This window comes from Aestuariivivens sp. NBU2969 (genome assembly GCF_019931125.1).
GTDB lineage: Bacteria > Bacteroidota > Bacteroidia > Flavobacteriales > Flavobacteriaceae > Aestuariivivens > Aestuariivivens marinum.
The window spans coordinates 173015-230685 of record NZ_JAIOUU010000004.1; the positions used below are offsets into that span (position 1 = coordinate 173015).

The following is a 57671-nucleotide window of genomic DNA, read 5'->3' on the forward strand; positions in this document are numbered from 1 at the left end:
TTAAAGATAATATTGATATTATTTTTGCGTATATAGGTATTTATTTTGCATATTTGCTTTCTCAAATAACTAGAATCTAATATTTATGTGTGGCATTGTAGGATACTTAGGAAATAGGGAAGCCTATCCGATTATAACTGAAGGTCTTAAACGATTAGAATACCGTGGTTACGATAGTGCGGGTATCGCATTATTTGATGGCGTTAATTTAAAAGTCTCAAAAACCAAAGGAAAAGTAGCAGATTTAGAAAATCGAGTAAATCAACAAATTAACCCAAAAGGCTATATTGGCCTTGGTCATACACGTTGGGCAACACATGGCATTCCAAACGATGCTAATTCTCATCCTCATATTTCCAATTCTGGTAATTTAGTCATTATCCACAATGGTATCATCGAAAATTACGAATCATTAAAACAGGAGTTAAGTACTAGAGGCTACACTTTTAAATCACAAACCGACACTGAAGTTCTTGTCAATCTAATAGAGGACGTTAAACAAAAAGAACATGTGAAGCTTGGCAAAGCTGTCCAAATTGCACTTAATCAAATTGTTGGCGCTTATGCAATAGCTGTATTTGACAAAACACAACCCAATGAAATTGTTATCGCACGCCTAGGGAGCCCGCTGGCCGTTGGTGTTGGAGAAAGTGAATATTTTATTGCTAGTGACGCCTCTCCTTTTATAGAATACACTAAAAATGCCATTTACCTCGAAGATGAAGAAATGGCCATTATACGACTGCATAAAGACATAAAAATCAGAAGAATTATAGATGATTCTCTTGTCGATCCATACGTTCAGGAGCTTAAAATTAGTTTAGAGCAAATTGAAAAAGGAGGATACGATCATTTTATGCTAAAAGAAATACATGAGCAACCTAAAGCCATAAATGACACTTACCGGGGAAGGTTAAATATTGATCAAGAAATTATAAAAATGTCTGGCATCGACGACAATCTTGATAAAATCCTAAATGCCAATCGTATAATTATAGTCGCTTGTGGCACATCTTGGCACGCTGGCCTAGTTGCTGAATATATTTTTGAGGATTTGGCCAGGATACCTGTTGAGGTTGAATATGCTTCAGAATTCAGATATCGAAACCCTATAATAACAGCAAGTGATGTGGTTATTGCAATATCTCAGTCGGGGGAAACTGCCGATACTCTTGCGGCCATTAAACTAGCCAAGTCTCAAGGTGCTTTTGTTTTTGGTGTATGTAATGTGGTAGGTTCATCAATAGCAAGGGAAACCCATGCCGGAGCTTACACTCATGCTGGCCCAGAAATAGGGGTAGCATCTACTAAAGCCTTTACTACTCAAATTACTGTCCTAACACTTATAGCCCTTCGTTTAGCCAAAACAAAAGGCTCTATTACCGATTTAGAATTTCTGGAACTCCTTTTAGAACTTGAAAGAATTCCTAAAAAAGTTGAACAAACACTTAAATTGGATGCACATATACAAATAATTGCAGACACTTATAAAAACTCGAGAAATTGTTTGTATTTAGGAAGAGGATATAATTTCCCGGTAGCATTAGAAGGTGCTTTAAAACTAAAAGAAATTTCGTATATCCATGCCGAAGGTTATCCTGCTGCCGAAATGAAACATGGTCCAATAGCCCTTATCGACGAAAACATGCCCGTGGTGGTCATTGCTACAAAAAAAGGACATTATGAAAAAGTGGTAAGTAATATTCAGGAAATTAAATCGCGTAAAGGTAAAATTATAGCCATAGTCACCAAAGGTGATACACAAGTTAGAGCATTGGCCGATCATATTATTGAAATTCCAGAAAGCTCAGAGCTATTTTCGCCTCTTATTACAACTATCCCGCTTCAACTTTTATCATATCATATTGCTGTATTGTTAGGCAAAAATGTAGACCAGCCAAGAAATTTAGCAAAATCTGTTACTGTGGAATAATTTTAAAATGACTTATGAAAACAGCTAAAACAGCCTCAAAAAGTATCCCAATTTATCTTTCAAATAATTTTTCGGATAGTATTTAAAATGAACAACTCTAGTTTTGGTTAAAGGTTCAGATATTAAAACCTTAAAGAAAAATTATTAAAAGCATATATTTTTAACAATATTTTTGTCGATTTTTAATATGCACGCATAATTTTTTCATATTTTTAACACTTAAACTGGATATAATCCATACTTTAATTATTGGTCCAATGAAAACACTCCTCCCAATCTTAATGTTATTTCTTAGTGGTATAACATTTTCACAAACTAAAATTAGTGGTTCAGTGGTTGATGATAGTGGTCAACCTATACCTGGCGCAAACATACTTGTTATTGGAACTTCTACTGGAACAGTAACCGATTTTGATGGTAACTTTGCGTTAACCTACAGTCAAAATCCTCCATTCTCAGTTCAAGCCAGTAGCGTTGGCTTTGAAACAGTAACCATTGAAGTGACTTCAAACAATCAAACCCTTAACTTTATTTTAAAGGAAGGGACCTCATTAGATGAAGTGGTAATCTCTGCCTCTCGAACTCCTGAGCGTATTTTTGAATCGCCCGTTACAGTAGAACGCTTAGGTATAAAAGATATTAAAACTACGGCTTCTACCGATTTCTACGGCGGTCTTGAAAACTTAAAAGGTGTTGATGTAAACACCAACAGTTTAACTTTTAGATCGGTAAACACCAGAGGGTTTGCCACCTTTGCCAATAACCGCTTTATGCAACTGGTTGATGGTATGGATAACTCTACACCTGCCCTAAACTTTCCAATTGGAAACCTAGTGGGTATGGTAGAAACCGATGTGCAAAGTGTTGAATTGTTGCCTGGAGCCTCATCAGCATTATATGGTGCTAATGCATTTAATGGAATTTTATTTATGCGCAGTAAAAACCCTTTTGACCACCACGGTATTAGTGCATCTCTTAAAAGAGGCATCACATCTCAAAAAGCTGCAGGAGACAATGAATATTTTGACTATAGTTTAAGGGCTGCGCACAAGTTTAATGACAAATTTGCTGTCAAAGTTAACTTTGGCTACTTAAAAGGGACCGATTGGGCAGCTAATAGCAAAGTAGATAAAAATTCAAATGGAGGAACTAGAGAAAACAATATAAACTATGACGGTGTAAATGTTTATGGAGACCTTGCCTCTGCTAATATAAGATCAGAAGCCCCTGCCGCTTTTAGACCTCTTATTCCAGATGTCTATGTAAGTAGAACGGGTTATGATGAAGCTGATTTAACCGATCATAACGCTGAAAGTATTAAATCTGATTGGGGGTTATATTACCGCCCATGGGCGAATGATTTTGAAATTCAGTATGTAGGCAAAGTAGGTACAGGCTCCACCATTTATCAAGGTAGTAACAGGTATTATATTGATGGGTTCTTTCAACAACAGCACAAACTAGAATTGAAAAATAATAATTTCTTTTTTAGGGGATATGTAGTTTCTGACAGAGCTGGTGATTCTTATGATATGGTAGTGACAGCTGTACAAATTAACAGGGCTTGGAAAAGTGATGCTGATTGGTTTGGCGACTATATAAGCACATATGTTGGAGCAACATTGGGAGGAGCTACCGATGCTCAAGCGCATGCCGCTGCAAGGGCAAAAGCTGAATCAGGTCGTTATCTCCCCGGTTCTCCTGAATATCAAGCTGCGTTCAATAGGAGTATAAATGACCCTAATTTAGCAACTGGATCTAAGTTTCAGGACGCATCCAAATATTACCATTCAGATGCAAATTATAACTTTAGTCACTTAATCGATTGGGCCGAAATTCAGGTAGGAGGTTCTTATAGAAAATACAAGTTAAACTCTTCCGGAACAATTTACACAGATTTTGATAATCCTATTGAATATTCAGAGTTTGGAATCTATACCCAAATTCAAAAAAATATTGAGTTAAATGATGCTTTGAACTTAAAACTAACTGGATCAGTTCGTTATGATAAATCGGAATTTTTTGATGGCTTTTTGTCTCCAAGGTTATCTGCTGGCTTAACTATCAATAAAGATCATAATATTAGAACCTCTGTTCAAACCGGTTTCAGAAACCCTACCACACAAGATTTGTTTATAGGTTTAGACACCAGCTCATATATTTTAATAGGTTCGGCCCCTAACAATTTGGATAGGTATTCTAGACCATACAATGTTAGTGAGACAGCTAAACAAGATCTTGGGCAACCAGCCATCATTACGCAAACTGGAGATGCAGCTTATACCAATTCATACACTAGAAGCGCAGTTCAAGAATATGAAGATACTGGAAATATTGATATCCTGAATAATCCAGAAGCTATAGCTAATCCAAGTCTTATAAAGCCTGAGCAAGTAACCTCTGCTGAGGTTGGGTATAGAGGAAAAATTAACAATCTTACGATAGACTTTAGTGCTTATTACAATAGCTACAAAGATTTTATTTCTCAAAATCGAGTTGTGGCACCATTATACGGTATTGTAGGTGACAATGGTAATTCAATTGAAGCTATCAAAAATGACGACTACGTAGATTATGGTATTTACACTAACTCTGAAGCTGATGTAAATTCATATGGAGCGTCTCTTGGATTATCTGCCAAACTGTTGGGTAATTTTGATTTAAGTGGTAGCTACACCTATGCTAAATTAGATTTTGATAGAGACACATATCCAGATTTTGTAACCAATTTCAATACACCAGAGCATAAATTTAAGGCTTCATTTGGAAATACAGAATTATTTAAAAATTTTGGATTTAATGTTGCTTACAGATTTAGTGATGATTATTACTGGGAAGCCACTTTTGGCGACGGCGTAATACCCGAATTTCATGTCTTAGATGCGCAGATTAACTTAACAGTGCCTAGCTTAAAATCAATATTTAAGGTTGGTGGCACTAACTTAACCGGAAAAGAATATTATACAGCTTATGGTACTGGCTTTTTAGGTTCAATGTATTATATATCATGGACAATTAACAACTTATAAGATGAAAAAGAATAATATAAACACAAAATATACTTGGCTAATTGCTTTATTTTTTGGGCTTATTGCCTGTAATGACCCTGAAGACGTTCTTGCTGACTTTAATATTGATACTACTTCTCCAGAATTGCCTGTTTTATCATCAGGATCCGTAGATTTTTCAAAGTATGTGGCTGTTGGAGCTTCTTTTACTGCAGGATACACAGATGGTGCTTTATTTAAAGCAGGTCAGGAAAACTCGTTTACCAATATGCTGGCAAAAGAATTTGCTAAAGCAGGCGGGGGCACTTTCAATCAACCTCTGATGAATGATAATATTGGAGGCTTCGTTTTTGGTGGTACTCCTGACCCATCGTTTGGACCAAGACTGTTTTTTAATGGAGTAGGTCCTGTAAGGTTGCCTGCAACACCTACTACAGAGGTCTTTAATACTCTTTCTGGACCATTTCAGAATATTGGTGTACCTGGTGCAAAAAGCTTTCATATGATTTTTGAGGGCTATGGCAATCCAGCCGGATTACTTTCTTCACCAGTCACGGCCAATCCTTATTTTGTTAGAATGGCTTCAAATCCTAATGCATCCATGATAGGTGATGCAATAGCTCAAAACCCTACTTTCTTTACCCTCACTCTTATGGGTGGAAATGACGTTATAGATTATGCTTTTTGGGGAGGTGACAGTTCCAAATCTGTTACTGATTCGCAAACCTTTAATTTTGCTTTTACTACAGCAGTTAATATGCTTACATCAGGAGGAGCGAAAGGCGTGGTAACAAATGTTCCATATATAGAAGATTTGCCTCACTTCACAACAGTGCCCCATAACCCAATTCCATTGGACGCCGGTACTGCAGCTGTACTTAATCAAGCTTATGCACTATATAATGGGGGAATTCAACAAGCCTTAGCAGCTCTAAGTGGATTAGGTTTATTTACCGAGGAGGAAGCATTAAAAAGAACAATAACTTTTCAAGCTGGTCAAAACGCTGTTGTAATTGAGGATGAAAACTTAACAGATTTGGGAGCTATAAACCCTGCATTTGCAGCTCTTCCAAAATACAGACAAGCTACTACTGAAGATTTAATTGTATTATCAGCTAGCACCTTTATTGGTACTGAAGCCATCCCTGGCAACCCTCAAACAGTAAATGGTGTAGCCATACCGTTAGCAGACCAATGGGTGCTAACACCTGAAGAGCAGCAAGAAATAAAAGACGCCACAGATGCTTATAATAACACTATTGAAAGTATTGTTACTTCAAATGAAAATCTGGCTTTAGTAAATTTAAAAGATCTTTTATATAAACTTTCAACCGATGGCCTAACATCTGGTAACTTCACATTAACATCGGACTTAGTTACTGGTGGCGCCATTGGATTGGATGGCATTCATTTAACAGCAAGGGGGTATGGACTATTAGCTAATGAATTTCTGAAATCCATTGATGCTCAATTTGGATCGAACTTTATCGAATCTGGAAACATGATTAATATTGGTGATTACCCGACTAACTATTCACATACTTTGCAATAATTTATATTTAAAATATAATTCTAAAACACCTTCAGATTGGAGGTGTTTTTGTTATTGTAAAAAAGCTCAAAAAACCACTTTCTTTTTAAATTAAAACCTATATATTTGCAGCCGAAAACAAAACCATGTTTTCTAACAATTAAATCGCATAATATTAAACAGATAAGTAATGTCTAAAGTTACAGGTAAAGTTGCACAGATAGTAGGTCCGGTTATCGATGTAGAATTCGCTGCTGGTTCAGAGCTTCCAAAAATTTATGATTCATTAGAAATTAAAAGACCTGATGGTTCTGTATTGGTATTAGAAGTACAGTCTCACATTGGTGAAGATACTGTTCGTACTATTGCCATGGACTCTTCAGATGGTTTAAGTAGAGGAACTGAAGTTGTAGCAACTGGTGCTCCTATTCAAATGCCTATTGGCGATGATGTTTATGGACGTTTGTTTAATGTAATTGGAGATGCTATTGATGGTCTAGGTGATTTACCTAAAGCTGGCGAAGCTGGTTTACCAATCCACAGATCAGCTCCTAAATTTGAAGATTTGTCAACGTCTACCGAAGTTTTATTTACTGGTATTAAAGTAATCGACCTTATCGAACCTTACGCTAAAGGTGGTAAAATTGGTTTGTTTGGTGGTGCCGGGGTAGGTAAAACAGTATTGATCCAGGAGTTGATTAACAATATTGCTAAAGGTCATGGTGGTTTATCGGTATTTGCTGGTGTGGGTGAAAGAACTCGTGAAGGAAATGACCTTTTAAGAGAAATGTTGGAATCTGGAATTATTCGCTATGGTGAAGATTTTATGCACTCTATGGAAGAAGGCGGATGGGATTTATCTAAAGTAGATAAGTCTAAAATGAAAGAATCTAAGGCAACGTTTGTATTCGGACAGATGAACGAGCCTCCAGGAGCTCGTGCACGTGTGGCCCTATCTGGATTGACTATTGCTGAGTATTTCCGTGATGGTGCTGGTGACGGACAAGGAAAAGACGTATTGTTCTTTGTCGATAATATCTTCCGTTTCACACAAGCTGGTTCTGAGGTATCTGCATTATTAGGCCGTATGCCTTCTGCGGTAGGTTACCAACCTACATTAGCAACAGAGATGGGTGCGATGCAAGAGCGTATTACATCCACTAAAAAAGGATCTATTACATCTGTACAGGCTGTTTATGTACCCGCAGATGACTTAACAGACCCTGCTCCTGCCACAACCTTTGCCCACTTAGATGCAACTACGGTATTATCTCGTAAAATTGCCGAGCTTGGTATTTATCCAGCAGTAGACCCGTTAGACTCTACTTCAAGAATTTTAACTGCCGATATTTTAGGCGCAGACCACTATAATTGTGCGCAACGTGTAAAAGAGTTATTACAACGCTACAAAGAATTGCAGGATATTATTGCGATTCTTGGTATGGAAGAGCTTTCTGAAGACGATAAGTTAGCGGTAGGTCGTGCAAGACGTGTACAACGCTTCTTGTCTCAGCCTTTCCACGTAGCTGAGCAGTTTACAGGTATCCCAGGTGTATTGGTTGATATTAAAGACACTATTAAAGGCTTTAATATGATTATGGATGGTGAATTAGATCACTTACCAGAAGCAGCCTTCAACTTAAAAGGAACCATTGAAGATGCTATTGAAGCTGGAGAAAAAATGTTAGCTGAGGCATAAAATTAGTTTGCAGTAATCAGTCTCCAGTCCTTAGTGGCTGCAACTGCAAACTGCAGACTGCAAACTGAAAAAATTATGTATTTAGAAATTGTATCACCAGAAGCGACTTTATTTAGCGGAGAAGTAACAAGCGTTGCCGTACCGGGGGTTAATGGAGAATTCCAAATGTTGAAAGACCACGCTCCTATTGTCTCCTTGCTAAAAGAAGGTGTTGTGAAAATTTTTGGTGCTATTGAATTAGATGAAGAGGTTCAGGAAAAATTTACCAAAGGTGACAAAGACACCACTTTATTGAAGATTAATTCTGGAACCATTGAAATGAAAGACAATAAAGTTATCGTTTTAGCCGACTAAAACTTTGATTAAAAAATATTATGACAAAAAGCGGAGTAAATACTCCGCTTTTTTTGTATCATACTTTAATAATTATCTTCTTTCGATACAATACATAAGCTAAAAACAAATAAAATATCACGACACATAAAGCATAAAGTAAAGATGATAATTTATCGTTAATAAAATCATTAACAAAAAAATTGTTATAAATCAAAGAATGAATATTCTCGTCTCCAATTTTTGTCAAATAAAATGTTTTAGAAATAAAACTGGACAGAAAATATATAATAATCGCGTTCATGCCAACATATTTAAATATACTTCCAAATTTGATACCCCTTTCATCAGTTACATAATAAATTACACTAAGTATTAATGTTCCCCAACCACTTGTTACCAAAACAAAACTGCTACTCCAAATCGATTTATTTACAGGAAACCATAAACTAAGTAAATAACCTAAAACCAGTAATACAACAGACATTAAAAGCAATATTTTAGCGCTTTTAAACACACTTAAAATTTTACCAACTAATATTCCTAAAACACAAGTAACAATTGCAGGAAGTGTGCTTAAAATCCCTTCAGGATCATAATCTGGTTGCCACATATGTGTACCCAGTACTTTTAAGTCTAAATAATTTGCCCAATTATTAGGTGCTCTATCAAAAGTTGGCAACTCTCCGTTAGGCAAAGGTAAAAATCCAAACAACAACCAATAACCCAATAAAATAGTAATCCCAATTCCCATTAAGGCTTTCCAGTTGCAATTGAGATATAAAATAGCCGATATTAAAAATACTATTCCAATACGTTGCAACACACCAAAAAACCGAAGCGTTTCAAAATCTTTGACAAAAGGAAAGTATGGCAAAAATAAATTCAAAAATAATCCCAAACCAATAAGCTTAAGGCTTCTAATAATTATTTTCTTATATGTTGCCATACCTTTAGCTTTATTTTTATATGCATAGTGTATGGAAATACCAACAATAAATAAAAAAAAGGGAAATATTAAATCTGTTGGTGTAAGTCCGTGCCATTCAGCATGAAGCAAAGGTGCATAAACATGACTCCAATTACCCGGTGTGTTTACAAGAATCATTGCCGCTATAGCAAACCCTCTTAAAATATCAACAGATTCAATTCTTTTTGCCATCAATTGAGTTTTAATTCATATTCTTTAAGCTGTTATACCATGCCGTTAATCATTTGTTTCATTTATTTTAAAAATGCGTTCTTTAGCTTCTTTTAAGTACATTCTCCCAATAGGTATTTTTTTATCAGCTATTTCTATGGTATTACCGTCAAGTGCCTTTACCTGACTCATAGAAACCGTGAAAGATCGATGAACCCTTATAAAATTTGAAGAAGGCAGTTCATCTGTTATAGCGGTTAAAGATTTGTGCACAACATAGTCTCCTAAATTTGTAATCACTTTTATATAATCCTTTAAACTTTCAATAAAGAGAATATCTGATAAATATACTTTTATCAGCTTTTTATTTACCTTTAAAAAAATATGTGGTTCCTGTTGCAAATTAGACTCGCTATTGCTTGTTAATTGCTTGAGCTGATATATTTTATTAATTGTTTTCAAAAATCGATTAAATGGTATGGGCTTAACTAAGTAATCGGTTACATCAAGCTCAAAACTTTCCACAGCATATTCCCTATATGCAGTAGTAACAACAATTAATGGCTTATAGTTTAAACTTTGCAAAAAAGTAAAACCCGTCATTCGAGGCATATTAATATCCAAGAAAATAACATCAGGTTTATTCATTTGGAGTACTTCAAATGCTTTTAAAGGGTCATTGAATGTATTAGTAATTTCTATATTGTTGAACTCCTTTAAATGACTTTCAATAACTTGAATAGCCAATGGTTCATCATCAATAATAGCACATGTAATTTTCATCTATTTAAAAATTTTTATTTGATTATCAATGAAAAAAAATATTTATGTTCATAACATTATAGTATGTATTTACATTTAAATGTTTGCACTTTAGTTTTCAAGCCACAGGAATCCTTAAAAATAAACTGTAAATACCATTATCTGTATTCGTCCTTAAAACAAAGTTTTTGGAAAACAAAATCTTCAACCTTCTTAACGAATTAGAAATTCCTATCCCCTTTTTTTCCTCATTCATGGCTTCTGGGTTATAATTATTAGAAATACTAAACTCTAAAAATTTTCCATTAACAACTTCAAAATTAATTTCTATTTTAATCTTATCGTTGTTTCTTAAGCCGTGCTTAAAACAGTTTTCAACAAAAGTTATAAATAATAAAGGAGGCACTTTAACATCTTCTATGTCTCCTGTAATATGCATTTCTGTTTCTACCCTATTCTTAAACCTTAAATTTTCAATATCAATGTAATTATTAATATGATTGATTTCTTGCAGCAAATTTGCTTTAGAATCTTGTACTTCATATAGCACGTATTCCATCATATCAGATAGTTTTAAAAGAAGCCGAGGCATACTATCAGACTTTTTTAAGGCAAGTGCATACAAATTATTTAGGGTATTGAAGAAAAAATGAGGCTGAACCTGTGTTCTCAAAAACTTTAATTCCGTACTTAATTGCAGTTGTGAGAGGTCTTCATTACGTTTCTTTTCAATACTCCAATCGACCAAGACTTTAATTGCGGTAACAAAGGTCATTACATAAAGCTGCCCTAAAGCAACCACAATAAAATGATTTAAGTCTAAAAACGAAACTGGCCTACCTAGTTCAGGAGAAACAACCCCAGTTAATACATATATAAAGGCCGTTCTTACAATGTAAACCAATATTAAAATAAGAAAGATAGAACTTATATATTTTAAATACTTTTTCTGTAAGAATAAATTAGGTATTAAATAGTATATATTAAAATATATAACAATAATATGAATGGTAAATTCTATTAGATTGGTTTTCAATGAATATTGAAAATCATTAAAAAAACTACCCCATCTTACTACATTAAATGTAAAGTAACTAATCCAAAAAATAATATGATATTTAATTGGAATTGTACTACCAACTCTTTCTTTTAAGGGTGAAAAAATTTTAACAATAGATACACTCATATAAAACACCAATTATTTTAATAAAACAAATCCTTTTTTTACAAAAATAGAAACAAATGATATTAAAAAAACTAAGGTGCGATAATTATACATCATCTGCACCTTAGCTTACAATTTAACTATTAATAAGTTTATCGCTACACTACTTTTGAGTTAATGTTAAGGCGACCTCTTCAACAATTTCATCACCAACGTAAACAATCCTAGGCCTATTACCAGTATCCCAAACTGTTCCATTAACTGTAATTGTGGCTCCAATATAATAATTGCCTGATTCTAAACCAGAAAATTTAAAATTACCTTGACTATCTGTTTGGGTATCTTCAAGTAGGGTAGTACTTTCTGAATAAAGCTTCACAGTAATACCAGACAGAACATTCCCGTTATCTGCAGAAGCTGTCCCAATTATTGTAGCATCATCTTTCTTGCTACAAGAAACAGATAAAACAATGGTTAATATTAATATTATAAATTTTTTCATACTATAAAATTAAAGTGTTAATATTTTATTCAAGTACATTAGTCCATTTTGTTTGACGTCCAGTGAACCATAATGGTAAATTATAGTCATCATGTTGACTTATAATTGCCCATGCTTCTGGATCTGTTGCTTGAATATTTGGGTTGTAAAGGAATCTTTCCTTCCAAACAAAAACTTCATACGGCGACCCAGGGTTATCTCCTAAATACTTGATTAAACGACGTGCATTAGAATAAGGTGTCTCAAAGTTGAACATATTATAATGTAACTGCATTTGATTAAATATAGCTGTCACCTTATCTTTATCTGACATTGCATTAAACTGCTGGGCCGCAAAATCAGCATAGGCGCCTGGGTTATACTCCATCTCAGGACGGTCTCTATCGATTCTTGATTGAGCCATGTTACTAGGGAATGAAGGCGTAGTACCCTTATTATAGGCGTTGTTTGCGTTTATGCCATACCAATAAGCACATGATAATTCAATTGCGTTTTTATAATGGTCGGCAGCATTTCCTGTAATTCCACCAAAACCTCTAACAATTGCTTCCGCTTTTAACAATTCTGACTCTACTGCGTGCAAGGTAGGATACCTAATATCAAAATTATACTGTGGCCGTACATTATATTCTGAGATCATATTTCTATCTGTACCAATTGTCCAACCAATATCCTGATATTGTCCACATTGATTTCTAAAGGCTTTCAATAAAAAGGCTTCCCGCTTTGATAAATCGGCTGTAGCCTCATCATTCAGCTTTATGGTCATTTCGTTACCTTGAGCTCCAAAAGTAATCTCAGTTACATTAATATCGGTCATAATAGGATGATTAATATAATAAGCCCTCATAGCTTTATTGAAATAACTGTTAGGGTCACTACCATCGTCCCATCCTGTTTCTGCACCAACATATCTTCCCAAAACATCTTTAGAAAACAGATAGGCTACCCTTGGATCCACAGTCCCGTCCATTAAACCTTGAGCAGAGTTATCACCATCAAAATAATATAATGTTTCTCCATTAACTACAACACTACTCTCGGTAGGCACGCAGTTCATTACGTCTTCTAAAAAGCGCTTGGGAGCACGACACTCATCTGCACGTTCCCTAAATGCTCTTGTAATACCTAATTCTACTTGTAACCTATAAGGCTCCACTATAGCTATATCTGCCAAACCGGCAACATCATTGGGCTGATCAAACATTGGTTTCCCATTCAATTCAGAAAGCACAGTCGAAGTAATATTTGGCTGAACTTCACTAACGTTCATGGCCCACCTTAAACGTAAGGAATTAATATACTTTCTCCACTGCATGATATCTCCGTTAAAAATAACGTCTTGATTTGTAAAAGAAGTTTGCTCCGCTGGTCCTAAAGTTACATTAGCCAGATACTCTTCAATTTCTTTTGCTTCATCAAGAATAATTGGGTATATCTCTTCTTGCCCAATCCATTCTGCCTTTTCTCCATCTAAAGCTCCTGCACTACCGGTTTGGAAATAAGGCACTTCATCGTACAGATCAATCGCACGTTGGTAAGCAACGCCTTTTAATAGCTGTAGCAGTTTCATATAAAGTTCATCGCTAACTGAACGGTCGGCTTCGGGTATATTATTATATTCTTTTTGCCCCCATAAATATTGCTTTATCCAAGCACTATTAATGTTGTTGAACACACCTCTGTTAAAGGCATTGGAACCCCAATCGTTCTCAACATCTCTAAGCACATAACTTAGACCAAAAGCATCTGTAGTATAATAAAGTTGAACTCCTGTCCCCATAACACGGGAACCACTTCTTAATTGGTGATAAGCTGAACCATAGTCACCTCTTAGAAAAAAACCACGAGTAAGTTGCGAGGTAAAATACCCTGCAATAATACTAACCCCAGCAGCATCTGCTTGAGCTTTAGAAAACCCATCTGGGTCTTGAAATAATTCTTCTAGCTTATCGTCACAACTCACAGAGCTAAACAATACGCAAATTGAAAGAATTGATCTTAATAATAAATTCTTCATAGTTACATTTTTTTGTTAAATTTTTCCTTTTATAGACAATCCAAATGAACGTTGTAATGGCATAGCGGTTGTTCCATAAGAACTATCAGCCCATCCTGTTCCATTAGAAGCTTCAGGCACCGTATTTGGTGCAGCTTTGTAAATATACGCAACATTATTTGCAAATACAGATACAACTATATCTGAAAGACCAATAGTTTTAGAAAAATCGGGTAATCTATAGTCTAAAGCTATATTACGCAATGCAATATAATCACTCTTAAACAAGCGATCTTCAGGATAAAATCCATTGGAAAAGTAAGAATCATAATAATAATCTTGAGCTGCAACAACTTGATTATTTGGTGTTCCATCTGATCTTACACCACTAAGTAGAACGCCATCATTGTATGTAGCTCCATTAGGATTTTGTCCTGCTACCTTCGTATTACCATTCAAATAATAGGCTAGGCCACCTGTTTCTGCATCTCTGTATTTTAAACTTTCCTTTAAAACACCAGCTGCCATCATATAAGTTTCTCCTTCATTAATAAAGGTCGCTCCAAATGAATAATCTATGTTAAATACTAAACTAAAGTTCTTATAATTCATTCTACTAAAAACTCCTCCAAATACATCTGGCAATAATTTACCAACAACACGATTACTACTAGTAGAATAACTGTAACGTGTACCAGAATTATCCACGATACGTTCTCCATTGTTTGAATCATTATCATCCGAAGGATTAATATAATGTTGCCAACCTCTTTGTTGATATATTAAACCATACTCTCCTCCAACTCTTGCTACAGCATTTAAACCATTGGTTGACCATAAGTTTAAACCTTGTATTTCACCATCTAAGCGCTTAACTTTGGTTTTACTTCCCGAGAATGTCATATCAAAATTCCATGAAAAATCTTGTGTTATAATAGGCTTGGTCTTTACAGCCAATTCCCATCCAGTATTAGCAACATCCCCTGCGTTAAGTCTAACGCTGCTTACACCCAATCCTGGGGGTGCGGTTACTCGCATTATTTGATCGTAAGTATTCGAATGATAAATCGATAAATCGAAACCTAAACGCCTATCATCAAAAAGGTAACCTTCTAAACCAACTTCAAATTCACGTTTACGTTCTGGTTTTAAGTTAGGAAAGAAATTCTCGTCAATTGGAGGCAAATCGTTTGGAGGCGATAAAATGAACCCTCCACCTGACTGGGATACTCCAAGATTGACATTACCAAAATAACGAGGACCCGGACGACCTACATCTGCCCATGATGTTCTCAATTTTAAAAACTTAACGACCTCTGGTAATTCTAAAGTGTTTGATGCAATCCAAGTAGCACTTAATCCAGGATAGAAAAACTGGTTATTGGCAGGCGGCAATATGGATGACCAATCTTGACGGGCTTGAGCCTCTATATAAATTTGATCTTTCCATTCAACCTGAACTGATCCTAACAAACTATATAAAATATCTTCTCCGTTGGAATAATTGTAAACAGGCTGAACTCCCGAAGGCAAGTTTGAAAACGAGAAGAAGTTTGGAATTACAAAGCCACCAATTTTTTCAGCACCTTTAGACTCTAAATAGTTTTTTCTTATCACTCCTCCAACAAATCCAGAAACATCAAAATCTCCAAACCCCTTATTAAAATTCAAGGTAGCTTGACCATAATTTTTACGAATTAATCTGTTTGTATCCCTAAAAACCGAACCACTGTTAGGTCCTATTAAAGATGGATCTTGAAGCTTGCCTTTGTACATGTTTCGTTCAACAGTATGATCCAACCCTCCAAGTAAAGTCAAGCTTAAATTATCTGTGAACTTTAAATCTATTGTAAGCGATTGAAGATTGTGGTTTCTGTTAAAAATGGATTCATTCTGAGTCCAATCCCATAAAGTACCAATTACCGATGCTCTACCTGCAGAAATATAATTATTACTCAAGTTTGGATTTGCAAAGTAATTGTAACCATCATCAGTAACTAAAAAGCTTCGCAACAAGTCTACATCAATGTCTCTTGCATACGCCCCTAAAGATGCTCTTGCTCCTTGGGCATCAAAAGACCCAGCATAAGCAGAGTTTAAATTATCTGTTGAATAGTAGTTACCAGAATATTTTACTGATATAAAATCATTCAAATCGTAAGACGCAGCCACACTAAAGGCATCTTTTTTGTATCTAGCTCCTAAGTTAATAGGTGTATAATCTGTTTTAGTATATGAAAAGCGTATAGATCCTTTATCACTACCTGAGCTTACCGAAACATTTGCCACCTGTTGTGAACCTGTTCTAAATAATTGCTCATAAACTGATTCCTTATTAGCAACCCATGGTCTAGTCGTTCCATCCCACCAGTTTAGCATTACATTAGGATCAAATTTGGGACCAAATGCAGCCCCGGCTGGATCTAACGATCTCTCTAAATTTTCATTAAGAAAATACCCTTCATCATCTGTAGCACTTAAACTAGCACTCCTACCTGTTCCATAGATATCTTGAAGTTCTGGATAAAACGCAGCATTTTCAATTGTTGTTGTTGCTGAGAAAGATACGCCAAGACCTCGACTTTTTGAACCGCTTTTGGTAGTTATAAGCATAACCCCGTTAGCTCCTTCACTTCCATATAATACAGAAGCCTTTGCTCCTTTAAGAATTTGAATCGATTCTATATCGTCTGGGTTTATATCATTAATCCCCGTACCATTATCTCTACCTGCCCTCGCGTTGTAAGTGATATTAGAGTTCTCATCATGAATTGGAATACCATCCACAACAATTAATGGTCTAGTAGTAGAAGCAGCATCAAAAGAAACTGCATTACGAATATTAATTTTCATACCCCCTGAAGGTCCAGTAGCCGTTGTAGCTACAGTTACACCAGAAGCAGAGCCATATAAGGATTGTAACGCATTTACAGGCGTACCACTAGCCATAATACGCTCATTATCAACTTGAGCAACAGAATAACCTAAAGCTTTTGCCTCCTTTTTAATTCCTAAAGCCGTTACTACAACTTCATCTAATTGGCTAGCATCTTCTTCCAATGTTACATTTATAGTTGTTTGGTCATTAACATCTATTTCTTGAGCTACATAACCGACATAAGAAATTTGCAAAATTGCATTTCCTCCTGAAAGCGTAATACTGTAGTTTCCATCAAAATCAGACGATGTTCCATTAGAGGTCCCTTTTTCAATAATATTGGCCCCTAGAAGTGGAATTCCATTTGTGTCAGTAATTTTCCCTTTGACAATCGTTCCTGTTTGTGCAAAAACACTTTGAGCACCCAAAGCACAAACAAAAACAATAAGTTTGAGTAATTGTTTAATCATAATTGTTTTTTTGAATTTGTTAATTTAATCTCGAGTTTAATTTGTTAATCCATTTTAAACTTTAATGGATTATTAAGATTAATCGTTTTTTCTCATACACATTTAGTTTTAAGTTAATATTTAATTGATTTTGTTTTTAAAAAATTTAAAGTATTAATTTTCACCCACTGTTAGAAAAAAAATATATAAACAACATAATTTTACATATAAACAACTATATCTATAAGATATTTGTGAATATAATAAAAATAACACTGAAAAATCTAATTTAGACATTCGTTATTAATATATCTTTAAGTATGTATCCCTTCCTGAAACAAGTCGAATTTGTACCAACTCATTTTAGAATTAGGACAATTATATAAACTAAGAATTCTCAAATTATATGGGTTTCTAGCACTTCAATAAACCCTAATAATTATAGAGCGTCTAAACCCAAGTATGTTTTTTTATGAAATTCATAAAAAAATCGTAGATTTATCAAATTTATTAAAATTTAAGTCTTTACAGAAGAATTTACATGAATAATATTTCGCAGTTAAACACTAAAGAATTTATAACTCGTATTAACAATGGCGATGTTTTAGCTTTTGAAGTATTATTCAGATTATACAGACCAAAACTTCTTTATATTGCTTCACAATATATTACCATAAAAGAGGATGCTGAAGAGATTATTCAAAATGTATTTATGAAAGTTTGGTCCAAAAAAGATATTAAAACCAACTTAAATGGTTATTTATTTAGCATGACCAAAAATGCTTGTCTGGATTATTTAAGATCTAAAAAACAACAACTGCATCTAGATAATAATTTATCTCAACTAGAAGCTTCTATTAATTATGCTGCATTATCTGATGATTCTGCTTCATTACTCATAGAAAAAGAATTAAATGAAGCCATACTCAATGCTATCGATTTGCTGCCCCCAAAATGTAAGGATGTGTTTATTAAAAGTCGTATAGAAGGGTTAAAGCACAAAGACATCTCTTCTGAAATGAACATTTCAACAAACACCATTGAAAACCACATTTCTAAGGCTATTAAGCAATTAAAAATTACGTTAAGAGAGTTCCTTTCTATCTTATAATTTTAATTTTTTTAAAAAAAATTAAAATTGACTAGTGGATGTATGTATATAATTACGTCTTATATATAACAGGTCTTATATGAATAAAAAACAAATCATAAAATATATTAAAGGCGATTTGGATTCTATCGATAAAAGAAAGGCGATAGAATGGATTAGAAAAAATCCTGAAAACCAGAAATTATATAGCATTTTAAAAGCAAAATATATTGCTTCAACTTTTAAAGATGCTCCCAATAATAGTAATGATTTCTTTTTTGAAAGATTTAAAAATAATATAAGAAAAAGAAAATTCAGCAAAAAAATATATTTAGTAGCATCTATCGTTGTTGCTTTTGCTTTTTTGTGGAACTTTCAACCTGATACAATTTTTAACGACACATTGTCTTCCCCAAAAGAATCCATAACCAAAACCCTTAATGACCTATCCAAAGTTAGTTTCATCACAGAAAGAGGTGATAAAAAAGAAGTTTATCTCCCAGATGGATCTAAAATTGTTTTAAATGCTGATAGTGAATTAAGTTATCCTAGAGAATTTAACGACAGTATTAGAGAAGTCACTCTTGTTGGAGAAGCGTTTTTTGATATAAAAAGAGATGTAACTAAACCTTTTATTGTAAACACCAATAGTATTAAAATACGTGTTTTGGGAACTTCATTCAATGTTAAATCTTACTCCAAAGACAAAAGGATTGAAACCACTTTAGTTTCAGGTAAAGTAGAGTTAATTAAAGATGAGGAAACTCCTATAATATTAGCCCCATCACAAAAAGCGGTTTTCCATAAAAAAGACAATAAATTAGAAATTGAAGAAGTAAAGTCATTGGATCAAGTGGTTTCCTGGAGAGAGGGGAAACTCATTTTTAATAAAACACCTCTTCAAGAAGTTGTTTCCGATTTAGAAAGAAAATATAACACAAAAATAATTATTAACTCTAAAACCCTTTTAAACTATGAGTACACTGGTACATTTGACAACTTAAGCATCAATGATGTCCTTAAGCTTTTAACTATATCATCTCCTATTAAATTTAAAATAGTAGATGATAAAATAATACTGGAGTAAGATAGTTTTTCACATAAATAAAAAAAGAGAATGCGCCAACATTCCCTTTTTAAGTGAAATTATCACTCTAGTGAGTAATAACTAATAAAACTACACAAAATTATGAAAAAAACAGACACAAAGATCCTGTCTAAATCATTTCTCTACCGGATTATGAAAATTTACACCCTCCTGCTTTTTATTTCTATGGCAAAATTATTTGCTGTAGACGCTAATGGGCAAAATGTTACTATTAATGTAGATAATACTGACCTAAAATCTGTTTTCACTGAAATTGAAAACCTGACCGAGTTCAACTTTTTTTACAATAACAGTTTAATTGATGTCTCCAAAAAAGTATCATTAAATGTTAGTAATCAAGACTTAAAACTTGTTCTTACCGGTTTGTTTAAAAAAACAGATATTGATTACAGGTTTATAAAAAACCAAATTGTATTATTTCCTAAAAATAATCCCTCAGTCATTAAAATCATTGAAGATATCATTAAAAATGAAAATTTAGATAAAGAAATTGAAACCCTAATCAACGATGTGCTTCAAAATGAAATTAAAGGAACAGTAGTCGATGCTAGTGGTTTACCTCTTGCTGGAGTTAACATTATTATTAGAGGCACCACTGTTGGAGCATTAACCGATTTTGATGGAAACTTTACTATACAAGCCAGTGTGGGTGATGTTTTAGAGTTTTCATATGTAGGAATGAAAACCGAGACTGTTACAGTTGGTGATTCCAACACAATAAATATTACTATGCAGGAAGATGCAGAAAGCTTAAGTGAAGTTGTAGTTACAGCTTTAGGAATCAAAAAAACCCGTAAGTCCCTAACCTATGCTGCGCAGGACATTAACGCAGATGAGCTAAATAAGGCCAAACAAACTAACCCAATTAACAGTTTATCAGGTAAGGTATCTGGTGTTTCCATCACACGAAGTGCATCTGGTGTTGGAGGGTCTGTTAAGGTAACCTTACGTGGTAATTCTTCAATTGGTAACAACCAGCCCCTTTATGTGGTAGATGGTGTTCCATTATCTAACCCCAATGCTAGTCAACCAGGAGATACTTTTGGAGATATTAATGGGGGTAACCGTGATGGCGGTGATGCCCTTTCACTAATAAACCCTGACGATATTGAATCATTAACTGTACTAAAGGGTGCTTCGGCTTCGGCTTTATATGGTAGTGCCGGTTTAAATGGTGTTATTTTAATAACGACCAAAAAAGGACGTTCAGGTGCTTTTAAAGCAGACTTTTCTTCTAACTTAACAGTAGATAGTGCTGCATATACAATGGATTTTAACGATGAGACTCAAAGTAACATCGATGACTTTTTAGATACTGGAATAACAAATATAAACTCGTTATCAGTTTCTGGTGGAACAGAAAATGCACAAACGTACTTTTCATACAGTAACACCTTTGCCAATGGTATATTACCGACCAATAACTTAAAACAACACACCTTTAACGTTAGAGAAACTGCTCAATTATTTGATGGGAAGTTTAACATTAGCGCCAGTGTTATGGCATCTACGCAAAATATTAAAAACAGACCTATTTCTGGTTTGTATTTTAACCCATTAGTTGGTGTTTATGCGTTTCAATCAGGTACCGAAAAATTATCTAATTACTCTAATTTTGAGGAATTTGAAGCAAGCAGAAACATCATGGCCCAAAGGTGGTTTAGGGGTACATCTGATATTGAACAAAACCCATATTGGATTTTACACAGAAATGCTTCAGAGGACACTAACAATAAATTATTGGCGTCTTTAAATTTAAACTTTAAAATTAATGATTGGCTGTCACTACAAACCAGGGGAACTTATGATAGGTCACAGCTTAACTTTGAAAGAAAAATTTATGCTACTACAGAAGCTACATTAGCCCCAGCAAATGGACGCTATATAGTTATTGAAAATGACTTCACCCAGTTATATGGAGATATAATTGCAAACATTAATACGCAAATTAATGAAACTACCTCTCTATCTGCTATTATCGGTACTAGTACCACACGTAATATCACTGAATCATTCACAGGTGACTCTGGAACTAATGGCGGACTGCAATATGCCAATGTGTTTGCTTTCCAAAACTTTAATGGTAATCCTTCTGTTAACTTTACTCAAAACTCATTAGAAATAAGGACCAACTCTTTATTTGCTAGTGCAACAATAGGATTTAATGACAAACTATTTGTAGACTTAACTGCTCGTAACGATTGGTCCTCTACATTACCTGCTGAGAACAATTCGTTCTTTTATCCTTCGGTTGGTGTAACAGGAGTTTTAAGTGAAATGTTTGAGCTACCAGAAAGTGTTTCGTTTGCTAAACTTAGAGCCTCTTATGCCGAAGTTGGTAATGCTTTTGTTGCAGATCAAATAAACCCTCAACGATCAATAATCTTTGGAGGTGGTGGTGTAAGCCCTAACAACCCTATCAAACCTTTCCCTGGATCAACCCCAAAACCAGAGAGACAAAAGTCGTTTGAAATTGGTACTGAGTGGAAATTTAACAACAATCGTTTAGGTTTTGATATAGGTTATTACAATACAAAAACTGTGGATCAATATTATGCCTTTTCAACATCTGTATCAATCATAGGGGCTTCTCAAGCTTATTTAAACTCAGGTGAAATTTCCAATAAAGGAATAGAAGCTTCAGTTTATGTCATCCCTATTCAAAAAGAAAATTTAACTTGGACCTCAACACTAAACTTTGCTTCCAATAAAAATAAAATTGAAAAGATATACAATGGTCAAGTATTAGAGGGATTAATCGAACCTGAATTCTTTACACTATCTGGTAAAGGAGTTAATACATTTGGATCTTATCTTATTGAAGGCGGTTCTTTTGGCGACATTTATGCCCAAGTTGTTAGAAAAAATGCTGATGGTTTACCCATTATTGAAGGTGATGCTGTAATTGCTAATGATGACAATACTATAGATGGGCTTACCAAAGTTGGAAATGCCAACCCAGATTTTACTTTAGGTTGGAACAACTCATTTGAATACAAGAATTTCTCATTAGATTTCTTAATTGACGGAAAATTTGGTGGTGAAACCATGAGTATGACCGAAGCTATTGTAGAAGGTTTTAGTAATAATTCAGCTAGGGAAACAGCAAATGGAACGGTAAGCGCACAAATAGATGGATCTGTATCAACATTGTCTGCTCAAGATTATTATGGTAAAGTTGGAGGTAGAAATGGTTTTACTGGAGAATATATTTACAGTGCTACCAATGTAAGGCTAGCTGAATTTGCTTTAGGATATAACTTTAATTTACCTGAAAACGCGTTCTTTTCTAGAATAAAAGCATCTTTTGTAGCCAACAATTTATTCTTCTTCTATAAAGATGCCCCACACGACCCCAATATTTCATTAAGTACGGGAAATGCATTACAAGGGGTGGATGCTTTAGGACTTCCTTCTTCTAGAAGTCTAGGTCTAAATCTTAATTTATCATTCTAAAAAAAATATCATGAAAAACATAAATAAACTATTTATATACACCGTCATATTGGCCTTTATAACTGCATCGTGTAGTGATTTAGATCAATTTAACACAAACGACAGAAATATAACCCAGGATCAGTTAGAAGTAGATTTTCAACATGTAGGTTCAAAATATAAACCTATTTTTGAGAGCATTTACCAATATACTCCCGCTTGGTCGTACCAATTACAACAAAACCTAAATGCCGATGTTTACTCTGGTTATATGACCAATCCAAGGCCTTTTGTTGCAGGTGCTAATAACACAACTTATGCTCTGGTAAGTGGTTGGAACAATTTTATATGGAGTGTTCCGTATTCTAACGTAATGAATAATGTTGATGATATAAGTAAACTAACAGAAGTAGAATTCCCTACGCTTAATGCGGTTGCTCTGATTCTAAAAGTAGAAGCTATGCATCGTGTGTCTGATGTATTTGGCCCAATAGTGTATTCCAATTTTGGCGACCTAGCCAATGCTGGTGTTTATGACTCCCAACAAGAAGCTTACAATGCGTTTTTTAATGATTTAGATACGGCTGTAGCCAGTTTAATGGCTGATATAGATAGCCAAAAATTTGCTGCTTTTGACAAATCTTACAATGGAGACTATAGGCAATGGGTAAAATTGGCCAACTCGTTACGTCTACGTTTAGCCATTAGAATTTCAAAAGTAGATCAAACTAAAGCAAAAACTGAAGGTGAAAAAGCATTATCGCAATCCTTAGGATTGTTGGATAGTAATGAGGACAACTTTAATGTAAACAGTTCTTTAGACCATCCTCTTTCTATTATTGATAATTCGTGGGGAGATATAAGAATGAATGCATCAATGGAATCTATTTTAGTGGGTTACAACGATGGAAGGGCTGAAAAGTATTTTGATTCTCCAACAAGTGTTGCTGGTTCGGTAAAGGGTATAAGAGGTGGACTTCCTTTGTTAACTGGATATGCAGATGAGCTAGCGCAAAAAGCAGATTATATTGGTTTTTCTGCTATAAATGATGGTGTACATACCTCAACAGTGCAATTAATGACTGCGGCAGAAGTTGCTTTCTTAAAAGCAGAGGCCTCTTTGAGAGGTTGGACTGGATCTGGAAATGCACAAGCGAATTATGAAACAGGTATTCAGTTATCATTCGAACAGCACGGTGTGGGTGGTGCTGCAGCTTATATTGCTGATAATACATCAACCCCAGCCGATTATGTCGACCCTGTTAATGCTTCTAATAGTATTTCAGCTATGAGCAATATTACCATTGCTTGGGATGCTGGCGGGACTAATGAGGAAAACCTTGAGCGTATAATTACCCAAAAATGGATTGCCATGTTCCCTGAAGGACAAGAAGCTTGGAGTGAATATAGGCGTACAGGGTATCCTAAAATTTTCCCGGTTGTAAGCAACCAAAGTGGTGGCACCATTGATACCAATATTCAAATTAGACGGATTCCGTTTGTAGATAGTGAATTGTCTACAAACCCAGACGGCGTATCTGCAGCTGTTAGTAAACTTGGTGGCCCAGATAATGGAGGTACAAGACTATGGTGGGATACAGGCGGATCTAATTTTTAACAGATAACCTTTTTTATATTTAAGAGCGTTTAATTTAATTTGTTAATAAAAACCGGAAGGCTGAGCTCTTCCGGTTTTTTTATATTCTTTCTTGAAGTTTCATCTATCTAATACACTATCACCCTAATTTTAATATAAGATATATTTATTTTTAAACAACTACTTAAGCTCCTTATAACCATCACCATAAAAATCAGCAAACTATTTTAATTTTGCTTCTATTAATTTTAAAAACGTTAACGCTTTACCAGCATTTAAAAGTACTATGTGTGTAGTTCCATTAATTTTAATTTTCTTTATTGCTTTGGTATCATCGTGGGTGAAGTTTTGAAAACCATCCAATAATTCACAATTACTATCCAACACACAGCCTCTAAATGCATCATAGCGTATCGTTTCAACTTCTGCATCATAATTATTCCCAATGACTAAAACTTCCTTTTTGGAATCTTTGTTTAAATCTAAAAACTCAAACCCTAATACTGGGCCAAATTGAGCTTTTTGGGGTAATGGCTTAAATTCAAAATTATTATTCCCCTTGTTTTCAATAAAAAAAGAACTGAAAGTATTTACTTCTAAGTGCAATGCATTTTCTATGTTTTCCTCACCATAAATATCAATAATATTTGAGTTTGCAAAAGCACTATAGGTAGGTATCTTGTTTTTTAAAAAAGGCGTCTGTTGTGTAGAACATTCTTTACCTCGAATGGGGAAAAGTGCACCCTGTGATTCCTTACTTAATGCCATATCATAGCTTTTATTATCATCAAAATAATTGGCATATATGTGTAACGGCTTTCTTTCGCTGGGATGAAATTTATTGTTATGACCATAATTACCAACAAAATAATCCTCATCACCATCATGATCAAAGTCAATGGCTTTTATAGTTTGGAACCATCCAGATTTTATTTTTAAAGATGTATCTGTATTAGTAAAAGTTCCTTCCTTATTATTAAAAATTGTTACAGGCAACCATTCTCCTACAACCAATAAATCCTTATCCCCATCATTATCATAATCAGAGAAAATTGCATCATTAATTAACCCCAAATTTGCTAATGCCTTCCCTCTTTCTAAAGTAACATTTACAAAGCTCCCATTTCTATTCTCCAACAAATACGATTCTGGTGCCATAGGATATTTTCCAGGAACGACCCTCCCCCCTACAAACAAATCTAAATCACCATCACCGTCAAAATCATTTGATGCAATAGCTTTAGTAACAGTTAGCATTTTTGGAAGTTTCCCTTTATAAAAATTACCACTTCCATCATTAAGATATAACCTGTCCTGCAATAAAACACTATGTTCAGGCAGACTGTAGTTTCCTGTTGCTACATACAAATCCAAATCACCATCACTATCGGCGTCAAAAAACAAGGCATTATTATCATTGTACTTTTTTTCTGTTTCGAATAAGCTTTCATTAGAGAGCTTAAACTTACCCGATGGCAACTGAATATACAATGCTGAAGGGTAGTCTTTTGTATTCCCTATAAAAATATCGTCCAACCCATCATTGTTCACATCTGCAACGGCCAAGGCATTATCTATAGTTGATTGCTTTTGTGGCAGCAATACCTGCAAACCATAATCATTAAATACCACAGATTCGTGCTTATAATTTATTCCTAAGCTTTCTGCGCTAATATTTTCAAAAGGGTTTTTTGTTTCCCCTGCTTTTTCGCCAATACTTTCTGCATTGGAAAAGGAAAGTTCAACTTGAGTATTTACATTAATACTTTTTAATGTCTGTGATTTGTTTTCATCCCAAACCACTTTAAGGCTATCTACTTTTGTATTGTCTCCCAATCCAAAGTTTAAGTTATAGCTTACAGAAGATTGGTACCCCCTACTAGAATAAACTTCCTTAACCTGATGCATTCCGTTTGCATATACAAAAACCTTTGCTCCGATAGCTTTTCTATTTTTATTGTTACCGGTTAAAACAACCTTTATATAGTTTGCTTCAGTGTTATTTCTATATATTGAAGCCTTATCGGACTGATTATTAATCACCAAATCCAAATCGCCATCGTTATCAAAATCGGCATAAGCCGCTCCGTTTGAATTTATTTTCTTATCAAGACCAAAATCTTTAGAGACATCTATAAATGTATAATCCTTATTATTTAAAAATAAGTAATTAGAAAGTTTAGTCGAGGGCATCATAGAAATGGCTTCTTCTAATGTTACTTTTATGCGGTTCTTAATATTTTGGCGCATTTTATTCCTGAAGTCTTGATTAGATAAATCATTTTCAATACCATTTGTAGCAAAAACATCGTTATAGCCATCATTATTAAAATCTGCTATTAAAGGTGCCCAACTCCAATCTGTTTTTGCTATTCCTGAAAGTTGACCAATTTCACTATAGGCCCCTTCACCATTATTAAGCTGTAACATATTGGACATGTATTGATGATGAAAACCTATTTTAACCATTAAATTGAAGTTTTCAGTGCTCATGGTTGCCATGTTTTCCTTACCTCGTTTTCTGTCTGCGGCCATCATATCCAAAACAATAAGATCTGGTAATAAATCGTTGTTAATATCAGCAAAATCTGAACCCATGCTATTGGCTGGAATATGCTTAAAATAAGTTTTAATGGCATCGGTAAATGTGCCATCCTGATTATTTATATATAAAAAATCTGGCTCTAAAAAGTCGTTAGCCACATATATGTCTGGCCAATTATCATTATTAAAATCTCCTATTGAAGCACTCAATCCCCATGCCTTATTAGCAACTCCTGCTTGTTGCGTAACATTAACATATGTTCCATTATCGTTTCTGAATAATTGATCGGAATCTTCCTGTGTTATTTGCTTTAACAACTCTAAGTTAATAACAATGTTATTTTGGAAATCGGCACGATGATTCACTAAATACATGTCCAAATCTCCATCCTTATCGTAATCTAAAAAATAAGCCTGTGTTGAAAAGCCTTTCTGGTTCAGTCCATATTGTTTAGCTTCCTCTTTAAATGTTCCATTTTTTTGGTTGATGAATAATTTGTTCTGCCTTAATTCGGCATTATTTAAAGATCCCGATTTACAGACATAAATATCCAACCAGCCATCATTATTTATATCAACCATGGTTACTCCAGTTGACCAACCATCATCGTCCTTTACATTTGCTTTTTCTGTAATATCTTCAAAAACAAAGTTGCCTTTATTTATGTATAATTTGTTAGTGTTTTGGTTGGAAGTAAAATAAATATCCTCCAACCCATCGTTATTAACATCCCCTACCGCTACGCCTCCGCCATTATAGATGTATGAATAATTTAAAAAGTTGAAATATAAATTCTCTACAACCGTATTCTGAAATCTTATTTTGGAATGGTTTTCCGGTATTAAAGTGAAAATGGTACCACTAGCACCATTATAAGAATCTTTTACTTTTTCTTTTTTACAGCTTAAACAAAAAAAAAGCAGTATAAACAGTGTATTTTTATAACGCATGTTATGTGTTTTGAATAGCTATAAAAATAAGGATCTTTTTAAGATTTTACCCTTAAATAGGACAAGAATATCTAATACACTTTCTTAATTACATTGGTAACTATACCCCAAATAACAAAGTGGTTTTCTTCAGTTATCTTAATAGGTTTATAATTTTCGTTTTCAGGTTGCAACCAAACCCCATCAGCTTCAACTTTCAATCGTTTAACCGTAAACTCCCCATCTAAAAAACAAACTGCAATCTTATTGTGTTGTGGTGTTAAACTACGGTCTATTACTAACAAATCATTATCATCCAATCCTGCATCAATCATGGACTGTCCAGAAACACGAGCAAAAAAAGTAGCTTCTTTGTTTTTAATCAGCTCCCTGTCCAAAGACAGGCGTTCTTCTTTAAAATCTTCAGCAGGCGATGGAAAACCTGCAGAGATACCTGTGTCTAAAAATACAGCCCCTAAATCATTCGTTGGCTCTGGTTTAAAAAATGTTAAATGATTTGATGCGTATGGCTGCATATCGTTTGGTTATCCTATGTGAAAATAGAACAATAAAAATAAATAAAATACTTATACGAATTATTCCCTAACAATCTTTTTTGTATAAACCAATCCGTTTGATAATTCAACCTTGGCTATATAAATTGTATTAGGTTTTAAATTAGGGAGTATATAGATCTCCGAACTAGCATTCCCTTTTAAACTATAAAGCAAACTTCCGTAAAAGTCATAAATCTTTACAGATTTTATATCTGACTTGTCCGCTGTAGAAAATACCGTAGCATCATTGTAAGCTTTAGAAATACTAACCGAACGCTCTTCAGAAGGACTTGAATTACCTAAAGACTTAAACACAATTTCAAATCGATTTTTGAATTCCCCAACTTCAGATGTAAATGTATAATCGGAAGCTGACAAATCATGTGTTTTCCTTAAAATTTTATCTCTTAGGTAAATGGTATTTTCTTCCAAAAATTGCCCTTGAAGCTTTGCTATGGATAACGTGTATAACGTTGGGACGCTTATGGTTGTTGAAAATCCTAGTTGGATTTTCTCATTAACTGACAAGTCTTTGGTGTTTTTTCCTTGTATGGCATATTTTTTATCAGACCCTTTTATAATTGAATATAATACTGCCGAACTTTTCGATGCAAAAACTTTTGTAGCATCATAATGGGCTCCGTCGTCATGCTTTGTAGCGCCATCGACATAACCTATTAAGGCTTGGTTAAACACACCATTATTTGAGGTTAAATTGAGCCATAGCTTATTATCGAGAGTCTCCTTAGGTTGCTTTTTAGTATTTGCAGTTTTAAAGAATTGACTGTTATCTGTAGCGCCTTTAACCCGCATACTGTTGGTAAAGGTAACCGAACCTTCCTTAATAGTACCATTAACAGCAATTGGTGTTGCAGCATCTGAATAGGTCACAAAAAACCCTTGACAAGATGGAATAAATTTATTAGGAGTAATACCATCTCCTCCTGCCGTTCCCCCTACACCACTATTGATTATAGCATAATCTGAGTCTGAAAAGTTCAGCACTTGATTACCATTGGCTGTTGAGCTTGGCTGTGTATTCTGCGACCACAAATAAATGGCTCCATCTACATCTGGGTTAGCTGAGAAAAACGCATCTACATCTATAGCAGAAGGATAAGGGTTGCCTATAAAGTTCCAATTTTTATCATTAAGCTCAGAGTCATTTCTATATAATGGCACGGTAATATCACCATTATTAAAAAACCCGTTAAAGGTATAAATAAACTGCCTTGGAAGACTTCCTGGACTACTGTTAAATATAAATTCATCGTGGGTTGAAGCATATCCCATCCCTGGCTGCATTACTGCTGCTCCAGATACTGCTTGCCAATCGTTACCATCATCATCAATATCATCCTGCCCAGGATCTGTAGCACCATTGTTATTGGTTTCCTTAGTAGCATCTAAAAAGTTCTGTGCTGCATATTTGAATACCCTACCCGTTTGGGCATCCGACAGTCCATCTGCTATGGTCGTTGCCACTACAGGTGAACTCCAATAGGTATACTCGTACCAATTATTAGCTGGAGCTGTCTGTTTTTCCACTGTTATAGTTCCTGTACCACTAACCGTGCCATCATCATTTATTTGAACAAAAGCTCCTTCAGGATTTACTATTATATTTCCATTGGCCACCAAATCTCTTTGGACCTCAACATAATCTCCATTAGCTATGGTCAATGTTCCAGAATTAATGGTTAGACTACAAGCGCTAAAGCTAGCTTGGCTTGCGGTACTGTAATTTCCATTTAACACTGCGGCCTTATTAATATTGGGCGTACCATTATTCCATGAAGCACCGTCCCATGTGGTTGTACTAGCACATATAGGAGTTACGGTTCCGTTAAATATAAAATCGTTTATACTGAATGTTCCATTTCCATTTGAAGCTCCCCAAGCATAGAATCTAAATGTAATTGAGCCAGTTATATTTTGATATGAAGAAGCGGACAAGTCAATCGTTGTTCCAGCAATACTTGATGTCCCAATATTTGCTGTATATACATCCAAACTACTTCTAAAGGCTGCTGAAACAGGACCTTGTGCAGATGATTGCCCTGTATAAAAGAAACTTGTGAAATTAATTTGATAACCAGAATTCGGCGTTATCGTAAAGTAAAAATAATCATCTGCATCGAAAACATTTTCCCAGGTTCTTGCATTATAGCGATCTGCCGTATTGCCTGGTGGGGCTATAAGTCCAGTACCTCTACCAATTCCTGAAACAGTAATATTAGCATCTACAACTTGGCCCGTAGTGTAAGGGTCTGATGCGGCTGGGTTTGTTCCTGTAATATCGTTAGAAAAAATACTTTGTCCATAAATAATGGCACAAGTAAAAAAAATAACAACAGAAAATATTCTTTTCATGGTTAAGTTTTAGATTTGGTAAAGTAAAAATTGAACGTGCTATTAATCAATTCTTATTACCTTCGTTACTATGGTAAAAAAACAAACGTACACCTTAGAAGAAGCCAAACGAAAGCTTGAAAACTTCTGTGTATACCAAGAACGTTGTCATAAAGAAATTAGGCAAAAACTTCTAGACATGCATATGATTCCAGAGGCCATAGACCTTATTATTGTCCACTTAATAGAACACAATTTTCTAAATGAAGAACGCTTTGCCAAAACATTCGTTAGGGGAAAGTTCAATATGAAGAAATGGGGGAAACGCCGTTTGACTTTAGAATTAAAGAAAAAAGACATTGCCAAATCTAATATAAATCAAGCAATTAACGAAATAAATAATGATGATTACTACAAAACGCTTGATGATTTAGCAAAAAAACGCCTTGCTTCGATTACCGAAAAAAACAAACTAAAAAAGAAGAAAAAGTTAGCCGACTATCTTTTATACCGTGGGTGGGAATCCCATTTGGTTTACGACAAAGTTAATGAGCTTATACCCTAGCTGTTTTTTTTGCGTCCTCACAATGGCCTGTTCGTTTTTCCAATCTATCCAATTTTGACCTTTTATGCGACGCATGACATTATCTAGTGTACGCATCACAAACACATTATAAACCGCTTTTCCCAAATTTTTAGGATTTCTTGGAATAGCTCGCAAACTCATAGAAAAACCAGGGGTAATGTAACGCATATAATGCCAATACCCCTCAGGCATATACAATACTTCACCATGCTTTAATTCGCAAATCCATCCTTTGGCATGCCTTAAAGCTGGCCACTTTTCAAAATCGGGGTTATTGAAATCTATGTCTTCCCTAGTGATGAGTGAATGTGGAATCTTGTATAAGTAATCATTTTGCTTTTGATCAAATAAAATACAACGCTTTTCCCCTTCAAAATGAAAATGGAAAATATTGGCCAAATCGATATCGTAATGCATAAAAGTATAGGAATCTCTCCCTCCAAAAAACAACATGGGTAAGTCTTTCATAAGACGTAGGCCAAATTCGGGATAGGAGAAATCTTTTTGAAGTTGGGGGATTTCCTTTAAAATATTCCAAAGGAAAATACGGTATTTGGTTGGCTCCTTTTTTAACAAATCCAAATAATCGGCCATCTTCATTTTGGCATGTGGTTCATTAAACCCGTCTTTATAATCAACCGGTCTATCATCGTAAAGCGGTACCGTTTTATCACCAGCGACACCCTTAATATAATCCAAGTTCCACTTACTGTAGGCTGGCCAATGCTCAATAAAACGTTCTATAACCACTGGTTTTTGTGGCTTAAAGTAGTGTTTTATAAAGTCTCCCTTCGTGATAGTTTTTACACGCGGAACATCTTGCAGGTTCAATGCCAATACTTTCAGATTTTATGCTTCAAATTTAAGAAAACGTTGCTAAAGCATAAATAGTATATTTCTTTAACTAATGTTGGTTTTGGAAATTATTTATCCGCCTTAGCCTTTTCTTTTGCCGCTTCATTCCGTTCTATGGTATGGCCTGGTCTAGACCATTTAGGCTTTTCTCCCAGATCTTGGTATTGTGAATCGGTAGCTTCAACCGTTTGTGGCTGTACTTTTTTGGTAAACGGTTTTTGAGGGTTTAACCCTAGCAAATCAAACATTTTCATATCTTCATTTACATCAGGATTAGGCGTAGTTAATAATTTATCACCTGCAAAAATAGAATTAGCACCAGCAAAGAAACACATGGCTTGACCCTCTTGGGTCATTTGTGTGCGACCAGCACTTAACCGTACCTGAGTTTCTGGCATTACAATACGGGTAGTAGCCACCATACGAACCATATCCCAAATGGAAACTGGTTCTTGATCCTCCAAAGGGGTACCCTCAACAGCTACTAATGCATTAATCGGCACAGATTCGGGTTGTGGGTTTAATGTTGAAAGTGCCACGAGCATACCTGCACGGTCTTCAACTTTTTCGCCCATACCAATAATCCCTCCACTACAAACGGTAACGTTGGTTTTGCGAACATTATCTATGGTTTGTAAACGGTCTTCAAATCCTCTTGTAGAAATGACTTCCTTATAATATTCTTCTGAAGAATCCAAATTATGGTTATAGGCATACAAGCCTGCTTCGGCTAATCGTTTTGCTTGGTTTTCAGTAAGCATGCCTAAGGTACAGCATACCTCCATATCCAATTTGTTAATGGTTCGCACCATTTCCAATACTTGGTCAAATTCTTCGCCATCTTTTACATTACGCCATGCCGCCCCCATGCAGACGCGGGAACTACCACTCTCTTTTGCTCTTAAGGCTTGTGCCTTTACCTGCTGAACACTCATTAAATCGTTACCCTCTATATTGGTATGGTAGCGTGCCGCTTGCGGACAATAGCCACAATCTTCTGAACAGCCTCCTGTTTTAATAGACAACAACGTAGACACTTGTACCGTATTGGGGTCGTGCTGCTCACGATGTACGGTAGCCGCTTGGTATAGCAACTCCATTAACGGTTTATTGTATATCTCTAATATTTCGTCTTTAGTCCAGTTGTGTTTGGTTGCCCCCATATTTAGCTAAATTTTTAACAAAAGTACATGAATTTTTTCATTTATAAATTTCATAAAAATAAATGAAAATATTATGTGGGCTAACATAGGAATGTCCTAAGACAGTTGAAGGGTGGTTTCTGGAGTGAACCTAAATTTTGTGATTTATTTAAGAAGTGATTTAATTTTTTTAGATAAAAACAAGCAGTTCAAAATTAGTAATTTATAGTTGACAACCAATAGATTACAATTCAATCAACTGCAAGCACACAAATTTGCAAGGGTACACCAATCGTATTTAGTTAATCTAGAACGCATTGATAAAATTGAACATAACCATATTTACATAAACAATACCCTAACCCCTATTGGGAACCGTTATAAAACGCCTTTTCTTAAACGCTTGGATTTGGGATAAAGAATTTCTAACAAAAATGTTAGTATTACTATTCGGTTTAGCGTAAAGTCTAATTCTAAAGGCACATTATAAACTATTAACCCTATCTTTAAATCCAAAATATAATTCAGATGAAATTATTTAAAATAAGCCTTTTGGCATTAATCAGTTTGACCCTTCCTGTAAGGATAAACCAGAAAACACAATAATTACGGGTAAAGTAATGGGAGACTTCCCAAAAAAAGTTCAATATACCATACCAACGAACAACACAAGCTATTTGGGTTTTAGAGAAACGGTTACGACTGATTCTTTAGGACAGTACAAAATAAGTTTACCTATAGAAAAAGCATCGTTTGTTAAAATAATTATCCCAAAAGAAGATGGTATTTTTCAAATTACCAACGCTGCTTTAGTTGTAGAACCTAGAAAAAAGTATGAGGTAAACTTTAATTTGGATGCTCCAGACAAAACCTATGACATTAATGCTGAAAACCAAATTGCCCAATACACATTAAACCAATTACCGAACCCCGAACACCCAGAAATAGGCGCTATACCTTTTTATAGGGATTCTATAACCACAAACATTACAGCAACTATAGACTCGCTACAAAATGTAGATATAAAAAAAATGAAGGCACTGTATGAAAAAGACAGTCTTTCTAGTTCGTTTTTCGATTTAGTTAAATTAGATAGAACGTATTATTATACGGCTTTAAAAGGCACCGTAGCCTTTGTAAAATTTATAATGAATGAACGGGAAAAAGGAGAGTTTACAGATGAGGTTAAAACCATGTGGCAATCATGTTTTGATAACGACCTGTTAAGCCGCTCCGATTTCCAGAACACATTCTGGGGCTTTTCGCTATTAGAAAACTATTTGTATTATAAAAGGTATGAAGCAGTTGATTTTGATGCAGAAAAATTTAAAACTTCGACAAAAGATGTTTCCTATATTAGTCATCGTATTTCTGAAGCTAAAAAATATCTTCCTAAAGATAGATTAGAGTTTTATGAAGCAGCTTTTCTTTATAGAGAATTACTTCAAAAAAATTACCAAAAAGAGTTTATTTCCATATATAATGAATTTGATTTCGCCTACCCTAGTAGTAGCTACAGTCAATATTTAGAACCTTTAATTGACTCTGTTGTTGATTTCCATAAAAAAGCCGAACAACAATTTTCCAAAGCGGTTAAATTTGTAAATAACTATAAAGAAATCAATACATTTAGTGATTTGTTGGCTCAATTTAAAGGCAAAAAAATCTATATAGATATTTGAGGAACCTGGTGCGGTCCTTGTAAAAAAGAATTTCAACATAAAAACGATTTAAAAAAACTACTTAAACCCAAAAATATAGAAACCCTCTACATTTGCGAAAGCAGAAGTAGTAAAGAAAATGCTTGGAAAAGCATGATTAAATTTTATGACTTAGAAGGGTACCATATCATGGCAAACGAAAAATTATTAGCAGATATTATTAAAATATTCGGAAATAACGGCTCGTTCTATTATCCAAGATATATTTTGATTGATGCTAATGGCAAAACAATAAAAAGTACAGCTGCAAAACCTTCGGAGTTGTCTGCCCTAAAGCAGCAAATCGAGGAAGCATTCTAATTTATTTTGAAAGTAAAATACTAACGGCATTTCCCCCAAAACCTACAGCATTTACCAATATGTTTTTTAGTTGTTTTGGATGGCTTTGGCCGTAAAAAGGCACAGGAATAAATTGCTGGTGTTGTAACATTAAAACAGCCAATTCTACACTTAAAAGTCCAGAAGCACCAAAACTGTGACCTACCTTCCATTTATTTGTAGTTAGACTTGGCATTTTGTTTGAAAACACTTTTTTTATAGCATTAAATTCACTTAAATCGCCTTTAATGGTACCAGGGGCATGCATGACGATAGCATCGATCTCATCTGGGTTTAAATCGCCTAAGGCCATGGCCATAGAACGTTGAAAACACTGGGCGTCTCTAGATATGGAAATATTATGTTCCAAAATTTCGGTGGCGTAGCCATAGCCTTTAATAAAAGCAAGGGCATTATCTTTTTTACCAGCTTCCAAACAAGCCATGGAAGCACCTTCACCCAAAACCATAGTATTTTGTTTTTTTGAAAGGTCTAAGGCGCGACAAGGAAAAGATTCTTCGCTTCCCTCTGAATGACAATCGTTATCTAAACCTGCCTTTGAATAAATTTTAAGGGCTTGCATTTGGGCTATGGTAAATGGTGTTAACGGAGCTTCGCTGCCTCCTACCAAAAATTTACTGCTCATCCCCGAATTCAACCAAGCAATACCATTCAACACCGCATGCAAGGCGGTTGAACAGGTAATGGAATGACTCACCTCTGGTCCTTGGGTCTGTAAATCGTGTGCGACCCAAGAGGCGATATTTCCCAAAGTGGTAGTAGGGGAACTTAAGGTCTTGGATTTACCCCTTTTTAAAAAATCTTCGTGATAACTTTCAAAAAGCCCCGTAGCACCTCGGGATGAGCCAATGTTAACTCCAAAATTATCTGAAGCCTTCCAACCCGCTTGTTTTACCGCATTCCTAGAGGCATAAATAGCATACAGAACGGTATCATCCAATGCCTTGTATTTGGCGTCAGATTGCCTCAATAATTCAATGTCCTGCTTCGCTTCGCCAGGGATTTCGGCAACAAAAACAGGTTGCTTCACTACCAGTCTTTCAGTAAAACAATGTTGATTGTTTTGATAGTGCTTCCAAGCGTCTTCCAACGATTTGCCCAGTGGTGAAATGGATGAAATAGCGGTAATGGAGATTGGTTTTTGCAAGGCTTTATTTTGGGTGCAAAGTTATACTATTTCCAACGCTTCTTCAATAACCGAATAGACTTTCTGTAATTGTTCTTCTGAAATCACATAAGGCGCTTGAATGTATATGGTATTTCCTAAAGGCCTTAGAAAAACGCCTTTATCCATAAAAAAACTAAAGAGCTTATCCCTTAAATTTCCGTATCGTTCCATTTCAACATTTAAATCCAAAGCGTAAATAATCCCCAGTTGTCGGGTAGATTTAACTTTTGAATGTACTTTTATACGTTCATTAAACTCTTGATGAGATTTAGAAATGCTTTTAATTCCATTTTGAATATCTTCTGATTGCAACAACTCGATACTGGCCAAGGCAGCCATACAGGCTAACGGATTAGCCGAATAGGTATGCCCATGAAACAAGCCTTTACCAATTTCATCACTGTAAAATGCATCATAGATATATTGCGAACAGGTGGTTAAACCCATGGGCAATAAACCTCCCGTTAGAGCTTTACTTAAACACATGATATCTGGATAAGTTTCCAGTTGAAGTGATGCAAAATAAGTGCCTGTTTTACCAAAACCGGTCATCACCTCATCAGCTATGGTAATAATATGATGTTGCTTGCAGTATTTTAGAATGGCATTTAACCCTTTAGCATCATGCATTTTCATAGCCGCGGCACCTTGCACCAAAGGTTCATAAATAAACCCAGCTACTTTATTCGTTTTAACCATTTCCTTAAATAAAGTTAAAACATGTTCATTATTAGCTCCTTTTGGAACCGGAATGCGTTTTACCTCCAAAAAGAAATCTTCGAAAGGCCCATTGTAAATGGATAATCCAGAAACACTCATTGCTCCAAAAGTATCACCGTGAAAGCCCTCTTCAAAAGCAATTAATGTATTTCGTTTTTTGCCCATATTAAAATGGTACTGTAAGGCCATTTTTATACCTATTTCAACGCTGGTTGAACCATTATCACTAAAGAACATCTTATTTTGATTATTGGGCAGTATGCCCATAAGAGCTTCTGATAATTTCACGGCTGGTTCGTGGGTAAATCCGCTAAACACCACCTGATCCAATTGTTGCATTTGTGTCGCTACCCGACTGGTAATATAATCATTGCAATGCCCATACATACAGGTGTACCACGAGGCAATGGCATCGATGTATTCATTACCTGATTCATCGGTTAAAACACAACCTTTAGCCTTTGTTATGGCAATAGCATCTGGATGTAGTTTGTGTTGCGTTAAGGGATGCCACAGGTGTTTTTTATCGCGCTCTTGTAAACTCATAAACTATCCTTAAATTTTTCAGCATACTCCCTAACCACATTCTTATCAAAATAAGGTTCTTCTTCAATACGGCCTATTACAGGAATATTGGTCATTTTTTTAATAATAGCTTCTGTAGTGGGATGTTCGTTTCCGTTAAAAATAATAGACACATCAAATCCCTTTTCTTTTAAGGTATTTACCGTTAAAAGCGTGTGGTTAATGCTTCCCAAATAATGCCGGGATACGACAATAACTTTGTAATGGGGTTTTATAATATCCAAAACCGTTTGCTCATTGTTCAATGGCACCAATAATCCTCCAGCACCTTCTATAATCAAATGGTTTTGCGTTTGGGGCGCTTTAATAGTTTTCAGATCGATTGCAATACCATCAATTTCTGCAGCAGCATGTGGACTCATGGGTGTATGTAAAGCATAAGTATTAGGGTGAAAAACTGACTTGAAATTGGACACCAGCCGTTGCACCTTTTTAGTATCACAATTATCCAAATCGCCTGCCTGTACAGGTTTCCAATAATCGGCTTCCAAGGCTTCAGTTATAATAGCCGAAACAATGGTTTTACCTACATCTGTTCCTATCCCTGTTATAAAAAATGTTTTTTGTTTCATTTTTATCATACTAAACCAGTTTCAGCACCTCTTGTAATAAAGTATAATCCCAAAACTTTGGTAAAGGAAAACAATTAAAATACAAAAGTACTCAACAACTCCAAAACTTCAGTAATTTCTTTTTCTGAATTATAACTGTGCAAGCAAAATCTTAAACGTTCCTGTCCTTTTGGAATAGTAGGCGATAAAATAGGCTTTACATTAAACCCTTTGTTTCGAAGATTAACCGCAATTGACTTAACCTTATCATTTCCCGGCACAACACAACAATGTATTGCCGAATGACTTTCTATAAAATACTCTTTCAAATGCAATCGTTTAATTTCTAATTTAAAAAACCGGATGTTTTGATGTAACTTTTGAATATTAGGATGGGATTTCCCGTCATTGTTCATAGTGGCAAGTTCATTATAAGCTATATGGATAGCTGCCAAACTATGTGGTGGTAATGCCGTGGTATAAATAAAACTACGGGAAAAATTAACTAAGTAGTATTTTAACATTTCATTCCCCAATATAGCTGCACCATGGCAACCTAGGGCTTTCCCAAATGTGATCAATCGGGCAAAAACATCTTGTCCTAATCCTAACTCTTGAACCAATCCTCTTCCACCTGTTCCATAAACTCCTATGGCATGGGCTTCATCTACTATTAAATACGTTCCATGCCTTTTACACAATTCAGCAAGGTTAACCAAGTCTGGCGAATCACCATCCATAGAAAATACAGATTCGGTCACTGTATAAATATTTTGATGAGATACTGAAACGGCCTCAGAATGACGAAGCATTAGTTTTTCTAAGGTTTCTAAATCGTTATGTTTAAACTTATAGGCCTGCGCATTTGAAAGCTTTATTCCATCCCTAATTGAGGCATGGATATATTCGTCATACAAAATAACATCGCCACGCTGTGGTACACAGGAAAAGAACCCTAAATTGGCATCGTAACCCGAATTGAAAACTAAAGAGGCTTCACTGTTATGAAATTCGCTAAGTACGGTTTCTAAAATTGAATAAAGTGGATGATTTCCAGAGAGCAAACGAGATCCTGTCGCTCCATTTTGGGTTATATTGTGGTGCTTTAAATACTCATGGGTAGCTTCAAATAGGGCCTTATCCCTTGCCAAACCCAAATAATCATTAGAGGAAAAATCCACCAAAAGATTGGGCTTATCCAATTGACGTAAAGCGTTTATAGCCTGTCTTTCATCTAGTTTTCGCTGAAGATTCTGTGGCAATGCATCCATGGAAACAAATGTAACAATTAATTAGAGTAAACTATGACACCCATTTCTTTTGTTGCTTTTATATCTATCTATTTATAATCATATCTTTAGTAGAGCTCCCAATGCTTGTTCCTGTCATATCATAAATTAACTCCATATATTTTATCATCATTAACCTATGGTTGATGAAAAAAGATAATATATTCATAATTATTTAGGGTCTTCCATTGTCCAAATTTTATTGGTCTGGAAATTTAAAAACAAAATCTATTTCCTTGTATCTTTACAACTATGTTTGCACTAGTAGATTGTAATAATTTCTATGCCTCCTGCGAGCGCGTGTTTAACCCAAATTTACGAGGTAGACCCATCGCTATTTTGTCCAATAACGATGGTTGCGTAATCTCACGAAGTGATGAAGCCAAAGCATTGGGTTTGCCCATGGGTGCTCCTATTTTTAAATGGGAAGGTTTTTGTAAGGCTAATCATATTGAAGTGTTTTCGTCCAACTACCCGCTTTATGGCGATATGAGTAGTCGGGTGATGTCTATTTTAAAGCAATTTACTCCCGATGTTGATGTGTATAGTATAGACGAAGCGTTTTTAGAATTTAAAGGTTTCGATAATTATGATTTTAACAATTATGGTAAGCAAATTAGGGGGTGCATTTTACAATGGACAGGCATTCCTACTTGTGTGGGCATCGCCCCAACCAAGGCATTGAGCAAAGTAGCCAATAAAATTGCTAGAAAAAACATTAAAAAAACAGGAGGAATTTGCGTAATAGATACTGAAGAAAAGCGCATTAAAGCATTGCAATGGATTAAAATTGAGGACGTTTGGGGCATAGGTTGGGGTTTATCCAAACGGCTAAAAGCCAAAGGCTGCAAAACGGCTTATGACTTTGTAGAACTCCCTGATGACTGGGTACGTAATACTTTTTCTATTACCGAATGGAAACTCAAAAAAGATTTGGAAGGTATTCCCACCTTAAAACTGGACGATGTTAAAGCCAAGCGGGCCATAGCCACAACCCGAAGCTTCGATTATACCTATAATGACATTAACTACATTAAAGAACGTATCTCTACTTTTGCAACAAGTTGTGCCGAAAAACTACGTAAACAGGGCTCTAGTTGCCATATGGTGTATGTTATGCTAAGTAGTGACAGACATAAAAAAGACGTCCAACAACACCGTGCCAGCAAAATAGTAAGTTTACCCTATCCTACTGATTCATCTCTTATAATAGGTCAATGCGCCATTGAAGCCGTTGTTTCTATTTACAAACCCGGCATATACTATAAGCGAGCAGGTGTCATTGTTATGGGGTTAGTCCCTACAGATAACCATCAATTACAGCTGTTTTACAACGAAAATCCTAAGCACAAACCCTTAATGCGCACTATAGATCGTTTAAATAAAAAGTATGCCGATTATAAAATTAAACTGGGCAACCAAGATTTAAAACGTACTTGGAAAATGCGACAGGAACGTCTATCGCCACGTTACACGACCAATATTAATGACATTATTAAAGTGAAATAGTCTTATTCTTTAAAAAGATCGATTCTTTGCATCCAAAAAATATTAGATTTAAAAAACCTTAATTTTGTTTTTATATCCCGATTGGTTTTATCCCTTGGTGATTTTGTAACAAATCTAGCTTGAGTATTGTTAAAGTCTAACGTGTATTTATCATTAAAGTCAGTGGTTTTATCGGCAGAAAAGGAAACTATATTATTTTCAAAAGCCCATGTCCCTTTCCCATATGTATTCACTTTAGATGGAATTCCTTTTTTTATTTCAGTAAAAGCACGGAAAAAAAATGTATGATCTCTATTTAAAACCAATTTATATTCTATTAAATGGTTTTCTTTATTCCCCAAGGTGATTTTATAATCACCAACTACTTTTTCTGATTGCGAAAATGTTACTAAACTAACCATCAAAAATAATATCAAAATCATTTTCCTCATTAGTGCAGATTTTAAAAAACTAGTAAACTTCACCTTAAATACTATACTTTAAGGACAAAATAAAGTTTCTTCCGGCCGCCGTTATCCCCGAAGAATAAGGACGATAGCGTTCATCCGTAATATTTTCAACACCAGCAATAAGTAATAAAGCATCATTAAAACGGTATTGTGTTCTTAAATTTAGAGTGTACCAAGAAGGTGAATATGGATTGCCATTAGCATCTGAAGCATAGAGATAATCTTTACTAGCTTCTGAAGGTGCTAGCTCATTAAATGAGAACTCGCCATTATAGTCTACAAAAGCATCAACCTTAATATTATTAGTTGTCCATACTAAGTGTGTATTTCCAAAATTTGGTGCAACATGACGTACGGGGACCTCCACATCATCTTCTTCTTCAGTACCACCTATAACACTATATTGTGATTTTAGCTTAAGATTTCTGGCAAGCTGTGCCTCAAGACCTATTTCAAATCCATATATCCATGCTTTTGAAGCATTTTGAATGGCCTGTACATTACTTAATTCGCCATCGTAATCGATTTGGGTTTCACCATTTAAAGTAAATCCCCTACGCACTAACGCATTATCTAAATAAGTGTAATAGGAACTAAGATCAAAAACCACATGTTTAAAATGCAATTTTACCCCAAGTTCACCACTATAAGCGTATTCCGGTTTTAAATTTTCGTTAGGCACAACCACAGAACCCGGTTCAGAATCGAACACTTTACCTATATCATCAATATTTGGAGCCCTAAATGCAGAAGATGCATTTAAACGCCACTGCAGAACAGAATTAGGCATCCAAGTGATTCCTGCTGTTCCTGTTAGCGCACCAGATTTATTTTCAGACGACTCAAAAGGTAAATTTAGAAAGACATTATTTTCATTGAAATTAGATTTAGAAACAATATGGTTAAAACGCAACCCTGATTGAAATACAAATTTAACGTTAGGCTTATATTTTAAACTGGTATATACCGCTGTCGATTGCCATGTTGCTCCGTCAGGATATCTTGAAACATCCTTAGAGAACGTATTGGCTTCTATATTTTCTTCTTGTCCGTTAGAGTGCACCTTATTGGATACGTATTCTACACCGTAAAAAAACTCCGTTTTCAAACTCAGTCTTTTTTCAAAATCGAAATTGACCGAATACGCATCTACAGCTTCTTCCCTAATGTATCTTAAGTTAGATTGAAAATTTCGATCTACCCTACTTTCCTTAAAATTTTGATACGCCAAGGTAGCCTTTATTTTATCATATAAATTAGATCCGCTACTCAACTTGGTGACTTGCAGATTGGACATAAACCATTTTTGTGGACCATAGTACCATTCGGCTGCATGCGGGTTATCTCCCTTGTACCTAATTAAACGGTCGTATCGTGGAATATCGGAACTTGCTGTATAATACAATCCTAAATCAAAATTTAAATCTTTACTAGCTCGATAACGTATTTTTTGCAATAGGTTTATTTGATTGTAGCTTGAATAATTTTGGACCAGGGGATCACTGTTTTGAACCACTTGATCTTGATCATTAATTCGTATAACAAACTCAGGCCTTAAATAATCTTCTGGGCCATGTTTACCCATTTTTAAATCATCAAAATCCGTATAACTCACATTAGTGAGAAAAGCCCATTTTCTATAACCCAAATTAAAATCGAAATGACCAGTATTTTCATTATTAGCAGAAGCATATCGAGCTACTGCATTCATCTTAAATAATAAAGAATCTCTATAGGATAATTGTGGCGTTTGTGAATAAAAGCTCATAACACCTCCTACAGCATCACTACCATAAATAACAGAACCAGCGCCAAGAGTTACTTCGGTACGCTCAATTGTAAATGGATCAATAGAAATAACATTGTGTAGGTTTCCCCCTCTGAATATGGCGTTGTTCATTCTAACACCATCAACCGTTATTAAGAGTCGGTTTGTAGAAAATCCCCTAATCATTGGGCTACCTCCACCCATCTGACTTTTTTGTACAAATACTTGTCCTGTATTACCTAATAAATCCGCACTAGTTTGAGGGCTTATAGATGTAACTCTTCCAGCACTTATACTAATTATTTTTTGAGGTATATCACGCTTATTTTGCTCAAATTTGGAAGCTGAAACTACAATTTCCTCTAAGCCTTGGGTATTCAAATCTAAATAAACAATACCTCTTTCGTCTATTTCTTCTTTCTTCAACACTTTTAAAACATGCGTTAAATGTTGAAAATATATAGCTTCCGAACTAGAAAACCGCTCTAAGGAAGCTTCTCCCCGAAAGTTTGTGATGATGCTTTTAGATTTATCAATATTATAAATGGCAACACCATAAACAGGTTCTTCAGTAATTCTATTTAGAACTTTTATTTGCTGTGCTTGTAAAATCCCAGTAGCAAACAAAAGGAAAAATATATATTGAAAAAGCTTCATGTTTTAATTGAAAACTTGATTAAAAACTTGCATTGATTTGGGGTATTTAAAACTACCCAAATGTAACTCAAAATAATGCAACATCATATTTAAAAAGGATTGTCTCTGCTTAGCGTTGATTTTTATTGTATTTATAGTATCAAATGTCGTGCCTAACAGTTGTTTTAAAAGCACTATATTATCATCCGATTTAGTGTGAGTATATCCAGCTTTCGGAACAAATTTTCCTTCCAGTAAATTAAAAAAGTTGCCCCCTAAAGCATTCCCATCTGGATAAAATCCTAAATACTTGGTGAGTTTCAATAAAAAAAGCAAATGGAAGTTTGCATAATCAGAGTGGGTATCGAGCCACTGAAAAGTAGTTTCCAAAAAGCTAAACAATACTTTATTTTCTTCTTCCTCCATTAAAACACTAGATAAAATCTCGGCAAGAAACATGGTGATTGCACTTTTGAACACATTGGTGTAAATAGAAGCATATAAGTGACTTGTTTTAACTTCTTTAATGGCCTGCAATGACCTATTCTCTTTATAAACCATTACAACTTCCAATTGGGACAGTAACTGAAAATAAGCAACTTTAGCATTACCTCTTTTACTCTTCAATACATTTCGAAGCACTACACTAACAACACCTAATTTTTCAGTGTAACATTTAACGATTAAATCGCTGTCCCTGTATTTAACTTTAGATAAAACAATAGCTTTTGTAGAGACAAGCATTACCTAACAACCATTAATTTTAAAACCTTGGTCTCAAAAGTATCTAAATCTGAAAGCATAATAAGGTAAACACCAGATGCCACCATATTATTAGCTAAGTTTTTACCATTCCAATAAGCAGTACCACCATCTATTTCTAGATTATAGCCATTGTAACGTAAATTAGTTCTTGATTGTGCCTCTGCCACTAGGTTCCCTTCAATATCGGTTATTTTAATGTTTACATTTTCTGAGATGTCCTTTATCTTAACTTTCTGCTCTACAATATCGAATTGGGGTCTTACGGGGTTTGGGTATACATAAGCACTCTCCAAATCTTCAAACGGACTGGAGCCACCAGATTTGAATGACACCAGACCTCTTTCTGTTGCGATATATACTATGCCATTAACATCATCTAAAGAAATGTCAGTGATTACATTGGATGGTAATGGTGAATTATCGGTCGTAAAGTGAAATATGGTTTCTTGACCATCAGATGAAAAATAAAACAATCCTGAATCTCCTGTCCCAACCCATTTATTGTTTGATCCATCAACCTTAATGTCCGTTATTTGTTGCTGAAACAACAATTCTTTAGCAATACCGTCTTCTAAGATAATAATTTCATCAGTTTCAACCTCATCAGTAAAAAAATTTGATGTGGCATACAATACACGCAAACCTTTAAAAGTCCCTATCCATAATGCTCCTCTTTTATCCAAAGCAAGTGCTGTAACATAATTTGAAGGCAAATTACCATCTTCTTCATTTATTGCTTTAACCTGTTGCCCTCCATTATTCTCATTAAACGCGGCTAACCCATATTCATAGGTTGCTATCCATTTGGTTCCATCGTTACCAATAACCAAATCTGTATACCCATTGTTGTCACTTTTTACTGCCGCTTCTATACTATAGGATTGCCATCTGTTGGCTGAAGGGTTAAAAGTTTTAATAGCTGGATCCACAAAGTTGGTTAAAGTCCATAATAATCCATTTCTATCGAAAGTAGCAACGGATAATCTAATATCTCCCGTATAATTTGGTAAATTAGGGAAAAACGCATCATCTAAACCACTATTGTTTTCATCATATAAAGCAGTAGCTACACCTTCATTTAATTCTAAAAGTCCATCAATATAAGAGCCAATAAAAACCTGATTGTTATTGGATGGATTAACTGCAATATGCTTTAATTCCCTAGCACCTAAAAGTTCACTAAAGGGTGTGTTAAGCCATTCACCATCCTTTAAATGACTCAACCCACGACTGTTTAAAGGATAAGGGTTTAAAAATATATCATGTGCACCATAGGTAACCCATAATCCATTAGATTCAGCCTGCAAAGCAAAAGGATCATTTCGTAAAGGCCCCTCTGGTCTAATTTCTTCAAATAAAGTTAAGTTTGATAAAGGAACCCTAAACATACCATAACTTGTAGTTCCAATATAAACATAGTCCAAATCGATAATTGCCGAGGTAAAATCGGTAGCAAACATAGTGTCATCAGAAATTTGGGTAATCGACGTAAAATTATTATCGTAAATGTAAACATTATCTTTAGTAGCCACTAAGAGGTAATCGTTAACAAACTTCATATCTAAAGGAAGATTTGGATATAGAAAACGCTCCGTCAAAACATCATTACCCAAACTATAAATTCGTCTGGCTGTATTAATGACATATAGCTGATCGGCAGCTGTTTCAATAGCAACGAAATTCCCTGTTGCTACAGTTTGCCAATTATTGAAATCTATAATATTTGGATTTGTGTATAAGGCTTTCCTTATACCATTATCTCCTAGACATGATGCATAGATATAATCCCCTAAAATTGTAGTTTGAGTAACTTGAATCTGTTCCCCACTACTTCCTATAAAATAGGTGTCTCCAAACTCCAAACGTTCCAAATCATAAACCGAAATACCATAATCTGTAGCAATATAAACCCAGTTGTCTTCAATATTAAAATGATTAATACGTCTATTTTCTGGTAAAATTGTTGGTTTTTCTATTATATCTACTACCGAGAGCACTTCATCATCATTATCAAAACGGATTTCAATGAGTCCATTTTCGTAACCTATTATTAAGAGTTCATATATTTCGCTATAACTTATTGTAGAAATCGTCTGTCCAGACAAGCCATTAATTGTAGTAATGGTTCCCAGTTCATTAGTTTGGGTATCGTAGCTATAAATAGCATTTTCTGTGGCGGCATAAATTTTATTATTTCCATGTACTACCTGAGAAACATGATAATAAGAAAAGTGACCTTCCCATAGGTTCGAAAAATCTTGTGACAAGACCCACAAAGGAAATGCTCCAAATACAAATAAAGCTATTTTTCTGTACATACCATTTTTTCGTTGTTCAAATATATTTATATATAACGAAATATGGTTGGAAATCATATAAATTAAAAAGCCTCCTAAAATTAGGAGGCTTAAAACTGATATTAATCTTGAGATTAAACAATTCCTTGAGCTAACATGGCATCGGCTACTTTTACAAAACCTGCAATATTAGCCCCTTTTACATAGTCAATATAGCCATCTTCTTCGGTACCGTATTCAATACAAGACTGATGGATATCCGACATGATTTCCTTTAATTTGTTATCTACTTCGCTTCTAGTCCATTTGTACCTTAAGGAGTTTTGGGTCATTTCCAATCCAGAAGTAGCCACACCTCCAGCATTGGATGCCTTTCCTGGTGCAAATAAAATTTTTGCATCATGGAAAACATGTACTGCCTCCATGGTTGAAGGCATATTGGCACCCTCACTTACACAAATACAACCATTGTCCACTAACGTTTTAGCGTCTTCTTCATTTAATTCGTTTTGAGTAGCACAAGGAAGGGCTATATCACATTTAACTCTCCATGGCGTTTCGCCTTTTACAAATTTAGCTTTAGGGTACTGGTCAACATATTCACTAATCCTTCCTCTCTTTTCATTTTTTAGGTGCATCACAAACTTTAATTTATCAGCATCTATACCTTCTTCATCATAAATATATCCTGAAGAATCAGATAAGGTAAGTACTTTTGCTCCTAACTGTAACGATTTTTCTGCTGCATATTGTGCCACATTACCAGAACCTGAAATAACCACTTCTTTTCCTTCAAAGCTATCGCCTTTAACTTCCAACATGTTCTGTGCGAAATACACAGTACCATATCCAGTGGCTTCTGGTCTAATTAAAGATCCTCCCCAAGATAAACCTTTACCAGTTAACACACCCGTAAACTCATTTCTTAGCTTTTTATACATCCCGAAAAGGAATCCTATCTCACGCGCACCTACACCAATGTCTCCTGCAGGAATATCTGTGTTTGCCCCAATGTGCCTAAATAGCTCACCCATGAAAGCATGGCAAAAACGCATGATTTCATTGTCGCTTTTACCTTTAGGGTCGAAATCGCTTCCACCCTTACCGCCACCCATTGGTAATGTGGTAAGACTATTTTTAAATACCTGCTCGAAAGCTAAAAATTTTAAAATACTTTGATTAACCGTTGGGTGAAAACGTAAACCCCCTTTGTAAGGGCCAATAGCCGAATTCATTTGAATCCTATAACCTCTATTTACTTGTATTTCTCCTTCATCATCTACCCAACACACTCTAAAGCTTATAACTCGTTCTGGTTCTACCATTCTTAATAGAATGTTTTTACCATAATATATGTCATGTTCAACAATATAAGGAATTACAGTCTCAGCAACTTCCTCAACAGCTTGTAAAAACTCTGGTTCATTACCATTACGTTGTTTTACAAGATCCATAAATGCTTCAATGTTATTTTTCATCTATGCAAAAATTAAAAGTAATTAATAATACGCGTTTTTTTGATGCGCAAATATACGTTATCTTTAAAATTTACGTTATTTTTTTTTGAATTTCGTAATAAACTTTGTCTATGGGCTATAGACAACTTTACTCTTATTTGAATGTTAAATGGGTTTTTATATCTTTGTTTATGTAATTCCCCAATAGAAATACCGATAATATGCTTAGCTTAAAACGCTTTTTTACAGTATTTTTCGTAGTAGTCTTCGGTTCAATAGCGCATTCTCAACTTGGGTTTTCACATGAAATAGGTGTTATAGCTGGCCCTGTTGAGTTTCGAGCGGACTTTGGAAGTCGTTTTGATGAAGCAACTAATTTGGGGAACTCAGGTATTGGTATTGGCATTGTTCATTACATAAACTTTGCTTATCGTGCCGATTGTAATTGTTATTCTACCGACACCTATTTTAATGACCATTTTAAACTACGAAATGAAATATCTTGGAACTATACTGTTTTAGACCACCACGGGGAGTGGGTGAGACCTATTTATAAATCACCTGATGCCGATAAGTTGAGAGCTCACCATGGTGTTGCCGAAAATTTCGATATAGGTACTCAAATTGAGTATTTTCCAAGAAGCATTAGATCGTTTCAAGCGTTTAGTTATTTGTTGGCACCTTATGTGAGTTTAGGTATTCATTATACCTCATCTTCTCCACAAGCCAGTACAACCTATGGTGACGGAAATGTTTTTGACGGCAGGAACATTTATCAATTTTGGTACCAAAACGACGATTTATTACCCACACTACAACCTGGAGAAACTCGCCAATATCCTATTAACACAAATTCTTTTTCCGATTGGTCCATGGTAACCAGTGTTGGGGTACGTTATAAAATTGGAGTACTGTCTGATTTACTATTGGATTTGCGTTGGCAACTTTATTTTAACGATTGGGTTGATGGATTTAACCACAAGCTCAGCTATAACAAATTTAATGACTGGCTTATATGGTTAAATTTTGGCTATATTTATTACCTAGACTAAACAACAAGCTATTTCTAATTTGAAATACAAACAATTCATTTTTTAATTGCCTTTAAAAGGGCTAAGACATAGCCGTAATGTAGGCCTTCATGAATAGCTACAAACTGCAAAGCATCATCTACATTGTTTAAGATATTTCCTGTAGTAGAAACAGTGTAAGGATTATAATTTTTAAAAAACCCTTTATTATAATCAGTTTTAGTTTTCTGAATAGTTGAAACCAATAAGTCTTTTATCTTATTTACTTCCTCTTGATTTAAATCACCTTCTGGTTTACTCCCTTTTCTATATTTATTAATCATATCCTCTGAAAGGGTCGATTCCAACCCCGATAATTTATAGACTAATAACTGTTCTGAAACCACTACATGTGCAATGTTCCAAATAATATTATTGTTAAATCCCATTGGAACTTTATTTAGATCCTTAAGGGTATTGTTCTCTATTATTTCTTTAAAAATTACTCGGGTATTATTTAAAACTTGAAACACAAAATCCATATTATTCATTTTTTCGATAAAAGTACATGAATTTTTTTATTTGAAAATTCACAAAAAACAAATGAAAAAAATATTTAGACTAACAAAGTGGTTACTAAAGTAATAGTTAAATTTGCCCTTTAGATATATATTATATAGAATGAAAAAAGTATATTATTTAAAGACCTGCAGCACCTGTATTAGGATCTTAAAAGAATTGAATTTATCTACAGAATTTATTTTACAGGATATTAAAACCGAAGCCATAACCGTAAAGCAATTAGAAGAAATGAAAGCCCTTGCCGGAAGCTATGAGGCTCTGTTCAGCAAACGCGCAAAATTATACAAGGAAATGGACTTAAAAAATCAGGCTCTAAAGGAGAAGGATTATAAACACTATTTGCTTGAACACTATACATTTTTAAGTCGACCCGTATTTGTAATTGATAATGATATTTTTATAGGTAATTCTAAAAAAACTGTTGAAGCCGTGAAAGCGGCTTTGTAAAAACAAAGACTCTATCATAACACGAACCAATATGCTAAATCTTTTACATTCAATAATAAAAGCGGCTAAGTTTATTGCATAAAAAAAGTCCAACATTTACGGTTGGACTTTTGTGTTTTTGTCAATATAATTTAAGAGCCCTTTTTTTCAATCGACATGTTAATTAAAATAGCCATAAGAACCCAAATTATCCAAGTTTCACCATGGGTCATTTCATAATCAGCTCCCGCTAACCGTGCTATTGTAAGAACAATGTAAATAATAATTGGTGAAAGAATAAGTGACACTAAAAGATTAATAACGGTTTTTTTAATATCCATAATTTCAAGTATTAGTTAGTCTTGTAAATATACTGAAATTTCTATAATATAAGTTTTTATGAGATAATTTATTATGTGGCTTTTATAATTGCTCTCTTTTTGAAGTTTAAGGTCTATTGAATTTGAAAGAGGTTATTATACTCATGAGAATGATACATATTCCTCATTTTTGAATTCCTTTCAATCAAATTAGATTATCAAAATCTGTTGAAATACTAATTGATGAACATTTTAAGTAAACAGAAAAGACATAAAACAGAAAAGACCTGTTTAACAAAACAAGTCTATATAAATAATTCCAGTGACTCCACCAGGATTCGAACCTGGATCTAAAGTTTAGGAAACTTTTGTTCTATCCCTTGAACTATGGAGCCATTAGGCAGCAAACATACTAAAGTTAATTAAAACAAAAAAGCCCCAATAATTGTATCAAGGCTTTTTATTTTTACTCCCTCTGTATTTTTATAAACACAAATTCAAAAAACGCCCTCTGGAAACACATTTGTACAATAAGGTTTAAAAAACATGTACAAGAAAAGATATGTCTTGAGGATAAGTTTTTTATACTTGGACTTTTATTTAGACTTTTATAGATCAATTCAATCCATACCCTACCCTTTAATCTCCAATGCTATACTTTAATTTCTTCACAAGAGCGCTTTAAATTTCTATCTTGTAATTATTAGCTTTAAGCCCACGTATGAGGTTCCCATATTTAGCAATCAGGCTTATTTTACAAGCAAGAATTTAAATGTCACTGGGGTTTGTAAAGTTACAGGAATATTTCTTGGGTTAAATAAGATTACCTGAACATTAGCTTGTCCGTTACCATCAATACTCTGTAAATAAACCGATAATATACAACCCTGTAGATCAATATCGGCAGAGGCAAGAAAAATATCGCCCATTTCAAAGGCTTTGTCTGCCGGAGGGTCGATCTTTAAACTATTTGGTGAATACCATGCAGAATTAGGCCCAATAACCCCGTTACTTCCCACAGGAATATTAAAAGAGCCATCGGCACTTGTTGAAACCGGTGGTGAGATTATGGTAATATTACCCGGTGTATTTTCAATTACTATGCCTGTACCAGCAGTAAGGGTTGTTAAATTAAATTCATTGGTAGTACCATCTCCAATTAAGATTTCACCATCTCCAACAGCTGATGCATCGAGACCGGTACCCCCATTCTCAACCGCTAAGATATCGGTCACTTTAGTTGATAGGTTTATCGTATTGTTTGCAATATCTTCGTTAAGAATCGTTTCATTTAAAATCTCAGAGGTCTCAACAGCACCCTCAGAAATGTCTTCCGCTAGAATCGTTTCATTTAAAATCTCGGAAGTCTCAACAGCACCCATAGAAATGTCTTCCGCTAGAATCGTTTCATTTAAAATCTCGGAGGTCTCAACAGCTCCTTCGGAAATATCTTCCGCTAGAATCGTTTCATTCAAAATCTCGGAAGTCTCAACAGCACCCTCTGAAATGTCTTCCGCTAGAATTGTTTCATTCAAAATCTCGGAGGTCTCAACAGCACCCTCTGAAATGTCTTCCGCTAGAATCGTTTCATTTAAAATCTCAGAGGTCTCAACAGCACCTTCCGAAATATCTTCGGCTAGAATTGTTTCATTCAAAATCTCGGAGGTCTCAACAGCACCCTCTGCGATATCTTCGGCAAGAATTTCTTCATTGAGTATTTTTTCAGTTGTAATAGCATCATCGGCAATATCGTCTGTATAGAAAGAATAAGGTACTGCCATAAACTTTTGATTGCTCACTATTTTGAAATTGCCGTCATTTTTAGTTGAGATTTCAACCTTTAAGAACTGGTCTGCCTCAATCCATGGAATATCCAGTAACCTAGAATAGGTCGAACTAGACACAACACCTTTTCCTATAACTAAGCTAAACAGACCATAGGCATCTGTTGTTGTTACATGAGTTTCTTCCCATTGGACCGCTCCGTCAAGCCCTTTTGTAATAGTAAATCGAACACCTATTTCTCTATTATATAATGGTTTTGCTTCTATATCAAGACCAACAATTTCTTGGGTTTCATCGTTAAGTGCCACAGCTTGATAATTAATGCCGTCTAGGTTACCTATTCGCTGTGCTGAAACGAAATTAACAGCGATACTAAAAGTTACAATTAATAAAATATATTTAAATTTTTTCATGACAATCAAATTAATGTTTTCTACTATTCCGTTAAATTAAAGGCAAGACCCAATGAGATCCCAAAGCTTCTGTTGGCTGTCGTCTGACCCGAATCTTCTTCTATATTACTTAGTCCAAATAGATATAGCCCTTCTGCATAGGCCGATATGAAATTAGAAATTTTAAAGTTAAGCCCAATATTTCCTATAAGTCCAAAATCTGATTTTTTCAATATACCGGACTCAGTAATATTGAACTCCTCGTTATTTAAAACTTGAGTACCACGCAATAAATGACCATAGTAGGCATTAAGGACGGCATACGGACTGAACATACGTCGTTTTAACATATAACCGCCTCCAACTTTTAGTTCTGCATATTCCAAGCGCCATGAGTAATTCGTATTATCATATACGTAATTAGCACCTCCATTACGTTTTCCCAAACCTGCTTTTAGCATAATATTATTCTCAAAAATATTACGGTATCCTATACCGTAAGCACCCGTAAATATGGATTGATAATCTGAATTTAATTTGTTGTTATCGCTGTCCACAAACTTAAAAGTGCTTGCTAATTGAGATGCCTCAATGGTAAAACTTGGCTCTTGAGCGATACTTGAAAGCGATATAAAAGCCACTGTTAGGGCGAGTATAATTCTTTTCATATTAATGCTTATTTAGATATTATTAATTTACTGACCAATTGTTTATTACTATCATCTTGAACTTTCATTAGATATATGCCTGTGGCCCATGAACTGCAGTTTATGACATGCTCTTCTAGGCTCTGAACTTCATGATCATAGATAATATGCCCCTGTACGTTGGAAATAAGGATAACTGCCTTTTTTAATGCCTCCGTACTTTTTAGGGTAATACTGTAACTAGAGGGGTTAGGAAATATTTTAATATTCAATTCTTCAACATCGTTTTGGGCTACCTTTTCAATTTTAAAGCTCACCGGTTGCAGAAAACCTTGTGTCACATTGATGTTTATGCTATTACTGGTATTGTAGCTTTGCCCAATGGTTTGAGCATAATAGTAATCATCTCCGGTAACAGTTGTCCCATAACTTGAAATACTTTGTCTTATGATTGTTTGAGAGTAGCTAAAAGATGAGAACAACATTATAATAACACCTACATTTAAAAGCTTTGTTTTAAATTTAAGTTTTTCTGATAATGGATAAATATCTGGTCTTATCATAGTTATGAAATTAAAAAGCAAATAAAGATAAAGGATAATTCCCTTTGTTATTTATATTAACAAGATTATTAGACGATATGACATATCTTTCAGATATTATACGCCCTTTTGAAAGGTTTTTGAGTCATTTTTTGACAATATGCAAGAATATATTTCCTTTTTTTATCCTTAAAATAATGACTATTAAAGGTAAAAAAAGGGTGTTTTGGGAGTATTTTGTAGGATTAATTAATCTATCTAGAAACTAGTTTGTATAGTATTAAACCTATTTGACTTTAATACAACTTCGTTTAAATTACAATAAACCATATACAATAAAAGATTTGATAAAATCATGGATGTGGTTTTCCAATCCCATACTTATCTGTAAAATAGCGCACAATGAGTTCTTTTTTATTAACAAATAAATATCCTTTTAAACTCAAGAAATAACTTGTGTCTAAACCAACACTATCATCTTTACTTATCACAAGGTTAGGGCACCCTTGGTTTTCTTCTCCAACAAGTTCAACCAATTTATGTCTAGGTCTGGGAAAATCTACATAAATGACCTCTAGTTTGTCTTGTAATTGTGTATAATATGAAAGAACACCTTCTATCATGGCGCAATGAGGGCAATAAAACAATTGCTCTGTCCCATCAACATTGGCGTCTTTAAAGTTTGGTTTTAATAAAAAGAGTTTCTCCATTAACTTAGCATTTAATCCTATAATAATTTTTCAAGTATGTGTTTAAAAAATTAATTGTAATATTTTAAAGATACAGATTTTATAAAACTCAAATCTTAAACAAAAAAGCTTCATAATTTAAGTTAAGGCTTTCCATTTACCTTCCTTTTTCCTGCATAATATTTTTTCATTAAATTAGTAATCAAACCAATAGAACAATTTTTATGTTTTAAAAAACAATAGCGCAAGTAGCTGAAAACACGAACTACCATGAAAGTCTCTTTTTAAAATTAAGAAAAATCACAAAAAGTAAAATGTAAGAAACAAAAAAATAAAAATGGAAAACAAAAAAATCATTACAGTATTTGGGGCAACAGGTGCCCAAGGTGGCGGACTTGTAAATGCAATTTTGGCAGACCGTAACTCAGACTATAAAGTAAGAGCAGTAACTAGAAACTCCCAATCTGAAAAAGCGAAGGCATTGTCACAAATGGGAGCAGAAGTAGTAGAAGCCGATATAAATGACATTAAGAGTATTGAAAAGGCTTTGAAAGATGCAAAAGCAGTATACTTTGTTACTTTTTTTTGGGAACATTTTTCTGCTGAAAAAGAGTACCAACAAATTAAAAACTTTATACAGGCAGCTAAAGGAGCAGATTTAGAACATATTGTTTGGTCAACCCTAGAGGATACCAGAAACTGGGTGCCATTGGATGATAACCGAATGCCAACTCTACAAGGCCACTACAAAGTACCTCATTTTGATAGCAAAGGTGCAGCAGACAAGCTTTTTTCTGAAGCTGGTTTGCCCGTTACTTTTTTAAGAACCTCGTTTTACTGGGACAACTTCATCCATTTTGGAATGGGCCCTCAAAATGGTGGAGATGGGAACTACTATATAGCATTTCCAATGGATGATAAAACATTGGCAGGTATGGCTGCCGAAGATATTGGTAAATGTGCATATGGCATATTCAAGAGGGGAAATACATTTATTGGTAAAACCGTTGGCATTGTTGGTGAGAAGTTAACCGGAAATGAAATGGCCTCCAAACTGTCTGAAGCATTGGGTATTAATGTGATTTACAATAATGTAAGTCCCGAGACCTATCGTAATTTTGGTTTTCCTGGAGCAGACGATCTAGGTAACATGTTCCAGTTTAAGAGGGATTTTAATAATGATTTTAATGCTGTTCGTGACGAGGCCTTGTCGTTGGAACTAAACCCAGAAATGCAAAATTTCGACAAATGGCTTTCCAAAAACGGATCACAAATACCAATAAATTAAAATAGACTATAGCATTAATTTAATCCTGAATTACTGTATAAAAAAGTCAAAAAAAGTCCAATTTTGATTTAAGCTATTATTTATTTGAAAATAAAAGCGTCTAATTGATATATATCATTGTAGCTATTGATGATTTCATGGACATTTAGCATTATTTAATACTAAATGTCATGAAAAATATTGCTTTATTTTTTATTGGATTTTTCTGTATTACGGCATTTATTTTTGCTCAAAACGTAGAGCTTAAAATCTATTTTGAAGATCATTATGTTGGCGGACTTGCCAGTGATGGAGATAACATTTGGGTTGGCGTGGACAATACCCTTGTGAAAATGGAAAAATCTACTGGGGCAACTATTGCTAGCTATACAATTCCAATGTCCAATACATATCCAGATCCAAATAGTCATGTTTCTTCCATTTCATTGGATGGCAATGGAATGGCATGGATAACGTGTCAAGGAATTACACCATATCTGGAAATATTTAGCGGTGGGGAGAATTGGACAGAAATACCAGTTCCAGGACTCTTTACAGGCATTGTCGTTGACAAAGACGACAAGATTTGGGTAACAGCACATAATGATTTATATGAGTTTGATGGAACAGAATTGATAGGTTATGATTGGTCGAATACAGGAATGACATTGTCAGCGTTTTCCTCAATTGCAGTCGACGATCAAAATAATAAGTGGTTAGGTTTAACAAGTGGATTTATCTATCCGGGGCGGGCAATGCCACCAATGTATTTGGTTAAATTTGATGGCGTGCAATTTACCATGCTCACAACTGATTGTCTAAATCAGGTTGAGGGCATGATTTATTCCATTGATATTAGCACCGAAGGCATTGTCTGGATGGGGACAATTGGTAATGGATTGATCTCTTTTGATGGAACAAATTGGGAAGTTTACAATTCTTCTAATTCAGGATTACCACATGACTTACTCTGGAATGTTACTGTTGAAGGAGCAAATATCATCTGGATGTCAACCGAAAGTGGATTGACACGCTTTGATGGGATTACCTGGGAAACGTTTAACACAAACAACTCGATGTTGCGTTCTAATGCCATTAATTCCATTTTAGTTGACGACAATGGAACGAAATGGGTTGGGACTGATAAAGGACTTATTTCCT

42 protein-coding genes, 1 tRNA gene and 1 pseudogene (1 of these 44 cut by a window edge) are annotated in these 57671 nt (G+C 34.7%); 18 read left to right on the forward strand and 26 right to left on the reverse strand.

What is annotated here, in order from left to right; genetic code table 11:
• The first annotated feature begins 85 nt into the window (after positions 1–85).
• The 5 genes from glmS (at position 86) to K7G79_RS05130 (ending at position 8525) form a co-directional block, all read left to right on the forward strand.
• Entirely contained in the window at positions 86–1933 is a 1848-nt protein-coding gene (gene glmS, locus K7G79_RS05110) for a glutamine--fructose-6-phosphate transaminase (isomerizing) (protein WP_223549804.1), read from the forward strand.
• 257 nt (positions 1934–2190) lie between these two features.
• Positions 2191–4962: a TonB-dependent receptor domain-containing protein gene (locus tag K7G79_RS05115; protein WP_223549806.1), complete on the forward strand. Its 2772-nt coding sequence runs from the start codon at positions 2191–2193 to the stop codon at positions 4960–4962.
• 1 nt (position 4963) lies between these two features.
• Positions 4964–6493, forward strand: coding sequence for a G-D-S-L family lipolytic protein (locus K7G79_RS05120; protein ID WP_223549808.1), 1530 nt, complete (start codon positions 4964–4966; stop codon positions 6491–6493).
• 169 nt (positions 6494–6662) lie between these two features.
• Positions 6663–8171 (forward strand): F0F1 ATP synthase subunit beta, encoded by a 1509-nt coding sequence (gene atpD, locus K7G79_RS05125; protein ID WP_223549810.1) that lies wholly within the window; start codon positions 6663–6665, stop codon positions 8169–8171.
• 75 nt (positions 8172–8246) lie between these two features.
• Complete coding sequence (locus K7G79_RS05130) at positions 8247–8525, forward strand: F0F1 ATP synthase subunit epsilon (RefSeq protein WP_223549812.1); 279 nt, start codon at positions 8247–8249, stop codon at positions 8523–8525.
• A gap of 58 nt (positions 8526–8583) precedes the next feature.
• On the opposite strand, the gene K7G79_RS05135 is transcribed toward K7G79_RS05130, so the two are convergent.
• The 6 genes from K7G79_RS05135 to K7G79_RS05160 form a co-directional block, all read right to left on the reverse strand.
• Complete coding sequence (locus K7G79_RS05135) at positions 8584–9666, reverse strand: acyltransferase family protein (RefSeq protein ID WP_223549814.1); 1083 nt, start codon at positions 9664–9666, stop codon at positions 8584–8586.
• A gap of 45 nt (positions 9667–9711) precedes the next feature.
• On the reverse strand, positions 9712–10428 hold the full coding sequence (locus tag K7G79_RS05140; protein ID WP_223549816.1) for a LytTR family DNA-binding domain-containing protein: 717 nt from the start codon (positions 10426–10428) through the stop codon (positions 9712–9714).
• 97 nt (positions 10429–10525) lie between these two features.
• A complete protein-coding gene (locus K7G79_RS05145; protein WP_223549818.1) occupies positions 10526–11593 on the reverse strand; it encodes a sensor histidine kinase in 1068 nt (355 codons plus the stop codon).
• Positions 11594–11735: 142 nt separating this feature from the next.
• Positions 11736–12074, reverse strand: a complete 339-nt coding sequence (locus K7G79_RS05150) for an SdrD B-like domain-containing protein (protein ID WP_223549820.1) — start codon at positions 12072–12074, stop codon at positions 11736–11738.
• A gap of 25 nt (positions 12075–12099) precedes the next feature.
• Complete coding sequence (locus K7G79_RS05155; RefSeq protein WP_223549822.1) at positions 12100–14094, reverse strand: SusD/RagB family nutrient-binding outer membrane lipoprotein; 1995 nt, start codon at positions 14092–14094, stop codon at positions 12100–12102.
• A 15-nt stretch (positions 14095–14109) separates the two neighbouring features.
• Positions 14110–17421 (reverse strand): SusC/RagA family TonB-linked outer membrane protein, encoded by a 3312-nt coding sequence (locus K7G79_RS05160; RefSeq protein WP_223549824.1) that lies wholly within the window; start codon positions 17419–17421, stop codon positions 14110–14112.
• Between the two features lie 520 nt (positions 17422–17941).
• Here K7G79_RS05160 and K7G79_RS05165 point away from each other — a divergent pair.
• The 4 genes from K7G79_RS05165 (at position 17942) to K7G79_RS05180 (ending at position 24651) form a co-directional block, all read left to right on the forward strand.
• Positions 17942–18511, forward strand: a complete 570-nt coding sequence (locus tag K7G79_RS05165) for an RNA polymerase sigma-70 factor (protein WP_223549826.1) — start codon at positions 17942–17944, stop codon at positions 18509–18511.
• A 79-nt stretch (positions 18512–18590) separates the two neighbouring features.
• Positions 18591–19577 (forward strand): FecR family protein, encoded by a 987-nt coding sequence (locus tag K7G79_RS05170; protein ID WP_223549828.1) that lies wholly within the window; start codon positions 18591–18593, stop codon positions 19575–19577.
• A 102-nt stretch (positions 19578–19679) separates the two neighbouring features.
• Positions 19680–23054, forward strand: coding sequence for a SusC/RagA family TonB-linked outer membrane protein (locus K7G79_RS05175; protein ID WP_223549830.1), 3375 nt, complete (start codon positions 19680–19682; stop codon positions 23052–23054).
• A 10-nt stretch (positions 23055–23064) separates the two neighbouring features.
• Positions 23065–24651 (forward strand): RagB/SusD family nutrient uptake outer membrane protein, encoded by a 1587-nt coding sequence (locus K7G79_RS05180; RefSeq protein ID WP_223549831.1) that lies wholly within the window; start codon positions 23065–23067, stop codon positions 24649–24651.
• Positions 24652–24852: 201 nt separating this feature from the next.
• On the opposite strand, the gene K7G79_RS05185 is transcribed toward K7G79_RS05180, so the two are convergent.
• From K7G79_RS05185 to K7G79_RS05195, 3 genes are all read right to left on the reverse strand, one after another.
• A complete protein-coding gene (locus K7G79_RS05185) occupies positions 24853–28125 on the reverse strand; it encodes a VCBS repeat-containing protein (RefSeq protein WP_223549833.1) in 3273 nt (1090 codons plus the stop codon).
• A 71-nt stretch (positions 28126–28196) separates the two neighbouring features.
• The gene (locus K7G79_RS05190; RefSeq protein ID WP_223549835.1) at positions 28197–28640 is read right to left on the reverse strand and encodes a LexA family transcriptional regulator; all 444 of its coding nucleotides are present in this window, start codon (positions 28638–28640) and stop codon (positions 28197–28199) included.
• 60 nt (positions 28641–28700) lie between these two features.
• On the reverse strand, positions 28701–31034 hold the full coding sequence (locus K7G79_RS05195; RefSeq protein ID WP_223549837.1) for a T9SS type A sorting domain-containing protein: 2334 nt from the start codon (positions 31032–31034) through the stop codon (positions 28701–28703).
• A gap of 70 nt (positions 31035–31104) precedes the next feature.
• Between K7G79_RS05195 and K7G79_RS05200 the strand changes: the two genes are divergently transcribed.
• The gene (locus K7G79_RS05200) at positions 31105–31578 is read left to right on the forward strand and encodes a regulatory protein RecX (protein WP_223549839.1); all 474 of its coding nucleotides are present in this window, start codon (positions 31105–31107) and stop codon (positions 31576–31578) included.
• Here K7G79_RS05200 and K7G79_RS05205 read toward each other — a convergent pair.
• Together K7G79_RS05205 and bioB are read right to left on the reverse strand one after the other, a co-directional pair.
• Positions 31519–32436, reverse strand: a complete 918-nt coding sequence (locus K7G79_RS05205) for a cupin-like domain-containing protein (protein WP_223549841.1) — start codon at positions 32434–32436, stop codon at positions 31519–31521. The two genes, K7G79_RS05200 and K7G79_RS05205, sit on opposite strands and share 60 nt — an antisense overlap.
• An 86-nt stretch (positions 32437–32522) precedes the next feature.
• Positions 32523–33617 (reverse strand): biotin synthase BioB, encoded by a 1095-nt coding sequence (gene bioB / locus K7G79_RS05210; protein ID WP_223549843.1) that lies wholly within the window; start codon positions 33615–33617, stop codon positions 32523–32525.
• 208 nt (positions 33618–33825) lie between these two features.
• Here bioB and K7G79_RS05215 point away from each other — a divergent pair, with 208 nt between their 5' ends.
• The 3 genes and pseudogenes from K7G79_RS05215 to K7G79_RS05225 form a co-directional block, all read left to right on the forward strand.
• A complete protein-coding gene (locus K7G79_RS05215) occupies positions 33826–34014 on the forward strand; it encodes a LytTR family DNA-binding domain-containing protein (RefSeq protein ID WP_223549844.1) in 189 nt (62 codons plus the stop codon).
• Positions 34015–34216: 202 nt separating this feature from the next.
• Positions 34217–35278, forward strand: coding sequence for a hypothetical protein (locus K7G79_RS05220; protein WP_223549846.1), 1062 nt, complete (start codon positions 34217–34219; stop codon positions 35276–35278).
• Positions 35279–35290: 12 nt separating this feature from the next.
• Positions 35291–35617: pseudogene (locus K7G79_RS05225) on the forward strand (TlpA family protein disulfide reductase); the annotation flags it as partial.
• 1 nt (position 35618) lies between these two features.
• On the opposite strand, the gene K7G79_RS05230 reads toward K7G79_RS05225, so the two are convergent.
• From K7G79_RS05230 to K7G79_RS05245, 4 genes are all read right to left on the reverse strand, one after another.
• The gene (locus K7G79_RS05230) at positions 35619–36803 is read right to left on the reverse strand and encodes a beta-ketoacyl synthase N-terminal-like domain-containing protein (protein ID WP_223549848.1); all 1185 of its coding nucleotides are present in this window, start codon (positions 36801–36803) and stop codon (positions 35619–35621) included.
• A 21-nt stretch (positions 36804–36824) separates the two neighbouring features.
• Positions 36825–38090, reverse strand: coding sequence for an adenosylmethionine--8-amino-7-oxononanoate transaminase (bioA, locus tag K7G79_RS05235; protein WP_223549850.1), 1266 nt, complete (start codon positions 38088–38090; stop codon positions 36825–36827).
• Positions 38087–38701 carry a dethiobiotin synthase gene (gene bioD, locus K7G79_RS05240; RefSeq protein ID WP_223549852.1) on the reverse strand — a complete coding sequence of 205 codons (615 nt, stop codon included), beginning with the start codon at positions 38699–38701 and terminating at the stop codon, positions 38087–38089. The genes bioA and bioD overlap by 4 nt, the downstream gene beginning before the upstream one ends.
• Positions 38702–38775: 74 nt before the next feature.
• A complete protein-coding gene (locus K7G79_RS05245) occupies positions 38776–39951 on the reverse strand; it encodes an 8-amino-7-oxononanoate synthase (RefSeq protein WP_223549854.1) in 1176 nt (391 codons plus the stop codon).
• 270 nt (positions 39952–40221) lie between these two features.
• Here K7G79_RS05245 and K7G79_RS05250 point away from each other — a divergent pair, with 270 nt between their 5' ends.
• Positions 40222–41478 (forward strand): Y-family DNA polymerase, encoded by a 1257-nt coding sequence (locus K7G79_RS05250; RefSeq protein WP_223549856.1) that lies wholly within the window; start codon positions 40222–40224, stop codon positions 41476–41478.
• 2 nt (positions 41479–41480) lie between these two features.
• Here the strand turns inward: K7G79_RS05250 and K7G79_RS05255 are convergent, their stop codons facing one another.
• The 5 genes from K7G79_RS05255 to gdhA all read right to left on the reverse strand — a co-directional run bounded on the left by K7G79_RS05255 (position 41481) and on the right by gdhA (position 48871).
• Positions 41481–41909, reverse strand: coding sequence for a hypothetical protein (locus tag K7G79_RS05255; protein WP_223549858.1), 429 nt, complete (start codon positions 41907–41909; stop codon positions 41481–41483).
• 34 nt (positions 41910–41943) lie between these two features.
• Positions 41944–44352, reverse strand: coding sequence for a TonB-dependent siderophore receptor (locus K7G79_RS05260; RefSeq protein ID WP_223549860.1), 2409 nt, complete (start codon positions 44350–44352; stop codon positions 41944–41946).
• Between the two features lie 3 nt (positions 44353–44355).
• Complete coding sequence (recO, locus tag K7G79_RS05265) at positions 44356–45075, reverse strand: DNA repair protein RecO (RefSeq protein WP_223549862.1); 720 nt, start codon at positions 45073–45075, stop codon at positions 44356–44358.
• Positions 45075–47414 (reverse strand): two-component regulator propeller domain-containing protein, encoded by a 2340-nt coding sequence (locus K7G79_RS05270; RefSeq protein WP_223549864.1) that lies wholly within the window; start codon positions 47412–47414, stop codon positions 45075–45077. Before K7G79_RS05270 ends, recO begins: the two co-directional genes overlap by 1 nt.
• 113 nt (positions 47415–47527) lie before the next feature.
• Positions 47528–48871, reverse strand: coding sequence for an NADP-specific glutamate dehydrogenase (gene gdhA / locus K7G79_RS05275; RefSeq protein WP_223549866.1), 1344 nt, complete (start codon positions 48869–48871; stop codon positions 47528–47530).
• Between the two features lie 200 nt (positions 48872–49071).
• On the opposite strand from gdhA, the gene K7G79_RS05280 reads away from it, so the two are divergent.
• Positions 49072–49902, forward strand: a complete 831-nt coding sequence (locus tag K7G79_RS05280; RefSeq protein ID WP_223549868.1) for a glutamate dehydrogenase — start codon at positions 49072–49074, stop codon at positions 49900–49902.
• Between the two features lie 35 nt (positions 49903–49937).
• Here K7G79_RS05280 and K7G79_RS05285 read toward each other — a convergent pair whose 3' ends face one another.
• A complete protein-coding gene (locus tag K7G79_RS05285; protein WP_223549870.1) occupies positions 49938–50402 on the reverse strand; it encodes a DinB family protein in 465 nt (154 codons plus the stop codon).
• Between the two features lie 139 nt (positions 50403–50541).
• On the opposite strand from K7G79_RS05285, the gene K7G79_RS05290 reads away from it, so the two are divergent.
• Entirely contained in the window at positions 50542–50889 is a 348-nt protein-coding gene (locus tag K7G79_RS05290; protein WP_223549872.1) for an arsenate reductase family protein, read from the forward strand.
• A 622-nt stretch (positions 50890–51511) separates the two neighbouring features.
• On the opposite strand, the gene K7G79_RS05295 is transcribed toward K7G79_RS05290, so the two are convergent.
• The 5 genes from K7G79_RS05295 to K7G79_RS05315 all read right to left on the reverse strand — a co-directional run bounded on the left by K7G79_RS05295 (position 51512) and on the right by K7G79_RS05315 (position 55264).
• A tRNA-Arg gene (locus K7G79_RS05295) sits at positions 51512–51583 on the reverse strand.
• A 354-nt stretch (positions 51584–51937) separates the two neighbouring features.
• Complete coding sequence (locus K7G79_RS05300) at positions 51938–53386, reverse strand: hypothetical protein (protein ID WP_223549874.1); 1449 nt, start codon at positions 53384–53386, stop codon at positions 51938–51940.
• A gap of 23 nt (positions 53387–53409) precedes the next feature.
• Entirely contained in the window at positions 53410–54033 is a 624-nt protein-coding gene (locus K7G79_RS05305) for an outer membrane beta-barrel protein (protein ID WP_223549876.1), read from the reverse strand.
• An 8-nt stretch (positions 54034–54041) separates the two neighbouring features.
• Complete coding sequence (locus tag K7G79_RS05310; protein ID WP_223549878.1) at positions 54042–54575, reverse strand: T9SS type A sorting domain-containing protein; 534 nt, start codon at positions 54573–54575, stop codon at positions 54042–54044.
• Positions 54576–54907: 332 nt separating this feature from the next.
• The gene (locus K7G79_RS05315; protein WP_223549880.1) at positions 54908–55264 is read right to left on the reverse strand and encodes a DUF3088 family protein; all 357 of its coding nucleotides are present in this window, start codon (positions 55262–55264) and stop codon (positions 54908–54910) included.
• Between the two features lie 316 nt (positions 55265–55580).
• Between K7G79_RS05315 and K7G79_RS05320 the strand changes: the two genes are divergently transcribed.
• Positions 55581–56531 carry an NmrA/HSCARG family protein gene (locus K7G79_RS05320; RefSeq protein ID WP_223549882.1) on the forward strand — a complete coding sequence of 317 codons (951 nt, stop codon included), beginning with the start codon at positions 55581–55583 and terminating at the stop codon, positions 56529–56531.
• A 170-nt stretch (positions 56532–56701) separates the two neighbouring features.
• A protein-coding gene (locus K7G79_RS05325) for a T9SS type A sorting domain-containing protein (protein WP_223549883.1) crosses the window boundary here: on the forward strand, positions 56702–57671 show its 5' portion. It continues 281 nt past the right edge of the window; 970 of the gene's 1251 nt are visible here — the first part of the coding sequence; its start codon is at positions 56702–56704; its stop codon lies beyond the right edge, outside the window.

What these genes read in the sequence shown, in the direction of transcription:
- glmS (WP_223549804.1), top strand. Translation starts at nt 86, where the DNA reads ATGTGTGGCATTGTAGGATACTTAGGAAATAGGGAAGCCTATCCGATT.
- K7G79_RS05115 (WP_223549806.1), top strand. Translation starts at nt 2,191, where the DNA reads ATGAAAACACTCCTCCCAATCTTAATGTTATTTCTTAGTGGTATAACA.
- K7G79_RS05120 (WP_223549808.1), top strand. Translation starts at nt 4,964, where the DNA reads ATGAAAAAGAATAATATAAACACAAAATATACTTGGCTAATTGCTTTA.
- atpD (WP_223549810.1), top strand. Translation starts at nt 6,663, where the DNA reads ATGTCTAAAGTTACAGGTAAAGTTGCACAGATAGTAGGTCCGGTTATC.
- K7G79_RS05130 (WP_223549812.1), top strand. Translation starts at nt 8,247, where the DNA reads ATGTATTTAGAAATTGTATCACCAGAAGCGACTTTATTTAGCGGAGAA.
- K7G79_RS05135 (WP_223549814.1), bottom strand. Translation starts at nt 9,666, where the DNA reads ATGGCAAAAAGAATTGAATCTGTTGATATTTTAAGAGGGTTTGCTATA.
- K7G79_RS05140 (WP_223549816.1), bottom strand. Translation starts at nt 10,428, where the DNA reads ATGAAAATTACATGTGCTATTATTGATGATGAACCATTGGCTATTCAA.
- K7G79_RS05145 (WP_223549818.1), bottom strand. Translation starts at nt 11,593, where the DNA reads ATGAGTGTATCTATTGTTAAAATTTTTTCACCCTTAAAAGAAAGAGTT.
- K7G79_RS05150 (WP_223549820.1), bottom strand. Translation starts at nt 12,074, where the DNA reads ATGAAAAAATTTATAATATTAATATTAACCATTGTTTTATCTGTTTCT.
- K7G79_RS05155 (WP_223549822.1), bottom strand. Translation starts at nt 14,094, where the DNA reads ATGAAGAATTTATTATTAAGATCAATTCTTTCAATTTGCGTATTGTTT.
- K7G79_RS05160 (WP_223549824.1), bottom strand. Translation starts at nt 17,421, where the DNA reads ATGATTAAACAATTACTCAAACTTATTGTTTTTGTTTGTGCTTTGGGT.
- K7G79_RS05165 (WP_223549826.1), top strand. Translation starts at nt 17,942, where the DNA reads ATGAATAATATTTCGCAGTTAAACACTAAAGAATTTATAACTCGTATT.
- K7G79_RS05170 (WP_223549828.1), top strand. Translation starts at nt 18,591, where the DNA reads ATGAATAAAAAACAAATCATAAAATATATTAAAGGCGATTTGGATTCT.
- K7G79_RS05175 (WP_223549830.1), top strand. Translation starts at nt 19,680, where the DNA reads ATGAAAAAAACAGACACAAAGATCCTGTCTAAATCATTTCTCTACCGG.
- K7G79_RS05180 (WP_223549831.1), top strand. Translation starts at nt 23,065, where the DNA reads ATGAAAAACATAAATAAACTATTTATATACACCGTCATATTGGCCTTT.
- K7G79_RS05185 (WP_223549833.1), bottom strand. Translation starts at nt 28,125, where the DNA reads ATGCGTTATAAAAATACACTGTTTATACTGCTTTTTTTTTGTTTAAGC.
- K7G79_RS05190 (WP_223549835.1), bottom strand. Translation starts at nt 28,640, where the DNA reads ATGCAGCCATACGCATCAAATCATTTAACATTTTTTAAACCAGAGCCA.
- K7G79_RS05195 (WP_223549837.1), bottom strand. Translation starts at nt 31,034, where the DNA reads ATGAAAAGAATATTTTCTGTTGTTATTTTTTTTACTTGTGCCATTATT.
- K7G79_RS05200 (WP_223549839.1), top strand. Translation starts at nt 31,105, where the DNA reads ATGGTAAAAAAACAAACGTACACCTTAGAAGAAGCCAAACGAAAGCTT.
- bioB (WP_223549843.1), bottom strand. Translation starts at nt 33,617, where the DNA reads ATGGGGGCAACCAAACACAACTGGACTAAAGACGAAATATTAGAGATA.
- K7G79_RS05220 (WP_223549846.1), top strand. Translation starts at nt 34,217, where the DNA reads ATGGGAGACTTCCCAAAAAAAGTTCAATATACCATACCAACGAACAAC.
- bioA (WP_223549850.1), bottom strand. Translation starts at nt 38,090, where the DNA reads ATGAGTTTACAAGAGCGCGATAAAAAACACCTGTGGCATCCCTTAACG.
- bioD (WP_223549852.1), bottom strand. Translation starts at nt 38,701, where the DNA reads ATGAAACAAAAAACATTTTTTATAACAGGGATAGGAACAGATGTAGGT.
- K7G79_RS05245 (WP_223549854.1), bottom strand. Translation starts at nt 39,951, where the DNA reads ATGGATGCATTGCCACAGAATCTTCAGCGAAAACTAGATGAAAGACAG.
- K7G79_RS05250 (WP_223549856.1), top strand. Translation starts at nt 40,222, where the DNA reads ATGTTTGCACTAGTAGATTGTAATAATTTCTATGCCTCCTGCGAGCGC.
- K7G79_RS05255 (WP_223549858.1), bottom strand. Translation starts at nt 41,909, where the DNA reads ATGAGGAAAATGATTTTGATATTATTTTTGATGGTTAGTTTAGTAACA.
- K7G79_RS05260 (WP_223549860.1), bottom strand. Translation starts at nt 44,352, where the DNA reads ATGAAGCTTTTTCAATATATATTTTTCCTTTTGTTTGCTACTGGGATT.
- recO (WP_223549862.1), bottom strand. Translation starts at nt 45,075, where the DNA reads ATGCTTGTCTCTACAAAAGCTATTGTTTTATCTAAAGTTAAATACAGG.
- K7G79_RS05270 (WP_223549864.1), bottom strand. Translation starts at nt 47,414, where the DNA reads ATGTACAGAAAAATAGCTTTATTTGTATTTGGAGCATTTCCTTTGTGG.
- gdhA (WP_223549866.1), bottom strand. Translation starts at nt 48,871, where the DNA reads ATGAAAAATAACATTGAAGCATTTATGGATCTTGTAAAACAACGTAAT.
- K7G79_RS05280 (WP_223549868.1), top strand. Translation starts at nt 49,072, where the DNA reads ATGCTTAGCTTAAAACGCTTTTTTACAGTATTTTTCGTAGTAGTCTTC.
- K7G79_RS05285 (WP_223549870.1), bottom strand. Translation starts at nt 50,402, where the DNA reads ATGGATTTTGTGTTTCAAGTTTTAAATAATACCCGAGTAATTTTTAAA.
- K7G79_RS05290 (WP_223549872.1), top strand. Translation starts at nt 50,542, where the DNA reads ATGAAAAAAGTATATTATTTAAAGACCTGCAGCACCTGTATTAGGATC.
- K7G79_RS05300 (WP_223549874.1), bottom strand. Translation starts at nt 53,386, where the DNA reads ATGAAAAAATTTAAATATATTTTATTAATTGTAACTTTTAGTATCGCT.
- K7G79_RS05305 (WP_223549876.1), bottom strand. Translation starts at nt 54,033, where the DNA reads ATGAAAAGAATTATACTCGCCCTAACAGTGGCTTTTATATCGCTTTCA.
- K7G79_RS05310 (WP_223549878.1), bottom strand. Translation starts at nt 54,575, where the DNA reads ATGATAAGACCAGATATTTATCCATTATCAGAAAAACTTAAATTTAAA.
- K7G79_RS05315 (WP_223549880.1), bottom strand. Translation starts at nt 55,264, where the DNA reads ATGGAGAAACTCTTTTTATTAAAACCAAACTTTAAAGACGCCAATGTT.
- K7G79_RS05320 (WP_223549882.1), top strand. Translation starts at nt 55,581, where the DNA reads ATGGAAAACAAAAAAATCATTACAGTATTTGGGGCAACAGGTGCCCAA.